We start from the raw sequence: 54,905 nt of genomic DNA on the forward strand, positions 1-54,905 counted from the left end.
GCGCTGTCGCGTCAATGGTACTGCGTCTCAAGACGTGGGAGAGTAGATCGCCGCCAGACCTAGTAAAGAGCCAGATATCTCTCAATACGACATCAAAAATACACAAAACGCCCGACGCAAACACGCGACGGGCGTTTTGCGTTAGAAGCACTCCAGCAGACGCAGCACCCACCAGCTCAGGCAGGGATCAGCCCCAGCCGGCGCGCGCGATCTCACTCCAGCTGTGTGGCCAGATTGTCAACGCCCCGCAACGGTGGGGCGCCCCTACCAGGCCCCTCATACAAAAAGGCGCTTCCCAACCGGGAAGCGCCTTTTGTGCAGGGGCTGCGCCCCATCCTCAGTGATCGTTGAAGCGATCCGCAGGACCTGCCGGGAAAACCGTCCGTGTGATCAGCTGGAAACGCCCAAAGTCCGTACGTTGACGGCGAACAGAGCTGTAGGCCTCGCTGGCCGGGGTCTGCTTTACGACACCGGTCGTGACGGGCACGAGGGGGGAGCCGATGTCGGCGGCCTCGCGGAGGGCGTAGACTTCAGTGGCGGGGACGGTCTTGGTGATGGTGGGGAGGCCCTGCGCCGAGGCGGATGTTGCGGCGAGGAGGAGGGCGGTGGTGAGGGCGATGGATTTCATCGGGTCTGTCCTTAAGTCTGTCTTCCGGCGATCACCCGGTCGGAGGGGAGCGCGTCTTGATGAGAGGGAGATAGGCCCGCCCGGCGTTGAGGATTAGCGGTAAAATTCCGGTATTAGTGTTCGACCAGATTGATCAATCGCGAAGCACCTGTCGTCCCGGGGTGACTGATCACGCGGGGTGGTGGCCGCCGTTGGGTCAAGTTTCCCGGGTAACCAGCGCGCAAAGGCCGCGACCTGCGGTCGCGTGGAGGTCAGCGGGCCGGTAGTCAATGGCCAGGATTTTGTTCGGTCGAGAGGACCGATGACCGCGGGCGCTAGAGCGCCGAGAGATCCAGGGGGCGGTTCTGGATCTTGGATTCCATCACGAACAGCCCGGTGACCGAAAGCAGGTCGAAGCCGGTGATGAGTTGCTGGTAGAACTTGTCGTAATGGGCGACGCCGCGGGTGACGACGCGGATCATGTAGTCCCAGTCCCCGCCGATCCGGTAGAAGTCGCAGACCTCCGGCTGGGCCTCCACATGGGCATAGAAGCTGTCGGCCCATTCCTTGGAGTGGTGCCGTGTGCGGATCATCACGAGAACAGTCAGGTCATAGCCCAATTCGACCAGATTGATCTCGGCCCGGGTGCCGCTGATCAGCCCCTCGGCGTTCAGCCGCTTGAGCCGCCGCCAGCAGGCATTCTGCGACAGGCCGGCGCGATCGGCGAGGTCGCGCTGCGAGAGGCCGCCGTCCTTCTGGAGCAGGCTGAGCAACCTCAGATCGAGGGAATCGACTTTGGCCATGATGCGGGGCTCCTGAGCAGGGCGGGGCAGGTGACCCCGTCTTTCCGCATTTTATGGGTCAGAAGATTGGAGGACACCAGAGATCGGCGTCGATCAATCGCGGTTCCAGCGCAGGATGGTCATTTCGTCCGCCTCGCGGTCTTCCTTCTGGCGGATGTCCTTCAGACGCTGGCGCAGGTTCCGGATGCGGACCGTCTCGTAGGTCTTCATCTCGCGGAACACCTCGGCGACCTTGTCTTCGAGCTTGCGGAACCGGGGATGCAGCTTGTCGATCTCGCGGTCGATCTTGAGGATCTCTTCGCGGACGGAGGTGACGAAGTTCATCACGTAGGGGGCTGCTTCGATGGTGGTGATCCGGGTCTCGTCGCGCAGGCGGCGGTTCAGCTCGCGCTTCTGTTCCTCGAGGCGGCCCATCCGTTCCCGCAGCAGGGTGAGTTCCCGCAATTCGTCCTCGATCTCGTGGCGCCTCAGGCGCTCCATGACCAGTAGGGCGGATTCGAGACTGTTCATGCGGCCCTCAGTGGCCGGAGGGGGCCGGGGGCGGATCCTGCGGCACCGGCCGGCCTATCGTGGCGGGCTGGCCCTGCGCGACGAGGGCCGCGCGCATCTTGTCGAGGATCTGCGCCGGGAAGGCGCTGTAGGAACCGCCGGGCGTGACGGTGAACGGCTCGAAGCCCTGCGCGGGCGAGAAGGCGGGTTCCTCCTCGGCCTTGGGTGCGGGGCTGGAGCCAGCCGCAACGAGCAAGGCCGCCGTCGCGAGGGCGGCGGCCGAAAGCCTGCGCAGGGAGGGAACCGCCCGGGTCATGCCGCGGGCAGTTCCTTCTGGGCCGCTTCCACGGCGTAGAAGTCCGGCTGCATCCGGCTGGGGATCGAGCCGCGGCCGATCTCGACACAGATGTTGGGCGGATGGTCGGCGACCATGGCCACGAAGATATCGCGGATGATCATGTAGAAGGCGCCGTCCTCTTCCTCGATCTGCTTCAGCCGCCCGGACACGGGCTGCACCATGCAATAGGCAAGGAACACGCCGAGGAACGTTCCCACGAGCGCACCGCCGATCATCGCGCCCAGAACCTCGGGCGGCTGGTCGATGGAGGACATCGTCTTGATCACCCCAAGCACAGCCGCCACGATCCCGATCGCGGGCAGGCCGTCGGCCATGGTCTGGATCGCCCCCGCAGGCACGAGCGCCTCGTGGTGGTGCTTCTTGATCTTGCGGTTGATCACGTCCTCGGTCTGGTACTTGTCGTCGAACTGCATCGACAGCATGCGGAAACTGTCGGTGATCAGCTCGGTCGCGAAGTGGTCCTTGAGGATCTTGGGGTAGCGCTGGAAGATCTCCGAGGCGCTCGGGTTCTCGATATGATCGTCGAGGGCCAGGATGCCCTTCTGCTTATAAATGCGCGACAGTTCGTACATCAGGTTCAGAAGGTCCTGATAATCGGAGGCTTTCCACTTCGACCCCTTCAGGACCTTGATGACCCCGACGACGGAGCTCTTGATGGTCGAGAAGGAGTTGGCGATCACGAAGGAGCCGAGCGCGGCGCCCCCGATCATCATTCCCTCGAAGGGCAGCGCGTGCAGCACGATATCCATCTTGCCGCCGGACAGGATGAACCCGCCGAACACCAGCCCGAAGACCATGACAAGGCCAAGGATCAGAGTCATTTCTTTTTCCCGCATCGGTGGTACTGATCAAGGAAAAGAATATGCATAATTGACTTCTGATCAAGTATAAACAAGAATAGTTCCATAGTTTCTTTGTGAGCGACGGGACGAAGACATGAGCGGCATAGATGCCTTTGCCTATCTGTTCGAGGAAGACGCGATCCGGATGGCCCTGCGGGACTGGCCGGAGGGGATGAATCTTGCCTTCTGTCTGGAAGACAGCGGCGACTGCGAGATGATCGTCTATCATAAGGACGAGGGCCGCGCGGTGCTGCGCAAGGTGGCCGCCGTCCTGCGCCGGTCGCCCGGCCAGTTCGCGGTGACGCCTGAGGTGCCCGGTCATCCGACGCGCAAGATCCTCTTCTCGGAAGAACAGAAGATGCTGGCCATGCTGGCGGATGCCGATCAGCTGATCGAAGTCGCGACGGATTACGCGATCAACTACCGCTTCGCCAAGGACGAGGGGCTGGACCCTGCGACCATGACGGCGCCCGCCCGGTCGGAGCCTGCCGCACCCCCGCCTGCGCCTGCGCCGAAACCCGCCGCCGAGGCGCCCGCCCGCCGCTTCGGGTCGCGTCTGCATCTGAGCGAGGCCGCCCCCAAAGCTGCCTCGGACGAGCCGCCTCTGCGCCGGTCTTTCCTGCGTCGCGATCCGCCCAAGCCCGAGGCCTCGCGCCCGGCCGCCGTCAAGGAGCCCGCGGTCGAGGCCCCGGCCGGCAACCGCAAGAAGGCGGTCTTCCTGCCCGCGGGCTATTCCCCTGCCGATGCGCCGGAGCGGCGCGAATGCCATTTCGCCAGCGGGCGGATCGTCGGCCAGAACGGGCGGGTGCGCATCACGCTCGGCGAGGGCAAGGTGGGCATCAACACCAAGACGATCCATGTCTCTGACGTGGGCTTCCGCGATGATTTCTCGCGCTTCGTGCTGCCGCGGTTCACGCTCGGGGACTGGCGCGAGGACAAGACCGTGGTGCTGGATGTGCCGCAGGATCTGTTCCCCGTCGCCATGGCGCAGCGGTTCCGGGTGCAGCCCTGCCGCGCCGACGTTACCGTGACGGCGCAGGGCATCTTCGTTGCCCCCGGCGCGCCACTGGCCGTCGAGGAGCTGAAGACCCGCCGCCGTCTGCTGACCCCGGCTCGGGCCGCCGTTCTGGCGCTGCTGGGGGTCGGGATCGCCACCGGCTCGATGGTCAAGGCCTGGCAGCCCGAGCTGACCCGCTCGGGCCTGATGGCCGAGGCCGAGCAACCCGGCGCTGCCTTGCAGAGCCTGCGCGCCTTCATGGCCCGCTGACCGATGCGCTGCGCGATCATTACCCCCGTCGGGCCGGGCCACATGGACCTGCTGGAGCAGAGCTGTACGCCTTCGATCCGCCGGGCGATGGCCTATGACATGGGCCCCTTCTCCGAGGTTCGGCACCTCGTCATGGACGACACGCTGGGGCAGCACGGGCGCTCCAACCGCCGCAACGATGCGCTTGCCGAGGCAGTGGCCGAAGGCATCGACTGGGTCTATTTCCTCGACGCCGACGATGTGCTGACGCCCAATGCCTTCGAGGCCTTCGGCCGCATCATCGCGGCAGAGCCCGGGCTGGATGCCGTCTGGGGCCTGATCTGCGAATTCGACGAGGCCGGGCAGCCGCAGCTGCGCGAGGGCCAGCCCGAGCGGCTCGACACCCGGGCCGAGTTCCTCGCGGTGCCGCCCTATCTCTCGATCCAGATCGGGGCCTTCATCCGGGCGGATGCCGCGGCACAGATCGGCTTTGACGCCACCATGGATACCGGCGAGGACTTCAAGTTCTACTACGCCCTCTGGGCCGGTTATTCTTGCGCCAAACGGCCCGAGATCTTCTTCGTCAACCGGCGCGGGCAGCATTCGACCGGGCCGCGGTCGGCCACGGGCGCCGACTGGCGGCGGGTGGTCGACGGCCTTTGGGCCGCGCAGCTGGCCGAGGTGCCGGTCTGGACCGAAGTGCGCGACCCGAAGGGCGAAGGCAGCGCCCGGATGCGGATCACCAATCCCAACGACCTGATCCAGATGGCCCACCTGCGCGGCGAATTCTTCGAGGCCGACAGCCTCGACAAGCTGCGCCGCCTTGTGGCCGCGCCCAACCCGCGCATCGTCGAGGTGGGGGCGAACATCGGCAACCACGTGGTCTGGTACGCCAAGCATCTGGGCGCGCAGAAGATTTACCCGGTCGAGCCGAACCCCGTCGCGCTGAACATCCTGCAATCGAACATTGACGCCAATGACCTCGGCGGCGTGATCGACACCCGCGGCATGGGCTTCGGGGCAGGGGCCTCGGAGGGGCATTTCACGATCCAGACCGACAATGCCGACAACCTCGGCGCAACCCGGCTGGTGCCCACCGACGAGGGCGGGGTCGAAACCCGGACCCTCGACGCGCTGATGGGCGAGGAAAAGGTCGATTTCATCAAGATCGACGCCGAGGGGATGGAGATGGAGGTGCTGGAAGGCGCCGCCGCCCTCATCGCCCGTGACAAGCCGCTGATCTGGGTCGAGGTGCTGCGCCCCAACATGATGCGCTTTGCCCAGAACTGGTGCCGGCAGGCGGGCTACCGCGTCGTCGACAGCACGCCCTACCGCAACACGATCGACTATTTCGCCGCGCCGAAGGAGTGACATGCCAGCCTCGACCCTCTCCCGCCAGGAACGCCGGACCCAAATTGCCAAGGCTGCCAAGCTCTATGGCATCAAGGGCGAGGAAAGCCTGACGTTGCACCATGCCTACAACGCCCTCGCCCGGCACGAGGTGGCGGAGGCGGTGCAGATGGTGCTGCCGATCACCCGCAGCCACCCCGGCAATATCCATGCCTGGATCATCATGGGCGGCGCGGCGCTGGAGAAGCGCGAGGGCAAGACGGCACAGGCGTTCTTTGGCAAGGCCGCCGAGAAGGCGCCGCGCAATTCCCTTGTGCTGGCAGGGCAGGCCAAGGCCCATGTGCTGGAGGCCGAGGTCGAAGAGGCCGTCGCCCGGATGGCCGAGGCCTTTGCCAACGGCAGCACCGATGCCGGGCTCGCCAACCTCTATGCCGAGCTGATGGCCCCGCTGGGTCGGCGCCTGAAATGCGTCGAGGTGCTGGAGCCGGTGGTGTCCAAGCTGAAGCAGGCCGATCTATCCTACAAGCTGGCCACGCTGCTGACGGATGCGGATGAACCGGGCCGCGCCGCCCGCTGGTTCGAGACCGCCTACAGCCTCGACCCCAAGCCCGAGAAGCACCGCATCGGCCAGCTGCGCGCGCTCGTCTACACGCTGCGCTTCGACGCGGCCGAGGAGCTGGCGGCCGAGCTGCTGCCCTATGTCCAGAACCGCGACGAGGTGGTGGGCCTGCAGCTGATCCTGCGCCGGGTCCAGCGCCGGTACGACGACGTGATTTCGCTGGCCGACAGCCACGAGTTCACGGATCCGTCCATGTTCGCCCAATCGCGCGGCATCCTCGCCAACGTCTGGCAGGACAAGGGCGAGATGAAGCGCGCCGACGATGCCTATGTCGAGGCAATCAACATCACCGGCGAACAGGCCAACGTGGCCAAGGGCTATGGCGTGTTCCTCTACCGGGGCGGCCACTACGCCAAGGGCGCGCCGTATTATGCGCAGCGTCTGCCCCAGACCAGCCGGAACCGTATTCCCTACGAGAATTCCGAGGCCGAGACCCTGCTGTCGCAGCCCCGGCTGCACCTGATGGGCGAACAGGGCATCGGGGACCAGCTCGCGCTGCTGTCCCTGCTGCGCCTCGCCCCGCTGGCCGAGGGCGTGGAGCTGAACCTCGTCTCGGATCCGCGCTTTGCCGCGGCGCTGGAGGGCAACAGCTTCGGGATCAAGGTGAAACCGCAGGATGACTTCCTCGCCACGCCACAACAGCTGCGGCCGAGCGAACTGGTCTTCCTCGGCGATCTCAGCCGCTACCTCGACGGGCGCGATCCGGCGGAGAAACACGGGCCGTACCTGCGCCCGGATCCAGCGCGCGTGGCCAAGCTGCGCGAGAAATACGCGGCCCGTGCCAAGGGCGCCCCGGTGATCGGCATGGCGTGGAACAGCGGCAGCCTGATCGGCTACCTCCGCTCGCTCCCGCTGGTCGAGATGATGGCCGCCGTGCCCGAGGGCGCCGTGGTGGTGAACCTACAATACGGCGATTGCCGCGCGGCGCTGACCGCGGCTGCCAAGGCCCGGCCCGACGTGACCTTCATCGACGATCGCGAGGTGGACCAGATGGCAGACCTCGCCGCCTTCTTCGCGCAGATCGCCGCCGTGGACCGGGTGATCACCATCGACAACACCACGGCCCATGCCTGTGGTGCGATCGGCCATCCCGACGCGCATGTCCTGATCCCCGCGGGGTCGGAATGCATGTGGTACTGGGGCGATACCGGCGAACAGGATCCATGGTACGGCAATCTGTCCTTGCACCGGCAACAAGTTGCCGGGGATTGGGCAAGTGCAATTGCTACCTTGGCGGGTAATTCATAGGGAGGATCAAGAATTATGCTGCTCTACACAATAAAAGCGGCCGATCTTTCAACGCGCCTTAACCCACTTGTCATATCTTTCTGACAGGAGCCGCAAGATGTCGGGCTTCCGGGAAGAACAAGAATGACGATGGGGCCCACGACTTTGCGACCCTCAGGACGATCTCTTCTGGCACGGCTGATGCGGCACATGCGCCGCAGCAAGCTGCCCGTGCCTGCCGTGCCGATCAGTGAAAGCGTGACGCCGAATTTCCTGATCTGCCTCGAAACGGGGACGCGGCAGGTGATGCTGCGCCGCCATCTGCGCCACACTCTGCGGATGACGCCCGAAGAATACCGGCGCAAGTGGGCGCTGCCACGCGATTATCCGATGGTGGCGGAATCCTATCTCTTGCGGCGCGCGGCACTTTTCTGCCGGACAGAAGAGAGGTAGTTTGGACGAATCCTTCTGGTGTGTAAGAATTGCAGGAAGAAATCCTGCCACCAGGCAACCCGGGGCAAAGACTCGGCGTTGTATTCCAGAGCAAAGATAAGAATACGGAGAGCGCCCTGCAGAAGCGGGGCCGATACGAGCAGATGAGCGAGTCAGACACCAAACAGGGCATGATCGCGCAAATTGCGGCGGCCTATGCCTCGCGTCCCGACGTGAGCGCAGACGACATCATCGCCCTCGTTGGCCGGCTGACCCAGGCCCTCGATCCCGAGGCCGAAGTCGCCGCCCTCATGAACGAGACGACATTCACTGCATCCGCCCCCTCGGCGGCCCCGGCGCTTCCGGTGGAGCAGGCGATCACCCAGGACAAGGTCTTTTGCCTGTGCTGCGGCAAGGGCTTCAAGATGCTCAAGCGGCATCTCGGCTCCGAGCACGGCCTGACCGAGGCCGAGTATCGCGCCATGTTCAACCTGGCCGAGGATTTCCCGCTGGTCGCGCCGAGCTACTCCAAGCGCAAGGCGGATTACGCCAAGCAGGCGGGCTTCGGCAAATACAGCCGCCAGACGCCCGACAAGGGCTCCGCCTCGCGCCAGAAAGCCGACTGATAGCACGACAGGTGCAGGGGATCGCAGATGGCGGGTAACGCGGAACAGCCGATCATCATCAAGCGTGTCGAGGACGACGGGCACCACGACCACCATGGCGGTGGCTGGAAGGTGGCCTACGCGGACTTCATGACCGCGATGATGGCCTTCTTCCTGCTGCTCTGGATCCTCGCCGCCTCCGACGAGGAAAAGCTGCGCGGGCTGGCCGATTACTTCACCCCGTCCCTGAGCGAAGCGGGCGGCCGCGGCGAGGGGATGCTCGACGGGCAGGTGCTGGGGGCGGATGGCGTCATGTCCGGCACCGACGGCCCGCAGAGCGAGATCCAGCTGCCCTCCTTCGGGCAGGAGAACCCGCTTGCCGTCTTCGACAGCCGGCTGCGCGAGGAATCGAACGACACCGTCGTGGAATACGAGGTCGTCCCCGAGGGCGAGGTGCTGCCCGGCAACGAGCGTGACCCGCAGCAGGGTGTGCCGTCAGCGGAATCCATTCAGGACGGCATCGGCATCCCCGGAGAGATCGCCCGCCAGCAGGAAATCCGCACCTTCGAGCTGGACGCGCTCGAACAGGAGATCGCGAATTCCGTGCAGGACGCGCCCGAGCTGATCGACCTGCAATCGAACATCCGCTTCGAGCGGACGCCCGAGGGCCTCAACATCGACCTCGTCGATCAGGACGGCCAGTCGATGTTCGCGCTCGGCTCCTCGCGGGTCGAAAGCCGCACCCGTGACCTGCTGCGGATCATCGGCGAGGCGGTCAGCGACCTGACCCAGGACCTCGCCATCACCGGCCATACGGATGCGCTGCCCTTCACGCGCCAGCTCGGCTATGGCAACTGGGAGCTGTCGGCCGACCGCGCCAATGCGACGCGCCGTGTGCTGGTGGACACCGGTGTGAACCCGGCGCGGATCACCCGGATCACCGGCCTTGCCGACACCGATCCGCTGGTGCCCGAAGACCCCCGCGCGGCACAGAACCGCCGGATCTCGATCCAGCTGCTTTATCCCGATCCCGCCCTGCTGCAGCAGTGATTCGCCCCTACATCTGGTAGAGGCCCTGAGCCCGCCTCCATAGGGGCTGCAGGCGGGGCCTGTGACGTTGCGCGACTCCCGCATGACGTCGGGGTGCATCATTTTTGACACCCCCGAATTCCGGCGAAATCGCGACTTATCCACAGAACTATACACAGGCGAAAACCCGCTAAAAGGGCGCATCTGCTGACTCGCGGGCGCTGCGCCTTAGCGTCACCCAACAATTATGCACAGCTACGGGATGTAGTTTCTGTCCCCCAATCAGACCCCGCATATAGTGTATTTAAGGTGTTTTTAACTTCCCCGAACAGGGACGGAGGGGTATGGTGAAAGTGGGGTGAAGAAAGGCTGCAATCATGCATGGGGCGCGACTGCTCGAACTGGTCTGGCAAGGCAAGATAAACGCCGCTCAGGGGACGGGCGCGCTGCGGTTCCGGCGCATGCTGAAGTCCCTTCTGCCGATCCACGCGGTCGTGCTGACGGCGCGTGAAGGCATCGACCGGGCCACGGTCGTCACCGATGATGTCGAGGTCATGCCCGCGCTGCCGCTGGGGGATGTGATCGTCGAGGAACTCGGCATCGACGTGCCCATGGGGGCGCTGATCGTGCTGACCGACGCCGACATGCTGGAAAGCCCGGTGAACGACGAAGACCTGTCCTATGACATGGGCTTCGTGGTGGGCGAGGTGCTGCTGACCGTGCTGCGTCTCGGGGCCTTCCCGTTGGAGCGCGAGACTGCCGCGCTCTACACGATGGCCGCCTCCTACGATCGTCTGGCCGAGGCCTCCGGGCTGCAACATCTGGGGCTGCACCCGCGCTCCTTCCGCGCGGGGCTCGTCTGCGCCCTCGGGACCTACTGGTCCGGCGCGCGCAGCAGCCGTGCCGAGGTGAGCGGGCTTTTCCTGCGCTCCGACTGCCTCGCCGGGATCGAGCTGCGGGCCTACCTCAAGACGCTGGATGCCAGCTTCGACGCCCCGGCCCATGCCCGCATTCCCGCGTCGCTGCTGGCCTTCAGCGGCGGCACCCGCCCGCTGGAAGACTGGCTCACCCGGACCAGCCGCGCCGTGCTGGCCCAGCTTGACCAGATGGAGCCGCGCGGCCAGCGTCAGGGCGTGCGCCGCACCACGGACGACTGATCCGCGCCGTTCATCGCGAAGCCCAAGAGAAGCCCGGATAATTCCGGGCTTTAACCTTTTCTAAATCAAACATAACTTTCCGTCTGTGCGGAATTGTGCTTACCTGTCCTTGCCGAACAAGAGCAGTCAGGCACAAGAATAATGTTGGCGATCAGCTATCAGGCGGCCTTGCGGGAACCCCTCCTTGCCGTGGACGACGAACGTGAGGCGATCTGCAAGTGGCAGGACGACCGGGACCAGAGGGCGCTGGAATTGCTGCTGCGGTCCCATGCCCGGCAGGCCTGGAGCCAGGCGGCGCGCTGGACGGACAATCCGGTGCACCTGGAAGACCTCGCCTCCGAGGGGCTGATCGGACTGATGCGGGCCGCGGATAATTTCGACCGCAGCCAGAACGTCCGGTTCTCGACCTACTCGGCGTGGTGGGTGATGAACTGCATCTCGGCCGCGCTCGCGCGGATCAAGACGGTGATCGACATTCCGCCGCGCACCTACCTCGATGCGCGCTCGGGGCGGCTCGAGGGCGAGGATGCCTCGCTCGTACAGGTCGCCATGTCGGGGATGGTGGCGCTGGATGCACCGGTGACGGATGACGGTGCCTCTCCGGCGGACCTGCTGGTCAGCCCCGAGATGACGCCGGAGGAATGCGCGGCGGCCCGGTCCGCCGCGGCCTGCCAGATCCGTGCCCTTGCGCAGGCAATGGCCGATCTGGACCCACTGGAGGTGGAGATCATCCGCCGCCGCAAGTTGCAGCCCGTGCCGGAGCGCGTGGAGGATCTGGCCGCCGCGCTCGACATGCCGAAGGACCGGCTGCGCCAGATCGAGAAGAGGGCCCTGCTGCGGTTGCGGCAGCGGCTTGTCGCGCAGGGCGTCAGCCTTGCGGCGATGCAGTAAGAGGAAGACGATGGTTTTGGGTCTGAAAGTGAGCGATCTGGCGACGGCCGCGACGGTACAGGTCGGGCAGGGCGTCAGGACAGAGACGACGGGCACGGGCGGGCGCTTTGCCGCGCTCGTCGCCGCCGTTGCGGCGGGCGCAAAACCCGCCGCCGTGCCCGAGGCGTCGGGGCTCACGGTCGTACCCACCTCCGCCGCGTCGCAGCTGCAGGCTGCGCTGCGCGATATCTTCGCGGACTACCCCGACGCCGCCTCGACAGAGGCCGAGGCGCAAACCGCCCGGCAGACGACGCTGACCGAGCTTTCGGACCGGATCAGCGCGGCGCTTGCCGAGTATGACACCGCAGAGGGCACCGACAGCGCGGAGCGCTTCACCCGGTCGTTGGCGGACCTCGCCCCGTCCGAATACCTGTCGGAGACCGGCACGCTCGACACCGGCCGGATCTTCGCCGCGTTGCCCGGCCTGACTGGCCTGCCCGAGGCACTTGTCGCCCCCACCGCCCTCGCCAGCGGGCAGAGCGAAGAGGTCCCCGCCGTGGGTGAGGCACAGCCCGCCACCGTTGAGGCCTCGCCAGAGGCCAAGACCGCAGGCACGCGAGACCAGGTTGAGAACGGCGACGCTCTGATGTCGGCGTCAGCCCCGACGTCGACTGCGGCCAGCGGCCTTGGGCAAACCCCTGAGGCAGGTGCCGAGGCCGCCGTTGGCGCGGATGTTCAGGACAGCGCCACGACATCCGACGCCGGCACCCCGACACCGGGCGTGTCCGCGCAAGCCACTCCCGCCAGTACGACACCGCTCGGCGGGGCCGCCTCCAGGCCCGTCGCCGCGCAAGTCCCGGCGGGGGATGTCTCTGGCGAGGCGACCGCAACTGCCGAAGCTCAGCCCCTCGCGGCGTCGAATACGCCGGTCGCCCCGGCCACCGGTGAAATGGTGGCGGAAGCCGCCCCCGCCCGCCCGGTGGCGCAGGGCGAGACGCAGGCAACGGCCCCGACCTCCGCAGTGTCGCAGCCCCAGCAGACAGCCACGCCCGCGCAGCAGGCCGCCGCCCCGGCGTCCCAAGACGGTACGGTCGGTACGCAGGCGCCCAAGGCAGCGGCACCTGCCGCCCAAGCGCAGGCGACGGATGCCACCCAGTCAACCTTGGAGCCCGAGGCAGCCGAGGCCCAGCAACCGGGCAACGCGGCCCCCGCAGCCACGACGGCCCGTGCCAAGGATACGCAAGCGCTCCAGTCCGCCACACCCGCGACCGGCGAAGTGGATGCGGCGACCACCGTCAGCACGCAGCCGGTCACGACGGCCCAACCGACGAAACTCGCCGCGCTCGAAGCACTTATGCGTCCGGTCACCGGCGCAGGGCGTCAGACCGGCTACAGCGCCGCCCTCCGGTCCACCCCGGAGGCAGGATCGCTTACCGCGCAGGCCGCCGCGACAGAGGACAAGCCGGTGCTGGACGAGGTCGAGACACCGCAACCCTTCGCCGCGGCCCTTGTCCCCTCCGCCACAGCGACGGCCATCACCGAGGCCGACAGCGACGCGGGCACAGGGGACGCTGGCACCGGCGGCGAGATTGCCGTGGGCCAGATGCAAGGGCTCACCGGGCACGATCCCTTCGGCGCCCTCCTGAACCGGCTCGCGCCGATGTCCACCGAGATGCTCGTCACCGACCGTCCGCAGCAACCCGCGCCGATGCAGAGCTACACGCAGCTTGCCGCGACCGTCTCGCAGACCGTGCGCGGCGAGGTCCTGCAAAACGGCAGCACGCGGATCGAGGTCAGCACGCAGGACCTGGGCCGCATCCAGGTCGAGCTGATGCAGGCCGACGATGGCGATCTGAACATCACCCTGCGGTCCGACAACCCGCAGGTGCTGAGCGCGCTGCGCGCCGACCGCGACCTGCTGATGAACCTGCTGCGCGACAGCGGCGTCCAGATGGGCGGCGGCAGCCTCAGCCTCGAAGATTACGGCCAGGGCGGTAGCCGGGGGCAGGACTCTGCCGCCGGGCAGTCCGGCCAGACCGCGCCGCAGGGGGCCGCTACCGCAGACGACGAACCGGCCGAAGACCTTCCTCCCGCTTCCCACATCCCCACGCTTGGCCCGGGCCAGGTGGATATCCTGACCTGATTTCGGAGACGCGCCATGACCATCGAGACGGCAATCACCGCAGCCACCGCATCGACTTCCACCGCGACCTCCTCGATGAGCACGCTGTCGGATGACTACAACAGCTTCCTTCAGCTGCTGACCGCGCAGGTCGCGAACCAGGACCCGCTGGAGCCGATGGACAGCTCCACCTTCGTCAGCCAGCTGGCGCAGCTGTCCTCGGTCGAACAGCAGATCATCACCAACTCCCACCTCGAGACCATCGGCGGGCAGGTGGCCACGGCGGCGGTGCTGAACGATCTCAGCTTCGTCGGCCACGAGGTCACGATCGCCACCGACCAGATGGAGCTGATCGACAGCGAGGGGAGCTTCTTCTACGAGCTGGCGGATACGGCGGATACGGTGAGCGCGCAGATCTACGCCTCGGACGGCACGCTGGTGAAGGAATTCACCGGGCTCGACACGACGGCGGGCACGCTGACGCAGGTGACATGGGACGGGACGGACAGCGACGGGCTTCCGGTGCCGGACGACACCTTCACCGTGCAGATCGTCGCCGAGGATGCAGAGGGCGAGTCGGTCACGGCCGAGACCTATGCCACCACGGCGGTGGAGGGGATCACCTACGCTGCCGGGCTGTCGCAGCTCCTGCTGCGCAGCGGCGAGACGAACACCTCGGCCAATATCCTGGCGATGGAGTGACGCGCGGCGCAGGTCAGCTGCGCGGCACGTCCTGCTTGAAGAGCGTCAGGAACAGCACATCCTCAACCGAGGCGAACTGCGGCTGGAGGTCTTCCTTGAGCCGTGCCGCCAGCTTTTCGCTGTCGATCGCGGATCCGGCGAGGATCGGGTCCTGCGCGGCAGACATCATCGAGGTGAGGATCGCATCGCGCAGACGGGTCGCGTTCTCGGCGATGCGGTATTCGGTCGCCATCTGCGGATCCGTCATGGCCACGCCGAAATCGGCCACCACGTAGGTCACGCTGGCGGGCTTGTAGACCGGGATCGTCATCTTGCCGAGGGCGACAACCTTCGGATCCGTGACCACCCTCGCCTTGCTCAGCGACGGCTGCCGCGGCTTGCCGTGGTCCATCATCTCGCCCGCATCGGCATGGTCTTCGGCGGCGCGCAGCGCCTCGTGGCCGGTGTCCTCGACCTTGCCATGCACGCCGGGCTCGGCCTTGGCCGGGCTTTCGCCGTGGCCCGCAGGGGCCGCATGGCTGTCATCCTCGACGGAGAGGGCCGCCTCTGCAGGCTTGGGTTTCATGACCATGCCGATGCCATAGCCCGCGCCGAGGCTCAGGGCTGGCACGGCGGCCATCATCAAAAGGGATTTCTTCATCGCACCGCTCGAATTCGTTCACTCCCCTTTGGTTATGGGAGGCGAATCCGGCGAAAATCCTGTGCGATTAGGGCGATACCCAGATTTAATACGGCAGGATGATGTCCATGGCATCTTCGCCGTAGCTGCGCTGCGTCTGCCGCGTCAGCTGGCCCCGACCACCATATGTGATACGTGCCTCGGCGATTTTGTCATAATCTATGGTGTTGTCCATCTGGACGTCCTGCGGACGGATGATCCCGGCCACCCGAAGTTCACGCAACTCCTGGTTGACCTTCACTTCCTGCCGCCCCGCGACGACCATATTTCCGTTCGGCAGCATCTGCACGACGAGGGCCGCAACCTTCAGGCTGATGGACTCGTTGCGGTCGATGGAACCGCTGCCCGAGGCACTGCTGCCCGAGGTGATGTCGACGATGTTGTCGCCGGTGGGCAAGTCGCTTTCGTCCACGCCGGGCAGGATCTTGTCGATCTGGGTGCCATAGCCGAAGAAGGACGGGAAGCCGATGGAGCCGCCGCCTTCGCGTTCGCGATCGGTGGCGTTGCTCAGGCTGGCTTCGTCCTCGATCTCGATCAGGATGGTCAGGATGTCCCCCACCTTCGAGGCCCGCTGATCCGCGAAGAAGCCGTCGCTGCCGCGCTGCCAGAGCGAGGCGCCCTCGGCGCGCTCCATGATGCGCGGCGGCTCGGCCGGGGGCATGGGCACCGAGACGGTCGAGGTCTCGGCCATGTCGCCGGCGCTGAACCCGATCGAGGAGACCTCGGGGTCGCGATCGAAGGGCGAGGTGCCGCAGCCGGCCAGCAGGCCGGTCAGGGCAACGATGGTAAGGGGGGCGGATTTCATCGGGTGACCTCCACGATGCCCTCGCCGGTGGCGGTGCCGGTCAGCGAGGTGTTGGACACGAGATTGACGATACGCAGTTCCTGCCCGCGGTGGGCATCCTGCAGGGCGCGGCCCGGCGCAGAGAGCGCCAGCAGCCCGTCGTTGTAGCGGATAGAGACCTTGTCGCCCCGGCCGATGACCAGCGGCTGCATGACGGATTGCAGCATGACCGGGCGGCCCTGCTGCAGCATCCGGCGGACCTGCATGCCCTCCAGCTCGGCGCTGTCGGTGACGGCAAAGGCGCCGACGCGGGCCCAAGGCATTTCGATCGTCTGCAGGTCGCCCGCGCGGACGATCTCGTCCGGCATCATGCGGCGGGCGGGGACGGGCACATCGACCATGACAATGGCAAGGCCCGCGATCCGCACCACGGGGCCGTCCGTCCGCACCACGTCGGCCACGAACTGCCCGGTCGAGGTGTCCATCCAGAAGCCGGAGAACATGACCGCATTCTGCGGCTTGTCGGTCTGGAAGGAGATCGTGATGCGGCCGTTCTGCGGGAAGGCCGGGCCATAGGTGTCGCGCGCCTTCTCCTCGACCAGATCGGTGACGTCCGCCGTGGCGACCTGCGCCACGGGTTCGGCCCCGGTGGTCGCCGCGCCCAGGGGCGCCGCACCGAGCGAGAGCAGAAGGAGGGCGAGCAGCGGTCTCATTTGATCTGGTTCGCCGTGGACAGCATCTGGTCCGCGGTCTCGATCGCCTTCGAGTTCATCTCGTAGGCGCGCTGCGCGGAGATCAGATCGGTGATCTGCTGGATGATGTTCACGTTGGACTGTTCGAGGTAGCCCTGGTGCAGCAGGCCATAGCCTGCGTCCCCGGCATTGCCGAGCACCGGATCGCCCGAGGCGACGGTGGCCAGCAGCATGTTGTCCCCCATCGCCTTCATGCCGCCCTCGTTGACGAAGGTCGCCATGGTCAACTGCCCCAGCTCGACCGGCACGGGATCATCCTCGACATAGGCCGACACCGTCCCCGTGGCGCTGATCGCGACCGAAACGGTATTGTCCGGCACCACGATGCCCGGGTCGATCTGGAAGCCCTGGAAGTTCACCAGCTCGCCCTCGGCCGACAGCTGGAAGGCGCCGTCGCGGGTATAGGCCTGGTTGCCGTCGGGCAGGTTGACCACGAAGAAGCCCTTGCCGTCGATGGCGATGTCGGTCTCGTTCTCGGTGCCGACGAGGCCGCCCTGCGTGTTCAGCCGCACGGTGCCCGCCGTCTGCACGCCAAGGCCGATGTCCACGCCCGTGGGCCGGGAGCTGCCATCCTCTGCGGTCAGCGCGCCCTCGCGTTCGAGGCTCTCGTAGATCAGATCCTGAAACGCCGCGCGGCTCGACTTGAAGCCGGTGGTGTTCGCGTTCGCGATGTTGTTCGAAATCACGTCGACGTTGGTCTGCTGGGCCAGCATACCCGTCGCGGCGATGCCAAGTGCTTTCATGAGGAGGCTCCCTTTGCGCCGTTACGTGATCCGTCCGAGACGCTGCAGCATGTCCTTGCGCAGGTCGTCTTCGGTGTTCATCAGTTTGATCGCCCGGTCATAGGCCTGCTGGACCTGGATCATCCGGGTCATCTCGACCACGGGCTGCACGTTGCTGCCCTCGATCGAGCCCTGCACGATCTGCGTGGTCTCATCCAGTTGCGGCGCCAGCAGCCCCGCCCCGTTTTCGCCCTCGGGCGCGGCCAGCATGTTGTTCCCGATCCGCTCGTAGGCCTGCAGGTCCGGCAGGTTGAAGACGCCAAGCTGCCCCAGCACATCCCCCGCGAGGTTCGAGATCGAGCCGTCGCGCGCCACGACGATCTGGCCCGCATCGGGCGGAATGGCGATGTTGCCGCCGCCCACGTCCAGCACCTGCGCCCCGCTCAGCGTCACGAGGTTGCCCTGCGCGTCCAGCGTGAACCGCCCGTCGCGGCCATAGGCCGTGCGGCCGTCCTGCGTCTCGTAGGCGAACCAGCCGTCGCCCTCGAGCGCGAAGTCCAGCGGGTTGCCCGTATGGGTCAGCGTGCCCTGCGACTCGTCGAGGTAGGACCCACGGTCGACGACGAAATTCGTCGTGTCGCGCACGTCGAGCCCGGCATCCTTGAACAGCACGCTGTCAAAGACGATCCGCTCGGACTTGAAGCCGGAAGTGTTCGCATTCGCGATGTTGTTCGCCGTCACGTCCATGTCGCGCCGCATGGCCTGTGCCAGAGATAGCGCAACGTAAGTTGAGTTATCCATGTCGCACCGAAGCCTCTGCTTGTGACCTTGCCAAATGACGATGAAGTAAGAACATCTCTGCTTGCTTATTCTGTGTCTTATTCTATCCTATAGCAAGTACTTTCATGGAAAGTTCACTCAGGTTGACCCGCAATGTTTGCATATCCTTAACCTTTGCCGCCGCGATGGCGCTGGTTCCGGGTGCGCTGACGGCGGAGGAGGCGGCCCATGCAGCGGCGTCGCCCACGGTGACCACTGGCGACTTCACCGCGCCCGACCGGGCCGAGCCGCTGGTGATGCCGCCCGCCTTCGGGCTCTTCGGGTTCTCACGCGATCATTTCCTGACGGACCGGCGCCGCCTTCTGCAGCGCCTCGCCGCGGCCGAGCCGGGCGATGCCTCCATCAATGCGATCCTTGCCCTTGGCGATTTCTACGTGGCACACGCCATGGCGCCCGAGGGGCGCTCGCTGCTGCTGGGCCTGCCCGACCGGTTGGCCCCGGGCCATGCCGCCCGCCGCGCCGCACAACTGCTCGCGCTTGACCTGATTGATCCGCATTTCCCGGCCCTGACCGCAGAGGCCCGCGACCTGCTGGCCCCCGATCACGCGGCCTGGCCGGATCAGCCGCTCTTCGCAGCCCTCGAAGCGGTCCGGCGCGGCGACTTCACCGCCGCCGGTCACAGCCTGCCTGCGGCGCAGCGGCGGCTTCAGGGCTTCTCGTCCCCCTTCCGCGAGGCGGTTCTGCCGGGCCTGCTGGAAACCGCCGTGCGCACCCAGCAGTGGGAGGCCGCCCGTGATCTGGCGGCCGAGTTCGAACATCACCCGGCGCTGCGCAACGGCCCGGCGCTGAATTACCTCATGGGCCAGACCGCCGAGGTGGACGAGGACTACGTCGCGGCCTTCGATCTCTATGTCACCGCGTCGGCGGGTGGCGATCTCTGGGCGCACAAGGCCCGGGTGGCGCTGATCGACCTCGGCCTTCGGACCGAAACGCTGCCGCTGGAAGACGCCCGCACCCTGTTGGAGCAGGCGCGCTATCTCTGGCAGGGCGACAGCTACGCGGCGCAACTGCTGCAGGAACTGGCGGACGTGCAGCTGCGCCTGACGGACCGGGTCGCGGCGCTCTCGACGCTGGGGGACCTGATGGTCCGGCTGCCCGACACGCCCGAGGCGGCGCTTGCCTCGCAGCAATCCCGCAGCCTGCTGGACGCCTATTATGCCGACGGCGCGGCGGGCAACCTGACGTTGGCAAGCTTCATGGCCGGGCATCAGCGCCTCGCGCCCAACTTCCGCTTCGCGCCCGGATTTGACCACGCGTCCGAGAAATATGCCGATCACTTCCGCGGCCTTGGCGCCACCTCTGTCGCCGCGCGGGAATACGAGCTGACGCGCGACTACCTTGCCGTCGGACAGGATCTGGGCGTTCTGGACGAGGACCCGGGCCGGCTGGCCGATCTGGAGCTGAAGCGGGCCGAGACGCTTTTCGAGGGCGGCCAGTACGAGCTGTCGCTCGCGCTGATCGAACAGGGCCTCTCGCTGGAGGATGCGCCGCGGCTCGACCGGCTGAACACGCTGAAGGCCCGGATCTTCGCCGCTACGGGCAAGACCGTCGAAGTGCTGCAGACCCATGTGCAGAACCCGTCGGCCACCTACCTCAGGATCAAGGCCGAGGCGCTCTTTGCCGGTGGGGACTGGATGCAGGCGCGCACGACCTACCAGCAGTTGCACGACGACTTCCCCGAACAGACCACCGGCGCCGACACGCTGAACCTGATCCTTGCCACCTACCGCACCGGGGACCTGACCGGGACCCGCGCCCTGGCGGAGTCGAACCCCGACCTTGCCGGCCATCCGCTCTGGTCCGAGATCGCCGCCGCGATGACCGAGGCCGCGCCGGATCTGCTGCCGCTGCGCAGCGAGGCGGTGGAGCTGCGGGTGAACCGTGCCACCACCGCGCTTGACCGGTTCGACGTGCTGAACCGCGCCACGAACTGACATATTCGCCCGCCGCGCCGCCGCTTTGCCCAAGAGCTGTGCGCCCGACGGACTTAACTACGCCAAGAATTACAAGATTCTCCCCTGAGGAGAAAATTACCAATTCTTTAACCGGGAAGAAAAGCCCGCCTGCTATCTTCCAAAATGAGGTCGTGGCAGAAAGCACAGAGAGAGGCCCCCAATGAGCATGTCCAACGCAATGCAGTCCGGCGTCAGCGGTCTGCTCGCAAACTCCACCGCGGTGTCGCGGGTGTCGTACAACATCGCCAACGCAAGCACCGACGGCTACCGCCGCAGCTTTGCGCAGATGATCACGACGACGACCACCAGCACCTCGGGCGGCGAAGCTGCGTCGGGCGTCCGCGCCGAGGTGAAGACCGAGGTGGACAGCGCAGGTTCGCTTCAGACCACCGACAGCTCGACCGATCTGGGCATCAGCGGCAACGGCTTCTTCGTGGTCTCCGCCAGCTCCGACCCCTCGGGCGATGACTACATGCTGACCCGCGCCGGCTCCTTCACGATCGACGAGGACGGCTACCTCGTGAACGCGGCGGGCCTCTACCTCTCCGGCTACAGCTATGACGATACCGGCGAACTTGGCGCGGTGGACCGCACCTCCTTCGCCGATCTGGAGACGATCAACCTCTCCGACGTCTCCATCCAGGGCGAGGCCACCACGGATATCTCGATCGCGGGCAACCTGCCGTCGCAGGACGCGGGCCTCGAAGAGCCCGGCTCGGCCTATGTGACTTCGGTCGAATATTACACCGAACTGGGCGAGGCCGAGCGGCTGACCTTCTCGTGGCAGCCGACCGCCACCGACAACACCTGGGAAGTGACCGTTTCCGACAACGACGGCACCGACCTCGGCAGCGTGACGATCACCTTCAACGACAGCGGCGACGCCGCGGGGTCGGTCGCCTCCTACACCAACGTCACCTCCACCGCGACGGCGCCCGCCGCCTTCGACGTGGACCCGCTGACCGGCGTGATGACGCTGTCGCTCGACAACGCCACCACCGCGCAGACGATCAGCGTGAACCTCGGCGCGCCGGGCGATCTGGACGGGCTGACCCAGTTCTCGGGCGATTACACCGGCCTGACCAGCACCGCCGACGGCGCCGAAACAGGCAACCTGTCGCGGATCGAGATCAGCGACAGCGGCGACATCTACGGCGTCTACGACACCGGCGTCCGCAAGGCGCTCTACAACATCCCGCTGGCCGAGGTCGCCAACCCCAACGGGCTGACCACCACGGACAACAACGCCTTCGTTCTCTCGCTCAACTCCGGCACGGTGAAGCTCTCCTCCGCCGGGACGGGCACCGCGGGCACGATCGTCTCCAACACGCTGGAAGCCTCCAACGTGGACATCGCCGAGGAACTGACCGACCTGATCCAGATTCAGCGCGCCTATTCCTCGAACGCGAAGATCGTCACCACGGTGGACGAAATGCTGAGCGAAACCGTGAACCTGAAGCGGTAAGACCGCAAAGTAAGGACTGAAACGTGAGTATTTCCAACGCGTTCGCAACCAGCCGCAGCGGCCTCATGGCCACGTCGACCTGGGCCGAGGTCACCTCGACCAACATCGCGAACGCGACGACCGACGGCTATGCCTCGCGCAGTGTGACCATGACCACCTCGACGCTGGGGGATGTCGCCGTGACCGGCGTCACCCGCAGCGTCAGCACCACGCTCACCGCGATGGTGCGCCGCGAATATGCGGCCATGGGCACGCAGGAGGCGATCTCCTCCGGTCTGGAAATCTACTCCACCCTGCTCGGCGGCACCGACAGCGACAGCTCGCTCACCACCAAGCTGGGCGAGCTTCAGTCCAACCTCGTGCTGCTGGCTGCCGATCCCTCCGACAGCTCGCGCCAGCGGGCCGTCGTAACCTCGGCCCAATCGCTTGCCGAAGAGCTGAACACCCTGTCCTCCACGCTGGAAAGCTCGCTGGAGACCACGCAGGACTCGCTCACTTCGGAAGTCAGCGAGGCGAACTCCGAGCTTGAGCAACTGGCCGCGCTCAACGCCGCCCTCAAGAAAGAGAGCGGCGACACCGAACGGCGGGCCAGCCTGCTCGACCAGCAGGACAAGATCCTCGACAGCCTGTCCGAGCGGATGGACATCACCGTCACCACCGAAAGCGACGGCCAGATCACGCTGCGCACCTCGGGCGGCACGGAACTGCTGCGCGGGGACCGCGCGGAAACGCTCGAATACGACAAGGCCGCCGGCACGCTCAGCGTCAACGGCACCGACATCACGCCCGGCGAGACCGGCAAGCGTGGCTTCGACGAGGGCCGTATCGCGGGCCTCTTCACGCTGCAGAACACGACGCTGCCCGAATTCCAGAGCCAGCTCGACGAAGTGGCCCGCGCCCTGATCGAAGGCTTCACCGCCCTCGACGACACGCTGGCCACCGGCGAGCCCGGGCTCTTCACCGATGCGGGCGCTGCCTATGACGCCAGCGACCTGACCGGGCTGGCCGGGCGGATCACCGTCAACAGCGCCGTGCTGCCCGAAGAGGGTGGCGCGCTCTGGCGGCTGCGCGACGGCATCGGCGCCGACGAGGCAGGCACCGTCGCGGGCGAGGCCGGGCTGATCAATTCCTATATCGACCTCCTCGAGGGCGAGATGAGTTTCTCCGCAGAAGCGGGACTTGGCGACACCGCCACACTCACGGACTACGTCGTCAGCCTGACGACGTCGCAGCAGACAACGCTGTCGAGCGCAGAAAGCGAACTCGAGTCTCTGAGCACCAGTGCAACGACGCTGGAAACCAGCAGGCAGAACATTCAGGGCGTCAACCTGGACGATGAACTCATCCAGTTGACCGCGATCCAGCAGGCCTATGCGGCCAACTCCCAGGTTCTGACCACGCTGACAGAGATGATCGACTCGCTTCTCGAAGCGGTCTGAGAGCAGGAGTCCGGCTGATGATCAGCATTTCGAACACCGTATCCACCTACGGCAGCAACCTCCTGCGCCGGCAGACCGTGAGCGACCTCACGAACCAGCTGGCCAAGGCCGAGTACGAAGTCACCACCGGCCTGCTGCAGAACGTCTTTGGCGAACTTGGCGCCCGCGCCGCGCAATCGCTGACCCTGCGCAGCCAGATGGCAAGCGCCGAGGCCTTCGTGGACAGCAACACGCTGCTCGCCAACCGGATGGAAGTCACCGCGACCGCCCTCGGCACCATGCGCGACATCGCGCAGGAATTCCTCGACGTGGCGATTGCCAACCGCGATGCCCCGGGCAGCACGGTGGAGTCGCTTCAGATGCTGGCGCAATCGACGATCGGCCAGCTGATCGCCACCACCAACACGACCTTCCAGGGCAGCGCGCTCTTCTCGGGCACCACCACCAACGCCACCAGCCTTCAGGGCTGGGACGAGGTCAACGACGCCTCCGGCCTGTCGCCCGCCGACGTGCTGGCCGGCATCGTCGGCACCGGCCCCACCACCGAGGCCGAGGCCGAAGCGATGATCGCCCAGCTGGATGCGGTCTTCTCCAGCGACGCCTCCGCCGGGACCAGCGGCTACGAGACGACCTTCTACAACGGCACCGACCTGCTGGATGAAAGCGGCGCGGCCAATGACCGGCTCAGCGCCCGGATCGACACCGGGACCGAGGTCGAATACGGCATTCAGGCCAATGACACGGCCTTTACCGAGCTGATGCAGGGCCTCGCCATGATCGCCTCGACCGATCCGGCCACGATCGATGACGAAGACGCCTACAATACCTGGATGACCAAGGCGGTGGACCTGATTTCCTCCGGCATCTCGGGCCTGCTTGAAACGGAAACCGCCCTTGGCGGCCAGCAGGCGCGCGTCGAGTCCCTGATCGAGGTGCAACAGTCGCGGATCGACCTCTACAATTCGCAGGTTCTCGACCTCGAGGGCGTGGACGAATACGAGGCCGCAACCCGTCTGACGACCCTGCAGACGCAGCTTCAGGCGAGCTATCAGGTCACCTCCCTGATGAACTCGCTGAGTTTCCTCAACTACATGTAAAGAAAGAGCTTCAGGAAGCGCGGGCTTCCTGGAGCGCCGGCAGGGCAGGGGGCAGAGACAGCCCCTCGTCGCCATCCGCGGGCGCCAGCTTGTAGCCGCGGCCGTGCACCGTCTCGATGTACTGGTGCCCCGAGGGCGCGGCGGTGTCGATCTTCTTGCGGATCTTGCAGATGTAGACGTCGATCACCTTGTCGAAAGGCTGTTCGTCCGCCATCCCGTAGACCGCATCGTAGATCGCCGCCTTGGAGATCACCTTGCAGGCGTTCAGCGCCAGCTGCTGGAAGATCGCATGTTCGCGGCGCGACAGCTTGATCCGCTGACCGGCCACCTCCGGGTCACGCCCGTCGAAATAGGCGGTCACTTCCCCGATGGTCACGCTCTCGGCCGCGTGGCCGTGGCTGCGCCGGGTGATCGAGTTGATCCGCGAGCGCAGTTCGATCGACTTCAGCGGCACGACAAGGTCATCGTCCGCGCCAAGGTCCAGCATCTTGGCCGCCGCGCGGGAATTGCGGAAATCGCGCAGCACGAGCACCGGGTTGCGGGCGCCTGCCGCGCGCATCCGCGCGACGATTTCGGGGGTGTCGGGCAGGTCTGCCAGCAGGAAGGGGCGCGCTTCATGGCCCTCCCGGCTCAGCATGGCCAGATCGCCCCGGAAGAATTCGGCCCCGATGGTCACCGGGTGAATCCGCGCTGAATTCAGCTCGTCTATCAAACCCTGGCGGCGTTCCAGCCGCGGTTCGTAGAGATACAGATGCATCGCGTCCCCGATCTGCCCGCACTCGGGCTGTTATCCTGCTTATCTTGTAAAAATATTCATGCTCCGTCAAGCATAGTGAGCAATATTCTTCGCATGTATAAATCTATACTTGAGCAAACTGGTGTTTTCGGTGTTTAATCAGCAAGAACAGGCCTCTTATTCCTTTCGGGATTTCCGCGTGCACCGCATCACCGCCAAAGTGTCGACCCTGCTTGCCGCCCTTGCCATGGCGCTTGCCCCCGTGTCCGCCGGTGCGCAGGTCCGGATCAAGGACATCGCGACCTTCGAAGGCGTGCGTGAAAACCAACTGGTGGGCTATGGCCTCGTCGTCGGCCTCAACGGCACCGGCGACAGCCTGCGCAACAGCCCCTTCACCCAGAAGAGCATCGAGGGGATGCTGGAACGCCTCGGCGTCGGCAACCTGAGCGAGGACAACATCAAGACGGCCAACACCGCCGCCGTGATGGTCACCGCCATGCTGCCGCCCTTCGCGCGGCGCGGCTCCACCATCGATGTGGTCGTCTCCTCGCTCGGCGATGCCACCTCGCTGCGCGGCGGCACGCTGATCGTGACGCCGCTGTCGGGCGCCGACGGCGAAGTCTATGCCGTGGCGCAGGGGCCGATCGCGGTGGCCGGTTATGCCGCGCAGGGCATCAACGCCTCCATCGTCGAAGGCGTGCCCACCGTCGCCCGGATCGAGAACGGCGCCACGGTCGAGAACGAGATCGACTTCAAGCTCGCCAGCATGAAGAGCATCCGCATCGCCCTGCGGACCCCGGATTTCACCACCGCGCAGCGGGTCGCCGATGCGATCAACGATGCGCTCGGGCCGAACTCCGCCACCGCGCTTGATCCCACCACGGTCGAGGTCAGCGGCTACGACAAGACGGATGTGGCCGGGCTGATGTCCGACGTGGAAAACCTCATGGTGCAGCCCGACAGTGTCGCCAAGGTGGTGATCGACGCGCGCTCCGGCACCATCGTCATCGGCCAGAACGTCCGCATCGACCAGGTCGCCGTCTCGCAGGGCGGGCTGACCGTCATGGTGCGCGAGGACCTCGAAGTCAGCCAGCCCGAGCCGATCACCATCGGCGGCAATACCGTCGTCGTACCCCAGACCACCGTGGGCGTCGAACAGCAGCCTGCCAGCTTCACCATCCTCGATGGCGATGTCAGCCTGCAACGACTGGTCGACGGGCTGAACGCCATCGGCGTAACCGCGACGCAGACGATCTCGATCCTGCAGGCGATCAAGGCCGCCGGGGCCCTGCACGCAGATCTGGAGATCATCTGATGGAGCTTCCCGAGACCCGCATCCAGACGGTCACGAAGGGCAAGACCTCCGAGGTCGGCCCGTCGCTCAAGGAAATCCGCGACGCCGAGAGCGCCGCACGGGAATTCGAGGCGATGTTCCTCAGCCAGGCGGTGGATGAGATGCTCAAGAGCGTCGACAGCGGCGCCTTCTCCGGCGGGCAGGCGGCCGAGATGTGGCGCTCCTTCATGGCGCAGGCCGTCGCGGACCAAATCGCGGGCCAGAGCCGGACCGGCATCGCACAAAGCATTCAAGCAAGTATTTCCGCATATTCAACTGGGCGCAGCCAACCCGAGGAGGACCCCGCATGAGCCGCGCGAACCACGACATTATCGACCAGCTGAGCAAGCTGCTCCGGGATGAGATCGCCGCCGTCGGCGCCGGTCGCCTCGAGGAGGTCAACAAACTGTTTCCGCAAAAGTCGGCGCTCCTCCAGAAGCTGCAGGACGCCAGCCCGGCACTCGAGAAAGCTGCACAAGAAAGCGGCACCTCTGCCGAGCGGCTTCGCGAAAAACTTCGGGCTGTTCAGGAGCTTATCCGCAGCGATTTGGCCATACTCGAGCGTATGACCCACGCGACGGGCGAGATAGCAAAGGAACTTTCGCGCCTCCGTGAGAGACAATCGCTCAACGGATTGTACGGCAGCACGGGAACAACTCGCCAAGAAGTTGTTGCCCCCGCAACACAGGTCGACCAGACCATCTAAATTTCGTTACCACTTTTTAACTTTATGCTTCAAATTCCATAGTCACGGGCAGGCCCGTTTTCGTCAGAAAGACGATAACGACTATATAAGAATAACGGAGCATAGAATGTCTTCCATTCTTACCAACAACAGCGCGATGAACGCGCTGTCCACTCTGCGCTCGATCAACAACGATCTGGACAGCACTCAGGACCGGATTTCCACCGGCCTGAAGATCCAGTCGGGCAAAGACAACGCCGCATACTTCTCGATCTCCGAGACGATGAAGGGCGACTCGTCGATGTACTCGGCGATCGACGAAGCACTGACCTCGACCATGAACGCCGTTTCGACCGCCCGCCTGGGCGCCGAGACCGTGAATGATCTGGCCAGCGACTTCGCAGAACGCGTTGCGTTCGCGCAGGGCGGCACCGACGAAGTCCGTGCAGACGTTCAGGACGAACTGGATGCACTGGTCGAGCGGATCACCACCACGATCAGCCAGGCCACCTTCAACGGCACCAGCCTCGTGGACAGCACCGGCACCGTGACCGTTGTCACCGGCATCAGCCGCTCTGCGGCCGGTTCCATCACCACCACCACCATCTCGTTCCAGGAGCAAGACCTGGGCGCGATCCTCTCCGCTCTGTCGGCGATCGACCTGACCTCTGCTTCGACCGCAGCTCTTCAGGAAGCCGCCCTGCAGGCCGCTGAATCCGCTCTCGACGCCGCAATCGGCGCCGCAACGGCTCTCGGCATCGCGGAAAACTCGATCGAGACCCAAAAAGACTTCCTCGGCGAGCTGACCAACGTCATCGACAGCGGTGTCGGTTCGATGGTGGACGCAGACATGGAAAGCGAAGCAGCGCGCCTGCAAGCGCTGCAGGTCCAGCAACAGCTGGCCACGCAGTCGCTCTCCATCGCAAACTCTGCGCCTCAAAATATTCTGAGCCTCTTCCAGTAAAAACTGGTAGGCTGGAATTCGAACGGGGCCTCCGGGCCCCGTTCTCTCCCGCAAGGTCCCGGCAGAGGACCGCAAGTCAAAGGGCCCGGAAGAATTTCCGGGGGTTGAGGACAGAAAATGAGTATAGCCGCCTACAAACGTACGATCCGGGAGTCGGAATCCCCCCGCCAGATCGAACGTCGCATTCTTGCGCGCCTGACCGGCCAGCTGGAAAATTACGCTGTAGCCTACGACGGTGCCGAAGACCGCGCCGGCCGCCTGCAACTGCTGCATGATGGTCTGCACAAGGTCCTGACTGATAACCAGAAAATGTGGACTGCCCTGAAAAACGACCTCGCCTCGCCGGGCAATGCCCTGCCGGCCGAGCTGCGCGCGACCCTGCTGTCGCTGGCACTCTGGGTCGAGCGGCAGACCTCTGTCGTGATGGGCGGCGGCGCCGGGGTTGGGGACCTCGCCACCGTGAACCGTCACATCGTGGCCGGCCTCGCCGGCGAGGCCCCCGGGCCGAGGGGCTGATCCAGTGCTGAAGCTGACGCTGAAACCTTACGAACGGGTCATCGTCAACGGCTGCTCCATCCGGAACTCGGGGCGCCGGCATTCCATCGTGATCGAGACCCATGCCGATGTGGTCCGGCAGCATGACCTTTTGGACGGGGACGCCGCGTCGACCCCTGTCCGCAAGGCCTACTTCCTGATCCAGACGGCCCTGATCCGCGCCGACCTGCGCGAAAAGCTGGTCCCCGCGATCCAGAAACAGCTTGCCGCGCTCGCCACCGTCTTCGGGCCGCCGAACGTGAGCAATATCTTCGAGGCCGCCAACGAGGTGTCGAAGATGGACTACTACAAGGCGATGCGCGCCCTGCGCCCCGTCCTGCGCTACGAAGAAGAACTTCTGAACCACCTCGCCTCGGCGGAACGCGCCAAGGCCGCCCCGCCGGAACGCGGCGCGGACCAGAAAGAGGCCGAGGCCGCCCTGACCATTGCCGCGGAAGAGACCACGTCATGATTTCCGTCACCGGGATGAGCACGTACAACGCCCTGATCCTCGCCGATGCGACAGAGGAGTCCCAAAAGGAAGTGCTGACCACGACCGGCCAGCACTCCCGGGCGATTGCCTCCTTCCTGGAACAGGTCAGCAGCATCGAGACCGTGGATGACCTCGTGGACAACTACGAGGTCTATTCCTTCGTCATGAAGGCCTACGACCTCGAGGACGAGATCTTCGGCAAGGCGATGGTGAAGAAGATCCTCTCAGGTGACGAGGAAGACGACGACGCTCTCGTCAACAAGCTGACCGACAGCCGGTTCACCGCGCTTTACGAGGCCATGGGCTTCTCCGAAGGCGGCACGGTGACCACCAACACGATCGACCCCGAGTGGCAGCAGGCCATGGTCGATCAGTATATCGAACAGATCTACTCCAACGAATACGCCGACCAGAACGAGACCCTGGGCACGGTGCTGGAGGTCCGCAACAAGGCGGAAGGGATTGAGAGCTACTACGACCTGCTGGCCGACGAGAACCTGACGGACTTCATCTATACGGTCCTGAACCTTCCCTCGGACATGTCCGCGCTCGACGTGGACAAACAGGCTGAAATCCTTGAAGAAAAGTTCGATCTCGAGGATCTGCAGGACCCGGAAGAGCTGGAAAAGCTGCTCCGCCGCTACGCGATCATCAAGGACGCGCAGGACGGGACCGCCACCGCGAACAGCGCCGCCGTCACCCTGATGTCGAGCGCGGTGAGTGCTTTGTCCTCGGACGGTCAGTTCGTGCCGATCACCATCGACATGTCGGTGATCTACCCCTCGACCGGCTACGAATGACGCGGCGGGACGGCTGATCAGGCGATCAGCTCGTCCTCTTCGTCGTCCATCGGCAGGCGGATGACCTCTTCGTCGGCCAGTTCCTTGGCATAATCCACCATCGCGGTCTGCGCCTCGCGCACGTCCCGGCCACGCACCGGCCCCATCGAGTTCATCTCGTCCAGCAGCATGTCGCGCGACCGGCCCGGCAGCACGTTGAGGAAGTGATCGCGCACCTCCTTCGACGCGCCGCGCAGCGCCATCGGCAGCGTGTTGCCCGGCACGCCGCGCATCACGCGGGCCAGCCCCATCGCGTCCAGCTTCACCAGATCGTCGAAGGTGAACATCTTCTGCTTGATCGCGTTGAACATGTCGGCGGCGCGCTCTTCCAGCCCCGGTGCGATCCGGTCGAAGGCGTCGCGGTCCAGCTTGTTGAACAGATCCGCCATACGCTGCTGAAGCTCCGAGGCCGTCGGCTGCGACGAGGCCGCCGCGATGTCGGTGGTCAGCGCCTCTTCCAGCTGCTGCATCATGTGATGCGGCACCGCTTCCATCTTGATCATCCGCTCGATGATGCCTTCCATCCGCTCGACCCCCAGCAGCGGCAGCACCTTGGCGGCCACGTCGGATTTCACGTTGGACAGGATCGCCGCGGCGGTCTGCTCGTGCTCGCCCTTCAGGTAGTTGGCGATGACGTTCTCGTTCAGCGCGCTGAACCGCGCCCAGAGATCGCGTTCCTTCAGCGGGCCACGGATGTCCTTGAGGATCGCGTCGGCCTGATCGGTCGGCAGCAGGTTGCGCAGCATGCTTTCGGCGATGGCGAAGGAGCCGACGACACCGCTGCCGTTGGTGATGCTCTCGGTGAATTCGGTCATCACCTCCTCGACCTGCGGCGCCGAGACGGAGCCGAGGCCCGACATGGCGCGGGTCAGCTTCTGGATATCGACCTCGTCGAGCTTCTGCATCAGGTCCGAGCCGCGCTTCTCGCCCAGGCAGAGGAACAGGATCGCCGCCTTCTCGGGGCCCTTCAGCTTGCGCCGCCGCAGGCCCGCATCCGCTACGCGGCCGGGGACGGAGGTCTTGGTCATCGTCGTCGCTTTCATCGTCCCTACTCCTCAGCCCCCGCCCGTCATGGGCAGGTATCCTTCCATCAACGACCCGGCCAGCATGTACCAGCCGTCGATCAGCACAAAGAAAATCACCTTGAACGGCAGCGAGATCATGACCGGCGGCAGCATCATCATGCCCGCCGACATGAGCACCGAGGCCACGATCAGGTCCAGCGCCACGAAGGGCAGGTAGATCAGGAACCCGATCGAAAAGGCCCGCCGCAACTCCGACATCATGAAGGCCGGCACCAGTTCCCGCCAGCCGACCTCGTCCACGCTTTCGGGCAGCTGGGGCACCACGTCGCTCTCATCCGACCGCGCGGCGATGTCCATGAACAGCAGCAGGTCCTTGTCGCGCGTGTTGGCATACATGAACCGCTTGAACGGATCGCCGATCCGCCCGATGGCCTGTTCCTCGGTGATGGAATTCTCCATCAGAGGCTGGATGCCCTGTTCGTAGGCGTCGTTGAACACCGGCTGCATGACATAGAAGGTCATGAACAGCGCCATCGCCGACAGCACCATGTTCGGTGGCGTCTGGTTCAGGCCAAGCGCGGTACGCAGCATGGAAAAGACGATGATGAAGCGGGTAAAGCTCGTCATCACCACCAGCAGACCCGGCGCGATGGACAGCACCGTCATCAGCGCGATCAGCTGGATGATCCGCCCCGACAGGGTCGCCGTCTCGTCCGTGCCCGGCTGTGCCTGGCTCAACGTCTCGGAAATCGCGCCCAGCAGACCGCCGTCCTGCGCATGTGCCAGACCGGGCCACAGCGCAAGCGCGGCCAGCAGGGTCAGGCAGAGGGGCAGGGGGCGGCGCAGCATCGGCTCACTTGTCCGAGATGTAGTCCTTGACGATCTCGGTCAGAGACACGCCCAGCCGATCGCCCGACAGCTTCACCAGATCGCCGCGCGCCACGAGGCGGTCGTTGATCACCACGTCCACCGGCTCGCCGATCTTCTTGTCCAGCTCGATGACCGATCCGCGCGACAGCTTCAGCAGCTGCGAGATCGGCATCCGGCTGTGGCCCAGCACGATCTGCACGTTCAGCCCGACGTTGAACATCGCGTCGATGTTGCGGCCCTTGCCGCTGTCGCGCTTGTCCGGGTCGATCATGTCCTCGATGGCCAGCGTCTCGCCGCTTTCGTCCACCTGCGGAAAGACCTCGTCCTTGCCGGGGCCTGCCGGTTCGTCTTTCTCAGCCATGTGCGTCACTCCGCTCTGATGAGGTCCGCGCGAGGGCGGCATCTGCCGCCGCCTTCAGCGCATCGTGAATGCGGTCGCAGACCGCGTTGAAGGAGAAATCCATGAAGCCGTTGTCCCATTCGACACGGGCATCCCCGGCACCGAGCGCCGGGTCGTAGGAAAATTCGACGCGCCCGGCATAGCCGATCTCGTGCACCGCCTTCGACAGGTCCTCGCCGATCAGGTCGAGCGAGGCCTTGGGCAGCACGATCCGCAGACCGGCGGCGCCAAGCGCCATGCCGATGGCCTGTTTCACCTCGGCGCGGACGCGGGGCAGGGACAGCGTGCGCATCGCCTCGGGCGCGACCTTCTCGAAGACCGACAGCGTGAAGTCCAGCACCTGGCTCTCCAGGTCGGCGCGGTGCTTGTCGGCTTCCTTCAGCAGCACGTCGAGGCGGGGCACGATCTGGTTCACCGCCTCCATCTGCGCCCGCACATCGGCAAGGTCGGCTGCCGAAGAGGCCTCGGCCCGGCCCGCGATCCGGCCATCCGCATAGCCTTCGGCGCGCGCCTCGGCTTCCGCCTGACGCAACTCGGCCTCCGTGAACGTGGCAAGCGCGGCCCGGGCCGCGCGCTTTGCCTCCATCGCACGTTCAAGGTCGAAGTCCCGCTCGAAGGCGAAGCGCATGGGTCAGAGCTCCTCCGCCAGCCAGGACTGAATGACCCGCAGGGATTCATCCGGTTCGTTCTCGACCAGGACACCCACGCTCTCGATCCAGCCCTTCTTGATGCCACCGCTGACCGGGCCCAGCTGGACGACTTCGCCGTCCATGTCGTCGGGGCCGAGAATCGTGCCGGTATGCGCCCCGCCGCCCGCGGTCGGGGCCGGGCCCGACAGGGCCGGCGCGTTCGGACGCTGGGCTGCGGGCAGGGCCGCCGGATCGGCAAGGGCCCCCGCCTCGCCCCCGGCAAGCGCAAGGGCACCGCCGCCCGCGGCCGCCCCGGCAAGTGCGGGCATGTCGCCGCCTTCGCTGGTCATGCGCCGCAGCAGGGGCATCACGCCGAAGGCCATCACCGCTGCCACGACCCCAAGGGCAAAGAGACCGCGCAGGATCGACATCAGGTTGTCGGTCAGCACCTGGCCGATGGACTGGCCGACCGGCTCGCCCACATCCATCGAGTAATCCATGAACCGCAGGCTATCGACCTGCACCGTATCGCCGCGCGCATTGTCGAAGCCGACCGCCGATTGCACCAGCTGGGTCAGCCGCTCCAGTTCGTCCGCGCTGCGCTCCTCGTAGGCGACCGTGCCGTCATCGGCGACGTTGTAGATGCCGTTGACCAGGACCGCGACGGAGATCCGGTTGATGTCGCCCGGCTCGCGGACCACCTCGCTCGACGTGTTGCCGATCTCGTAGTTGACGATCTCGTTCGTCGAGGCGCTGGAGTTGCTGTTCTGCGGCTGGCCGCCGGGGCCGTTCTGCAGCCCGCCCGGCAGGTTGTCGAGAACGCCGACCTCGCCCTGCGCGTTGCGGGTATCCTCGGTGTTCTCTTCGCGGGTCTCGGTCGAGCGGACAACCCGCTGCGAGGGGTCATAGCTCTGCTGGCGGATCACCTGACGCTCGGTGGTCAGGTCCACGTTCACGTTGACCCGCGCATTGCCCGCCCCGACCCGCGCGGTCAGGATCGACTGGATGTTGCGCGACATGCGCTCTTCGATGGCGGTCCGCACGCTCTGAAGCGTCACCTCCGCCGTGCTGTCGCCATCTTCGGCAAGGATAGTCTCGCCGCTCGCCGACAGGACGGTCACGCGGCCCGGCGCCAGGCCCGGCACGGCCGACGCAACCAGAGCGCGAATCGATTGACCTTCGCGGCGACCGATCTCGGCGCTGCCCGCGCCGCGCACGATGACCGAGGCAGAGGGCTCCGCCGTCTCGCGCGAAAACGCCTCGCGCTCGGGCAGCACCAAGTGCACCCGCGCCGCGGCAATGCCGTCGATGGTCTGGATCGAGCGGGCCAGCTCGCCCTCCATGGCGCGCAGGCGATTCACCCGCTGCATGAAGGTGTTCATCCCCAGGCCGGAGGACTGGTCGAAGATCTCCCAGCCGGGCGTGCCTTCATCCAGAAGCCCTTGTTCTGCAAGGGCCATTCGGGCGCGCGGGATGTCTTCGCGGGGCACAGAAACAGTCGAACCGGCCGCCTCCAGCTCCACCTTGAAGCCCGCGCCTTCCAGCGCGTCGATCAGGCGGCTGGCCGCAGCAGGGGACAGGTTGCTGTAGAGCGGCACGTATTCCGGCCGCATCACCATGTTCAGACCAAAGAGCAGCGCGAAAACGATGCCGACGCCCGTCGCACCAAGTGCGATCAGACGCCCACGTCCAAGCGACAGCAGATTGTCGATAAACGGTCCCAAACCCTACCCCCGGCGCAGATAGCTGCCTTTACTCGGATTTAACCGGATTAATCCTTGCTGCGCAAGCACAGTTTACAATTTATACTTGCTTAAGAGACAATTAATCTGCATTGTAATCAACAGCTATACATGAACGGGCATATTCGATGGCAGAGGCGCAAGACTCGTCCGGAGGGGCACCTGCAAAGCGGTCGCTGGGCCGCCGGATCATGATGCCTATTCTCCTCCTGCTGCTCTCCGCTCTGGGGATCGCAGGCGGCATGGCGATCTCCATGGGGCCGGCAACCTTCCTCGCCTTTATCCAGGGCGAAGACCTGCCCGAGCCGGAAGACGCCCCCGCAGAAGAACACGCCACCAATGATCACGGCGCGGCTCAGGCCGACACGGGCCATGGTGGCGGTCACGGCGCGGCCCCGGGCGACGAGATGACGGTGACGCCCTTCAAGGAGATGATCGTCAACATCACCTCGACCACCGCCACCGGACGCCGCACCACGCGCTTCCTCAAGCTGAACGTCGCCCTCGTCTATGATGCCGCCCTGCCGGGCGCCGATGATGTCGAGGCCCGCAAGCTCTACCTCCGCGACAGCTTCCAGGATTACCTGCGCCAGCTGAACGAGGCCGACCTGCAGGGCACCTACGGGCTGACCACCCTCAAGACCGAACTCCTGCGCCGCGCCCGCGCCGTCACCGGCAGCGACGCCCCGCAGGAACTCCTCGTCTCCGACCTGATCGTGCAGTGAGCCATGGCTGAGATTACCCGTCCGACCCCTCCCGAAGAGCTGAACGGCGCCCCCATCGAGGAGCAGATCATCCAGATGGCCAAGCTCTCCTACGAGCGGCTGCCGCTGCTCGAGGTGATCTTCGACCGTTTCGCGCTCTCCCTCGGCCCCGCGCTGAAAAGCTACTGCGGCGTGCTGGCGGATGCCGAGCTGGAAGGCTTCGAATACATGCCCTATTCCGAGGCGCTCGAAGGGCTCTCGGCCAACGGGCTGGTGGCGATCACCCAGGCCTCCGAGTGGGACAGCGAGATCGCGACCGTCCTCGACCCCGATCTGCTCTTCACCGCGCTGGAGATCATGCTGGGCGGGCGTACCGTGAAGGGCTCCGACTGGGCGCCGCGTAGCTTCACCGCGATCGAACGCCGCCTCGGCACCAATATCTGCGAGGTCATCCTGCGGGAACTCTCGACCGCCTTCTCGCAGCTCAGCGACAACGATTTCACCATCGACCACATGGAGGGCAACCCCCATACGCTGGTCCTCGCACCGCCGGGCAGCCCCTGCGTGCGCATCACCTACAAGATCACGCTGGACGAACGCGTCGGCAAACTCTCCTTCGTCATCCCCAATAACGCCATCGACAAGGTCCGCCCCACGCTGGCGCAAGCCTTCCGGGGCGGACAGCTTGGGGGGGATGACGCCTGGCGGGCCCTGCTGACGGATCAGATCTCCGACACCAGCGTGACGCTTGCCGCGGTCCTGCACGAACCCGTGCTGCCGCTGACCTCCGTGCTGCAGTGGAAGCGCGGGCAGGTCCTCGACCTGGGCATCGACTCCGAACACGAAGTGACGGTGACCTGCTCCGGCAAGAAGATGTTCCGGGCCGCCATGGGCCGGCGCAAGAACGGGTCGGTCGCGCTGCGCGTGACCGAAGATTTCGACAACGCAAAAGACATGAAAGAGGGTGGGTTCTCCGATGTCGTTCCTGATTGATATGATCATCCTGGCACTTCTGGCCGGTACGCTGATTTACGCCTTCCTCGTCGACCGCCGGGTGCGGATGCTGATGGCCGCGCTGCGCGACATGCAGCCGCTGGTCGCCAATTTCTCCGAGGCCGTGGACCGGTCCGAGAAGTCGGTCACCCAGATGAAGACCATGGCCACCGACATCTCCGAGCCGCGCCGCACCCATGCCGCCCCCGAGGCCCGCAGCGAACCGGCCACGCTCTCCTTCCGCTCGGTCCGCGATCCGCAACGCGCGCCCACCGGCGTGGCCCGCCTGCGCGGCAAGTCGGACCTCGTGCGCGGCTTCTTCGAGACCGCACAGCGGGGCGTCTGATCCATGTGGCGGCCCCGTCCCTTCGCGATCATCATCGGTGCCCTCGCGCTCACGGGCGTGGTGAAGGCCGGTATGACGCTGACCACCGATCCCGCCGCGCTGCCGTCGACGCCGGTGGACATGCTCTTCGTGTCCCGCGCCTCTGCCGCGGGGCCCGCCAAGCCGCCCGAACCTGCGCCGGTGGCCGAGGCACAGCAGATCAAGGCCGCGCTCGACAGCTCCTGCGGGGTGCCCGAGGACATGCTGCGCGCGATCCGCGAGGAACGTTCCCTGCTGGAAGAGCAGAAGGACCAGCTGGCACAGCGCGCCTCTGAACTGGACCTCGCCGGCGAAGCCCTCGCACAGGAGCGCGCCCAACTGGGCGATCTCAAGACCGAGGTCGTGGCCATGCTCGACAGGGCAGAGGCCGCCCATACCGCGGATGTGGATCGCCTCGTGGCGCTCTACTCCAACATGAAACCCAAGGACGCCGCCGCGATCATGGACGAACTCGACATCGAGGTCTCGGTCATGGTCCTCGGCACGATGAACGAACGCGACGCCGCGCCGATCCTCGCCGCCCTCAACCCCACGCGGGCGCGGGCGATCTCGCGCATTATCATGGAACGTTCGAAACTCCCCGGAGATCAGAGACTCGACAACCTCAAACTCTGATCGACCCCAAGCCCGGGGAACGAGAGACGGCCGCCAACACCCACCCTGGCGGCCGTCTTCTTTTTTCGCGTAACCCGAATTATGTAAATTCCGTTACCGCGCCGCTCAGAACAACAGCCCCGGCAGCCACAGCACCATCGACGGCCAGGCGATCAGCAGCAGCGTGAAGGCCAGCATCATCAGGACGAAGGGCAGCGCGCCCCAGATCACGTCCATGATCGAGCCCCGCATCCGCACGCCCTGCACGATGTAGAGGTTCATCCCGATGGGCGGCGTGATCAGCCCGATCTCCATCATCAGGACAAGGAAGATGCCGAACCACACCGGGTCGATCCCCATGTGCAGCACCAGCGGGAACACCACCGGCAGGGTCGCGATCATCATCGACAGCGTCTCCATGAAGCAGCCGAGCACGAGGTAGAACACCATCAGCAGCAGCAGGATCCCCAGCGGCCCCGCGCCCGTGTTCGCCACCGCCCGGGTCAGCGCCTGCGGAATGCCCAGCATCCCGATGACGAAGTTCAGGAACTGCGCGCCCACCATGATCAGCAGGATCATCGAGGAGATCCGCACCGTCGAAATCATCGCCTCGTGCAGCAGAGGCAGCGTCAGCTTGCGCCGAAACAGCGCCACGGCCAGCGCCGCGACCACGCCGATGGCGGCGGATTCCGTAGGCGTCGCCCAACCGGCATAGATCACGCCCATGACCACGGCGAAGATCACCAGCGGCGGCAGCACGTCCAGCAGGTTGCGCAGCTTCTCGTTCCACGGCCGCGCGGGCATCACCGGGCCCGCAACGCCGGGCTTCACCAGCGCGATCCCGATGATCAGCGCCATGAAACAACCCGTCAGCAGGATGCCCGGCACCAGACCGGCGGCAAAGAGCTGCCCGATGGAGGTATTCGTCATCGAGCCGTAGATGATCATGTTGATCGAAGGCGGGATCAGGATCCCCAGCGTCGCGCCCGCGGCAATCGTGCCCGCGGTCAACCGCTCGTCATATTTCCGCTCCGCGAGGATCGGCAGCGCCACGTTCCCGATGGTCGCCGCCGTCGCCACGGAAGAGCCAGAGACCGCGGCAAAGAACGTGCTCGCCCCGATGTTCGAATGCAGCAGTCCGCCCGGCAGGCGCCGCAACCAGTCCGACAGCGAGCGATAGAGACCCTCGGCCACGCCCGAGCGCACGAGGATCTCGCCAAGGAAGACGAAAAGCGGGATCGCCGTCAGGATGAAATCGTTCTGACCGCTCCACATCTGGCTGCCAAAGGTGGTCAGCACCGGCCAGCCCATCAGGGTCCAGGCCCCGATCAGCGCGGTCAGGAACATCGCCACCGCCACCGGCAGGCCGATCAGCATCATGGTCAGCATCATGACAAAGCCGAGAACGGCACCTCCGACCCCGATCATGCCTTGCGCTCCCGGCGGGTCGATCCGTCGACCTGTTCCTCGTCCATGATTTCCTCAAGGCTCTTGATGCCATAGAGGCGGTTCACCAGCGGCCAGTTGGTGACGAACAGATAGGCCGCGTGCAGTGTCACGATGGTCGAGACGACGGCAAAGAACAGCAGCCCCGCCACCCAGACCGATTGCGGCATCCACAGCGGCGTCATCAGCGGCGTGCCGGACAGCGACTTGTAGTCGATGCTCTCGGCCAGCGCCGCCCATCCGCGCCACGCGATGAAGAGCGCCATCACCATGATGCCCACCAAGGCCAGCAGGTTCAGCGCCGCCGCCATCCGGCCCGGCACCCGCTCCACGAGGATCTCCACCCGCGTGTGCGCGCGCTCCAGCAGCGCATAGGAAAACCCGAAGGCCGCGAGGATCGCCAGCACGTAGCCGCCCATCTCGTCGCTGCCCTGAAGGGACATGTTCGCGAACCGCCGCAGCAGGATTTCCAGCGCGATCAGCAGGCTCAGCGCCAGCAGCGCATATCCCGCGATCAGCGCCATGATCCGCGACAGCGGCAGCAAGGCGCGCGTCACCTTTGACTCGGTCGACATCCTTCGTCCCTTCCCTTCGGCGCGGCGAAACCTCTCCCGCGCCCGTCAGATCTGCGGGGCCGCCCGAAGGCAGCCCCGCCCTGTCACGTGGCGCTCAGGCTCACTCGATGGTCAGGCCAGCGGCCTTGCCCGCGGTCTCGTTCCACGTGGCCGAGCAGTTCGGGTCCACCGCGTTGCAGGTGTCCTTCCACATCGGCAGCACGACGGTCTGGGCGATTTCCTTGATCTTCGCCACGTCCGCGTCGTTGATCTCCACCAGCTTCATGCCGAACTTCTTGTGGTCGGTGCAGCTGTCCGCGCCCACGTTGCAATCCAGCGCGTCGCCGTTGGTGTTGATCGCCAGATCCCACAGCGAGGTCTCAAGCCCCTTGAACGCGGTTTCCAGCTCGGCCTTCTGCTCGTCCGAGAAGCTGTTCCAGGTGTCGAGGTTGATGAAGTGGCCCTGCACCCCGCCCGAAACCGACAGCGGCAGCTGGTGGGTGGTCACTTCCGGCCAGTTGCCGGTGTTGCCCGAGGTGGGCGAGGTCACGCCGCAGGAGGCCACGCCGCGCTGAAGCGCCGGGTAGACTTCCGAGAACTGCAGCGTCACCGGCGTCGCGCCGAGCGCTTCCAGCATCGCGGACATGGAGGGCGTGAAGGAGCGGATCTTGAGGCCGTTCAGATCGGCAAGGCTCTCGATCTCGGCATTGCAGTAGAAGACCTGCGGGCCGAACGGCCAGATGGTCAGCACCTTGGCGTTGAACTTCTCCTGCAGGCGCTTGTCGAAGACGTCGCGGTAGGCGTCGACCACTTCGCGCAGCTTGGTCATGTCGGTGGCCACGCCGATCAGGTCGACCCCCTCGAAGAACGGGTCATCGCGCGAGGCCATGCCGATCTGCACCGACATGATGTCGAACGCGCCCGAGCGCAGCATGCGCAGCGCGTCAGGGGCCTTCACGCCCACGACATCCATCGGGTTGTAGTTCACGGCCACGTCGACGCCGGACTCGTCCTTCAGGTTCTCGAAGAAGGCCTGCTCGATGGCGATGTGCTTCTTGTTCTGGGAAAAGTTGCCCGCGACCCGCAGGTCGGTCTGAGCCGCGGCAACGCCCGCGGTGGCAATCAGCGCTGCCGACAGCAGCGTGGAGGTGATGAGTTTACGCATGAGTCTCCCCGTTTTTGCATTCATTTCTGACGTGACGCTTGCAGATCGCAGGTAACCCGGCAAACCCGTTCATGGCGGCGGATGCGGAAAAAGCGGATTCTTCGCCCGCTGCTGCCACAATCATCGGATTTCGAGGCAAAACGCTTAAAATATGCCCGTTTCATGTCTCAAGATTGTATCCAATACCGGAAACAGCTTGCGATTCTCCCCCCTGACACCGCAACACTCAGCGCAGGTCCAGCACGCCGGGGCCCTGCAAGGTCTCTGTCGGCGCCCATGAATAACCGGAATTTTGAATGCAAAATCGCCCTGCCCTGCCCCGTCCGAAGCTGATCGGCATGCTGACGCCCTCCTCCAACACGGTGGTGGAGCCCTATACGAACCACCTCGCGTGGCCGCTCTTCCCGCAGGTCTCGGTGCATTACGGGCGGTTCCGGGTCACGCGCATCGCGCTCGACGAAGGCTCCGACGATCAGTTCTCCCTCGCGCCGATCCTCGCCGCCGCAGACCTCTTGAACGACGCCCGGCCCGATCTCATCGCGTGGAATGGCACCTCGGCCAGCTGGCTTGGCTTTCAGACGGACGAAACCCTTTGCGCAGCGATCAGCGCCCACACCGGCAAGCCCGCCACCACCGCCGTCCTTGCGCTCAACAAATTGCTCGGCAAGCTCGGCGCGGCCAGGATCGCCCTCGTCACGCCCTATACGCAGGACGTGCAGGACCGCATCATCGCCAATTACGCCGCCCTCGGGATCGAGACGGTGGCCGAACGCCACGCGGGGCTCAGCGACAATTTCTCCTTCGCCACGGTCGAGGAAGACACGATCGCCACCATGTGCCGCGAGGTCGCCGCCGCGAAGCCCGACGCCATCGTCATCCTCTGCACCAACATGCGCGGCCCCCTCGTCGCCGCCGGGCTGGAGGCGGAACTGCGCATCCCCGTGCTCGACTCCGTCGCCTTCACCCTCTGGGGCACGCTCGACGCGCTCGATATTCCCATGGAGCCGCTGGCCGATTTCGGCATGATGTTCCGGCAATGATCCCTGACTTGACGACGAAAGGCCCGCGGATGGAGGCACAGGACAAGACCGAGACCCGGAGCGAGACCCAGCCTGAGACCCAGACCGAGGCCGGAACCCTGCACCAGACGCTTGTGGCCAATATCCGAAACCTCCTGATCGAGGGCGGCCTCGCCGCCGGTCAGCGCATCCCCGAGGCAGAGCTCTGCCAGCGGTTCGGCGTCTCCCGCACGCCGCTGCGCGAGGCGCTCAAGGTGCTCGCCTCCGAGGGGTTCATCCAGCTGCGCCCGAACCGCGGCGCCATCCTCGCCCCGCTGGACCCGGGCCAGATCGCCCCGATCTTCGAACTCAAGGGCGCGCTCGAACGGCTCATCGGCCTGACGGCGGCCGACCGCGCGACCGAGGCAGAGCTCACCCGCCTGTCCACCCTGCACCACGCGCTGAACGATACGCTGGCGTCCGGAAACCTCGCCTCCTACACGCAGCTCAACTACGACTTCCACAAGGGCCTCGCCGAGGCCACGCGCAACGCCGAGCTGATGCAGAGCTACGACATCCTGCAACAGAAGATCTGGCGCTTCCGCTTCCTCGTGAACGACAGTTTCTCGCGGATCGAGGAATCCTTTGCCGAACACGAACAGATCATGATCGCCCTGCGCGCCCGCACGCCGCTCGACCTTGCCGCGCGGCTCGAGGCGCACAACCAGAAGACCTGCGACGCGATGCAACGCGCCGTGGCCCAGCTCGACCAGCCCGGCTGACACCCCGGACACCCGGACAGCCCATCGGACAGGAGCCCGACATGTACGACACGATCATCCGCGGTGGCCGCGTCTCGACCGCCAGCGATACTTTCGACAGCGACATCGCGATCCGCGACGGCAAGATCGTGGCCCTCGGCCATGATCTGGGCGAGGCGGCAGAGGTGATCGACGCCTCGGGCCTCTGGGTGCTGCCCGGCGGGATCGACAGCCACGTCCATATTTCCCAGCCCTCGGGCGAGGGGATCGTCATGGCGGATGATTTCGAAAGCGCCACCCGCTCCGCCGTGATCGGCGGCAATACGATGCTGCTGCCCTTCTGCCTGCAGGAACGCGGCGACAGCCTGCGGCAGGCGGTCACCGACTACCACGCCAAGGCCGAGGGCGCCTGCTACACCGACGTGTCCTTCCACCTGATCATCACCGATCCCACGCCCTCCGTGCTGGGGCAGGAACTGCCCGCGCTCGTGGCCGACGGCTATACCTCCTTCAAGGTCTTCATGACCTACGAGGGCATGGCCCTGACCGACATGGAAATGCTCAAGGTCATGGCCGTGGCCCGCGACACCGGCGCCCTCGTCATGGTCCACGCCGAGAATTACGACATGATCCGCTTCATGACCGAGCAGCTGGAGGCCGCGGGCATGACCGCGCCGCGCCACCACGCCACCTCGCGTCCCATCGTGGTGGAGCGTGAGGCGACCCACCGCGCGATCTCGCTGGCCGAGCTGTCGGACATTCCCCTGATGGTCGTCCATGTCTCCAACCGCGAGGCGACGGAAGAAATCCGCCGCGCCCAGTCCCGGGGCCTCAACATCCGGGGCGAGACCTGCCCGCAATACCTCGTCCTGACCGAGGATGACCTCGACGGGCTGAACATGGAGGGCGCGAAATACGTCTGCTCCCCGCCGCCCCGTGACCTCGACAGCCAGAAGGCCTGCTGGGAGGGGCTGCAACAGGGCGTGTTCAACGTCTACTCCTCGGACCACAGCCCGTTCCGCTACGACGATCCGGCGGGCAAGCTCTTCCCCAAGGGCCGCACCTCCTTCCGCTGGGTGCCCAACGGCATCCCCGGCGTCGGCGCGCGCCTGCCGATCCTCTTCTCCGAGGGCGTCGTGAAGGGCCGGATCGACATCAACCGTTTCGTGGCCCTGACCGCCACGAACCACGCCAAGACCTATGGCCTCTACCCGCGCAAGGGCACCATCGCCATCGGGGCCGATGCCGACATCACGCTCTGGGATCCCGAGAAGCGCCAGACCCTGACCCACGCGCTGCTGCAGGACGGCGCCGATTACACCCCCTACGAGGGGATGGAGATCACCGGCTGGCCCGTCACCACCATGGTGCGCGGCAAGACCGTGGTCCGTGACGGCGCGCTGCAGGATGCCAAGGGCCACGGCGAACATATCTCGCGCGGCTTCACGCAGGGCTGAACCGCAAACGCCCGCGCCGGGTCTCCCCGCGCGGGCGTTCCTCAGCCTTGGACAGGCCCCCTACCCTTTCACACCGGACATGGTGATCCCCCGCACGAAGGCGCGCCGGGCAAAGAGGAAGACCAGCAGCATCGGCACCGTCACCACGGTCGCCGCCGCGAAGGTCCGGCCATAGTTGATGTCGAAGGTGGACTTGTACTGCATCATCGACAGGGTCGCGGTCATCTTCTCCTGGCTCTGCACCACGATCAGCGGCCAGTAGAGGTCGTTCCAGTGCGACACGAAGGAAAAGACCGAGAAGGCCGCCGCTGCCGGCACCGCCGCGGGCAGGATCAGCCGCAGCACGATCTCGATTTCCGTGAACCCGTCCACCCGCGCCGCCTGAATGATCGAATCCGGATAGGCGCGGAAGAACTGGCGGAACAGGAAGATCGCGAAGACCGAGACGAGGAAGGGGAACATCATCGACAGGTAGGTGTCGAGCAGCCCCGCCTTCACCAGCCCGAGGTAGATCGGGATCGAGGTCACGTTGATCGGCACCGTCAGGCAGGCAATCACCGTACCCAGCAGTATGGTCGATCCCCGGAACTTCAGCTTGGCCAGGGCATAGGCCGCAGGCACCGCGGTCGCCAGCTGCACCACGAGGATGCCGACGCAGACGATCATGCTGTTGGTCAGGTAGCGCAGGTAGGGCTGCGTCACCAGCACGTCGTAATAGTTCTGCCAGCCCGCAAAGGTCTTGGGCCAGAGGGTGAAATCGCTGTCAAAGACCTCGGACGTCGGCTTCAGGCTCGACGAGACCATCCAGAGGAACGGGAACACCATCAGCCAGGCCCCCAGCAGAAGCAGCAGCGTGACGATGATCCGCCCCGGCGTGACGCGCGACAGCGCACCCGTGATGCGGTCGGTCAGGGACAGGTCGGGGGTATGTGTCAGATCGCTCATGTCCTCAGCCCTCACTCAGCGGCCTTGTCGGCCATCAGGGTCTGGATCAGCGCAAAGACGAAGATCACGCCCAGGAAGAAGACCGACAGCGCCGCCGCGTAGCCCATGTTGAAATACTCGAACCCCTCAAGGAACGTCAGGTAGAGGAACACCTCCGAGGCATGGGCCGGCTGGCCCTGCGTCAGGATCGCCACCGTGTCGAAAAGCTTGAACGCCGTGATCGACGAGGTGACCGCCACGAAGACCGAGGTCGGCGCAAGCGCAGGCCATGTCACCCGCAGGAACTCGTCCACCGGGTGATCCGCCCCGTCGATCCGCGCCGCGTCATAGAGGCTGCGCGGGATCGCCGTCAGCCCGGCGATGAACAGCACCATGTTGAAGCCGATGATCGCCCACAGCGAGATCCCCGCCAGCGAGAACAGCACCACCTCGGGCGAGCCGAGGAAGTTCACCGGCCCGATCCCGATATTGCCCAGCCATTCGTTCAGGATGCCCTGCCGGCTGTCCATCAGCGCCGACCAGACCAGCGCCATCGCCGTCAGGGTCGAGGTCACGGGCATGAAGTAGAGGATCTCGAAGACCGAGCGGAACTGCTTGCGCTTCTGGATCGAGATCGCCAGCCACAGCGGGATGACGAAGGCGCAGGGCAGGAAGACCGCCGCATAGACCGCCGTATTGCGCAGCGCGTTGCCGAACTGCGCGTCCCCGAACATCTTGATGTAATTGGCGAAACCGACCCATTCCCAGTAGTCGCTGATCAGCGTGTAATCGGTCAGCGAGGCCAGCACCACGGCGATCATCGGCCCGATATAGATCAACAGGATCAACACGATGGCCGGGGCCACCATGGCATAGGCCAGCCGGGCCTGCCGCCGTTGCAGAAGGGGCGCGCTCATGCCGGCACCTCCGTGCGCAGCGAGGCCCCCTGCCCCACGGCCAGCCGCTGACCACCCGCCCCGAAGAGCAGCACGGCACCCACCGGCACCTCGGCCGCGAAGGTTTCGGGCAGATGCAGCGGCGCGCTTGCGTCGGGCGCCTTCTGCACCCGCAGGCGCAGGGCCACGTCGGGCGCATGGGCCAGCGCCCCGTGCACCACCAGCTCGCCGCCCAGATCCTCGACCCCGTGGCGCACCACCTGCAGGCCGAAGGACGGGCCCGTGCCGCTGCCGGCCAGACGGATCGCTTCGGGGCGGATGCCCAGCATCAGGTCCGTGCCCTCGGGCTGGCCGCTGGCCACGGGCAGCGCCTGCCCCGCCAGCTGCAGCCCACCGGCCACCGCGCGCACCGGCAGCAGGTTCACCTCCGGCGAGCCGATGAACCGCGCCACGTCGATCGAGGCCGGATCGCCATAAAGCGCACCCGGAGGGCCGACCTGCAACAGGTGCCCCTCCTGCAACAGCGCCACCCGGTCGGACATGGTCATCGCCTCGACCTGATCGTGGGTCACGTAGACGAAGGTCAGCCCCGACTTGCGATGCAGCTCCACGATCTCGCGGCGCACTTCGACCCGCAGCTTGGCGTCGAGGTTCGACAGCGGCTCGTCCATCAGGAAGAGGCTGGGATCGCGCACCAGCGCCCGGCCCAGGGCCACCCGCTGACGCTGCCCGCCGGACAGCGCCGCAGGCCGCCGGTCCAGCAGATGCGCAATGCGCAGCTGCTCGGCCACCTGCTGCACCTTGGCGGCAATCTCGCGCCGGGTCTGGGCATGGCCGGGGGTCACCCATTTCGCGCCGGGCAGACGCGCCCGCATCGGCAGGCGGCCCATGACCAGCGGCATCGCCATGTTCTGCGCCACGCTCATATGCGGGTACAGCGCATAGTCCTGGAACACGAGCGCCACGTTGCGAGCCTTGGGCGTGGCCTGATCGACCGCAACGCCGTCGATCTCGATCCGCCCGCTATCGGCGGTCTCGAGCCCCGAAATGATCCGTAACAGGGTCGATTTACCGCACCCCGACGCCCCCACCAGCGACAGGAACTCGCCGTCCTGCACATCGAGGCTGATCCCCTTCAGGACCTGCGTTTCGCCAAAGGATTTCTTGATGTCGGTGAGGGTGAGCCGTGCCATGTCCTGAACCTGTAAAAAAGCAGGCGGGGGCCAGAACCGGCCCCCGCCCTTTTGGGTCTCTGCGCGATCAGCGCTTCATCAGCTGTTCAGCGATGTCCTTGACCTGCGCGGCGCCATCCTCGGGGGTGGTCTCGCCCAGCATCACGGCGCGGAAGACGGACCGCTGGTCGCGCCAGATCTTCTCGGACTGGGTGCCCGGGTAACCCCACCATGCACCGGCGCGGGCGTATTGGCTCGACGGCGTGGCGAAGTAGGGCTCGGCCTTGTAGTAGGCGCCGAGGTATTCATCCTCCAGCGACATCACGTTGGTCGGCAGATAGCCGGTGTTCTTCGCGGTCAGCTCCTGACCTTTCGGGCCGGTCAGGAACTTCAGGTATTCCCAGACAGCCGCCTGTTTCTCGGGGTCCTGCGTGGTGATGATGCCCGCGTTGCCACCCGTCGGCAGGGTGCCGTTGGCGTCATCCCAGACGGTGAACTTGATCGAGCGCAGGTCAAAGCCTTCGCCCACGCGTTCCTGCATCAGCTTGGCCGAGGCGGGGGAGTTCGCGTAGAAGCCCATCTTGCCCGAGGTGAAGGCGGTCAGCTGGGTGTCGATGTCGGTGCGCGGGTCGTAACCGCCCTCGGTCACCATGCGGCGGGCCAGCTGCATGGCCTTCAGGCTGCGCTCGTCCGCGTCGAACGCCACGGTGTCGCCCGCGTCGTTCAGCATCTGGCCGCCCTGCTGGGCGATCAGCACCTGGAACATCCAGTCATCGCCCCACTGGTCCACGGCAAAGGACATGCCGTCGATATCGTCCCCCAGCGCGTCGACCTTGGCGGCCAGTTCCAGCACGCCGTCCCAGTCGGTGGGGAAGTCTTCGACCTCGACGCCCGCTTGCTTCAGCAGGTCGGCGTTGACGTACCACTGCACGACCGAGGCGTTGAAGGGCATGCCGTATTGCACGCCGTCCACCTGGCCCAGGCCCAGCATCTGCTCGGAGTAGTTCGCGTCCTTCCAGCCCGCTTCTTCCTTGTCCATCAGCGTGGACAGGTCGGCGATCTGGCCGCGCTGCGCCATGGCACGGGCCAGCGAGGGCAGCTGGTTGTAGGCCTCGAAGGCGCAATCGGGCAGCGTGTTGGTGGCCGAGGCGCGCATCAGCTTGAGGTGCGTGTCCGAGTAGTTCTGCGCCGGAGCGGCATAGGTCACCTCGACCTCGTCCTGCATCGCGTTGAACATCTCGGCCAGCGGCTGGTGCTGGCGGCTCAGGTGGCCGGCGTTGGTCAGGCAGGTGATCTGGGTCTTAGCGTGGGCGGTGCCGGCAAGCGCCAGCGTGGCCACCACGGCCAGGGTGAACTTCGAGGTCATGGGTCGTTCCTTTGTGACGGGGGCCGGAGGGGGCCTTGGAAACCGCTGATCCGGGGGATGGCCCCGGCTCATGGGCGGCTCACTAGCCGGGAAAGCACGACGGAACGGCGACGGTTTTCCAAAGCTTCCATGGCGGTTGCGTGACGCCTTCATGAACTTCGCCCCCTGCCCCGCCGCCATCGCCACGCCGTCGCAAAGCCGTTACGCAAACGCCCTATGGCGCGCTCCATTAACGGAGACCCCCTCATGAAGATCATCCACATCACCGACACCCACCTCGTGCCTGCGGGCGAGACGCTCTATGGTCTCGACCCCACCGCGCGGCTCAAGCGGGTGCTCGACGACGTCAACCATACGCATCCGGATGCTGGCCTCGTCGTCCTCACCGGCGACCTGACGCAGGACGGCAACCCGGTGGCCTATGCCCAGCTGGACGCGCTGCTCTCCGACCTGCCGATGCCGGTGCGCCTGCTGCTCGGCAACCACGACGCCCGCGACAACTTCCGCGCCGCCTTCCCGCAGCACCCGGTCGACAGCCACGGCTTCGTCCAGTCGATGATGGAGGTGCCCGGCTCCGACGACCGGCTGCTCTTCCTCGACAGCAACTCGACCACCGAGATCGGCGGCCGCTTCTGCCCCGAGCGTGCGGCCTGGCTGCGCGAAACACTCGCCACCTGCCCCCAGAGCCCGCTGACCGTCTTCATCCACCATCCGCCCGTGGCCCACGGCATGGCGCATTTCAACAACATCGGGATGCATGATGCGAATATGCTGATGGAGATCCTCCGCGCCCATCCCGGTGGCGTTCGGCACATCTTCTTCGGCCACATCCACATCCCGCTGACCGGCACCACCCGCGACGGGATCGGCTTCACCGCGGGCCGTGGCTGCACCCACCAGTTCCGGCAGGACTTCCTCAACCCCGCCCCCGACTGGGTCGCCGGCGTGCCGAACTATGCCGTCATCACGCTGACCGACGATCTGCTCTCCTGCCACGGCGTGGATACGCTCGACGCCCAGACGATCGCCCCGGCGACCTTCTGCGCTGGCCCATGATCTGATCAAGGGGCGGACACGACGCCCGCCCCTGCCCTTCTCCCCTTCCACACGCTGAGAGCCGAGAGCCGAGAGCCGAGAGCCGAGAGCCGAGAGCCGAGAGCCGAGAGCCGAGAGCCGAGAGCCGGGCATCGCAGACGGCCCTGACAAACGCCACCCCTCGCGGGTGGCGTTTTGCATCTGCCCCCAGCGTACCGCCCTCCGTCCACCCCCCGCCCGGCCGCAGGCCGGGCAGCGCCGACCCGCCCCCATGGGGCGGCGCTGAAGCGCCACCCCGCGGGTTTCTGCTGCCCTCCGCGTTTCCTGACCTCGGCCCGCATGGGGGCCTGTCGACGCCAAAGTGAGCGCCGCAAGGCGCCTCCCTCGCCGGGCCGATCCGCGACGGCAAGACCAGCCAGCCCCCCCCGGCTCGCCTCCCAATTCGCCCCCCGCCCCAACGTCGCCGCCCTGCCCCGCTTCCCAACCGCCTCCGCGCCCTTTAGAAGAGTGAGTCCTTTCACCGCGGGGCCCACATGAGCAGCATTCCCGTCGGGCTTTCGCTCGACCTCCTCGGCACTTTCGTCTTCGGGCTCTCGGGCGCGATGCTGGCGGTGCGCCGGCAGCTCGATCTCTTCGGCATCGCGGTGCTGGCGATCTGCACTGCACTGGCGGGCGGCATGGTCCGCGACCTGATGCTGGGCGCCACGCCCCCCGCCGCGCTGCACGACACGCGCTACCTCTACACCGCGCTCGCCTCTGCCGTCGTGGTCTTCTTCGGGCACCGGCTGATCGAGAAGATGCACCGTCCGGTCATGGTGCTCGACGCGCTCGGCCTCGGGCTCTTTGCGGTGGCCAGTTGCCGCAAGGCGCTGCTCTACGGGCTCGACCCGCTCTCAGCGATGCTGCTCGGCGTGGTGGCGGCGGTGGGCGGCGGCGCCCTGCGCGACATCCTCGTGACCGAGGTGCCCCGCGTGCTGCGCGAGGACATCTATGCCCTCGCCGCCCTGCTTGGCGCAGGCGTCGTCGTGGTGGGCCGGGCGCTGGACCTGCCGGATTTCTGGACCAGCGTGGCGGGTGTCCTGCTCTGCGCGCTGTTCCGGATCGTCAGCCACTGGCGGGGCTGGCAGGTGCCCCGGGCGCCGGGATCGTCCTGAGCGCCACGATTCGTATTATGTTAAGAGACAGCCTTCCCCGGGTCTGACCTTCCCCGCGGGGAAGGTCGGGGAAGCAGTGGCGCAGGATATGGCTCCCGGAACCGAAGGCGGCCTTGCCCGGCATGGCCCGGCTGTCGCCTCATTCGGAAGCCCACGCAGGCGGAACTGACCCTCAGCCCGAGGCCCCAGCCAGCCGGAACCTTCCCCGCGGGGAAGGTCCTCCCACCGGGTCGGGTGCCTCGAACGCAAGAGCCCTACGCGACCGAGAAGGCCTCCCGCCCCGGTCGGGACCCTCAAACGAAAGAGACCCCTCCGTGCCGGAGAGGTCTCTAATCCCCACAACAGGGTCTGTTTGATGACCAATCTTCCCCGCGGGGAAGACCCTCAGTCGAGCTGGTCGAGCATCTTGCGCACCGCCTGTTCCAGCTTGCGCCGGTCAATGGTGGAGAAGTCCCGATCCAGCCGCAGCTCCAGCCGCCCGTTGGCGGCGGTGCATTTCGCCCGGCCCTCGCGGCGGTCGAACTGGAAGCTGGTCTTGGCCTTACCGGAGGCCGCGGGCTTGGGCGTGGCGACCCCGGCACGGGCGGGCGGGACATGACCCTCGGCAGGCGCGGTCAGCCCGGCGAAGCGGCGCAGCACCTCCAGCTCTTCCTTGACCGAGCGGTTGTCGAGCGGGCCGAGCGCCTCGGCGATGGCCCCGGCCAGACCCTCGACCTCCTCCAGCCGCGCGGCAAGCGCGAGGCCGAGGGCGCGGGGAATCTCAGGCGCGAATTGCAGCTGCGGACCGATGGCCGCGATCACCCGGATGAAGCTGCGGATGTAGCTGCGCTTCTGGTAGCCGGCGGACTTGAAGAGCTCGGCCACGGCCTTGTCGGCGTCGCTGGTCGCTGTCTCCGGATCGGCGGCATAATCGATCGCCAGCTGCGCCATTTCGGCAAAGGAGATGTCCTTGCGTACGAGGTTCTCATCCACCATCCGGCGATAGAGCGCGTCGAGCCCCTCACCCTTGGGCGTGATCGCGGCGGGGATCGTGGCGTAGCTTTCGTCGCCGGTTTCCTCCAGCAGCGCGCGGTAGGCCGAGAGGCGGCGGAAGCCCTGGATCAGCTCGTAGCGGCCGCCCTCTGCCTCCTCGACCCGGATCGGGTTCGAGAGGCCAAGGGCGCGGATGGAATCGCGCAGCTCGCCCAGTTCCTCGTCCGGCCCGGCAGCACGGTCCCGGACCAGCTTGGAGGTGTGGATCGCATCCAGCGGCAGCAGGTCGACCACGAGGCCGAGTCGCTTGAGGCGGACGTGCTCATGGGCGAGGCGGTCATTCTCGGCACGGATCCGGGCCTCGACCTCGCGGCGTTCGCGGAGGCTGTCGGCGGTCTCGCCGATGGCCGTGGCCATGGGGCCGCGACGGGCGGCGCGGGGGGCCTCGGCGGGGGCGACCTTCCCCGCGGGGAAGGTCTGCGGATCCGGCTCGGCCTTGGCCTCGGGCTCAGGGGCCGGGGCCGGTTCAGCTGCGGGCGCGGCGGAGGGGGTGCTGTCCTCCTCCGGCATGGAGATGTCGAAGATGCGGCGTTTGCGGCTCATGGCTCTCTCCTTCAGACCTTGTCCCAGTTGGCGATGATGTTGTCGCGGAACTCGCCATAGGCGCGGTCGAAACTCTCCCGGGCGCGGCGCCATGTTTCGCGGGTCATGTCGCGGTAGTCGATCTCGTAGACCGAGCTGAGGAAGCGGCCGGATTGTTCGACGGCGCGGGTCATCTCGATCGGGTTCTGTGTCACATGATCCCCAAAAACCTTGCGGAAGGCCTCCAGCATCGCGCGGTGCAGGTCGTTGCCGGGCTCGTAGCGCGTCATCAAGAAGCGGATGTCGGCGAAGGCCTTGGGCAGGGCGATCTTCCCCGCGGGGAAGTTTTCGCCGAAGCCATGGGCGAGGTCCTCGAGCGCCTCGGAGAGCTGGCCGATGAAGGAGGTCGTACTGTCGTATTCCCAGTAGCCGGGGCCGGAGGGGATGTAGAGCGCGTCGGCGGCGAAGACCGCGTTCATGGACTGGTACCCAATGGCGGGCGGGCAGTCGAAGATGATGAGGTCGTAATCGTCATCGCCGAGGCCATCGAGGTAGCGCGACACGGCGGCGAAGAAGGTCCACTCCGGGTTCAGGTGCCGGTACTGGGCCGAGGCGAACTCGACGAAGGCGGCGTTGGCGCAGGAGGGGATGATGTCAATCGTGGACCAGGAGGTCTGCTTGATGAAATCGTGGTGGCGCAGCTCGTCGAGGCCCATGTCGCGGATCGAAGCGGGGATCTTGCGGGCGGGCAGGGCGGTGCCGCTCTCGGCCCCGACGAGGGCCGCGTTCTGGCGGTCGGTCTCGCGGATCAGGTCGCGGGCCATGATGCCCCAGACGGTGTAGTCCTCGGCCACGTCGGTGAGGCCCATGGAGTGGGAGAGCGTGGCCTGCGGGTCGAAGTCCACCAGCAGCACGCGGTAGCCGTCGAGGGCGGCGGCATGGGCGAAGTGCAGCGCGACGGTGGACTTGCCGGCGCCGCCCTTGAAGTTGGCGACCGCCGCGCGGAAGGCGCGCTTGCCGGCGGGGCGGGGCGGCATCAGGCTCTTGCGGTTGATCTTCATGCGGCGGCGCAGCTCGTTGATCTCTTCGAGCGTGTACCAGCGCTGCCGGCCCTCGGCCTCGACCTCGCCGGAGGGCAGGGAGGGATCGGCGGCGAGACGGCCGCGAAAGGTGGACTGGTTGATGCGCAGGATCAGCTCGGACACCTCCCAGGAGGAGAAGCGGCGCAGGGTCTTGCGGCTTTCGGGGCTGAAGGTCTGCTGGCGGATCCAGCCCTGCATCTTGAGGGACTGCGCCTGCAGCTGTGCGAGGTCTTCGTGGGTGTACATGCTCGGCCTCTGTTTATCAGGACGTAAATTGTTTCTCACTTTCGAATTACGCTGGTTTCCCGAAAAACGCAAAAGGGAAGTTCCCCCGAACAGCGTTCTGTGAGATCTTCCCCGCAGGGAAGGCCAGGGGCCGTTAACCCCTGTGCAGCAAGGCGAATCGAATCGAGTGTGATTCCCGGTGATTCCCTCCGAATCCCTGAGTCGCGCCTTGGGGATGACCCCAGATCTAGGGGGACACCACGGGGGCCTCTGCTGCATATTGGGGGACAAAAGTGCCTGATTAGGGGACACACAGGCTGTCCCCCTCTACCAATTGATACCGATTTCTTCGAAATGGTTCTGGGAAGGGCGAGTTGCTCGCTTGACAGGATCAGCCAATCGGACGCAAATAGATGCATGATCGGAATTAGCGTCGAGTTCGTAGAAAACTCTCCCCGATCAGAGGCGACACACCGGGCAGTCTTCCCAGACAGGGACCTTCCTTCCCGGCGACAACACGGAACATCACCGAAGCATCCTCAGAAGGGGATCACCGGGACAGGAGACGCGGGATGCAACTTGCCCGAGCGACAGGTCGTGCGGCGGCCTCGCGTAAATACGATATTCTATCCGCGCTGATGGCGCTTGGCCTGTCGCAGGACAAGGTGGCCCAGAGACAGATCATGCGGATGATGGCGCTGATCACCACGCGCTACAACTGGCAGCGCGACGAACTGGCCATGGGCCAGCGGGAGATCGCCCGGCTGTGGTCGGTGGACGAGCGCACGGTGAAGCGTGAAATGGCAAAGCTGCGCGGCCGCGGCTGGCTGGTGCAGAAGACACGCGGCGCGCGCGGACGGATCAGCACCTATGGCATCGACTTCGAGCGGATGCTGGAAGACACCCGCCCGGCCTGGGCGCTGATCGGCGAGGACTTCGTCCAGCGGCTCGATCCGAATGCCTCGGTCCCGGCGGGCGAGGAGACGGCGACGAATGTCGTGCCCCTGCGCAAGGTCGTGCCCGAGGAGGGAGGATCGGTCTGGGGACAGGCGCAGGCGATCCTGCATGGCGAGGATGCCTCCACCTATGGCGCGTGGTTCCACGGGCTGACCGAGGTGGACCGCGAGGGCGGCACGATGATCCTGGCGGCGCCGTCGTCGTTCATCGCGAGCTATGTGACGACGCATCTGCGGGAGCGGCTGCGGGTGGCACTGCGGCGGGTGGACCCGACGATCTCGGATTTGCGGGTGGTGTGCTGAGGCGGGGCAGGGGGCTCCGGTTCGGCTGGATGGGAGCGCTCCGTTGAGGGGCGCTTTTTTCTTTGGCCTCTCTGGGGTGTTCCGCCCGGCCTTGGGCCGGGCTGCGCCGACCCGCCCCCATGGGGCGGCGCAAGTGCGCCACCCCGCGGGTCAGCTCAGCCCTTCGTGGTCATGTCGGCCGGGGACACTGGTCGTGCAGTCTTTGACCGATTCCCTCACCCAGCCCGTTGCACGGCCGTCTGGGGTTGCGGGATTTCCACCTTCACCCCGGCGTCCAGCAGCAGCTGGTAGATATGCGCGAAGGTCTCGTCCGCGATCATCGTCTGGTGCTTCCGCTGGCTGAGGAAGCTTTCGACCGGATCGTAGAACTTGATCGCCGCGTCGATGTCCGCGTCGGAGCCCTTGCGATAGGCGCCAAGCCGGATCAGCTCTTCCATGTCGGCGTATTTCGCGAGCGTCCGGCGCGCGGCCTGAAGCACGGCGTATTCAGCCTCGGAGTGGCAGTCGGGCAGCATCCGCGAGATGCTCTGATGCAGGTCCACGGCGGGGAAGCGGCCCCGTTCGGCGATGCGCCGGGCGAGGACGACGTGGCCGTCCATGATCCCGCGCACCGAGTCGGCCACCGGTTCGTTCATGTCGTCGCCGTCCACGAGGACGGTGTAGATCGCGGTGATGTCGCCGGTGCCCTCGGTCCCCGGGCCCGCGCGTTCCATCAGTTGCGGCAGCTCGGCGAAAACCGT

57 protein-coding genes (1 of these 57 running past the window's edge) are annotated in these 54,905 nt (G+C 65.9%); 31 read left to right on the forward strand and 26 right to left on the reverse strand.

Annotated elements, in window-relative coordinates; all coding sequences use genetic code 11:
- Positions 1-337: 337 nt before the first annotated feature.
- The 5 genes from LCM32_RS19705 to motA all read right to left on the reverse strand — a co-directional run bounded on the left by LCM32_RS19705 (position 338) and on the right by motA (position 3,078).
- The gene (locus LCM32_RS19705) at positions 338-628 is read right to left on the reverse strand and encodes a hypothetical protein (protein ID WP_224822803.1); all 291 of its coding nucleotides are present in this window, start codon (positions 626-628) and stop codon (positions 338-340) included.
- A gap of 314 nt (positions 629-942) precedes the next feature.
- The gene (locus LCM32_RS19710) at positions 943-1,410 is read right to left on the reverse strand and encodes an Lrp/AsnC family transcriptional regulator (protein ID WP_224822804.1); all 468 of its coding nucleotides are present in this window, start codon (positions 1,408-1,410) and stop codon (positions 943-945) included.
- Between the two features lie 93 nt (positions 1,411-1,503).
- Complete coding sequence (locus tag LCM32_RS19715; protein WP_224822805.1) at positions 1,504-1,920, reverse strand: flagellar FliJ family protein; 417 nt, start codon at positions 1,918-1,920, stop codon at positions 1,504-1,506.
- Between the two features lie 7 nt (positions 1,921-1,927).
- Complete coding sequence (locus LCM32_RS19720) at positions 1,928-2,215, reverse strand: hypothetical protein (protein ID WP_224822806.1); 288 nt, start codon at positions 2,213-2,215, stop codon at positions 1,928-1,930.
- Positions 2,212-3,078 carry a flagellar motor stator protein MotA gene (gene motA / locus LCM32_RS19725; RefSeq protein ID WP_224822807.1) on the reverse strand — a complete coding sequence of 289 codons (867 nt, stop codon included), beginning with the start codon at positions 3,076-3,078 and terminating at the stop codon, positions 2,212-2,214. Before motA ends, LCM32_RS19720 begins: the two co-directional genes overlap by 4 nt.
- Positions 3,079-3,193: 115 nt before the next feature.
- On the opposite strand from motA, the gene LCM32_RS19730 reads away from it, so the two are divergent.
- The 10 genes from LCM32_RS19730 to LCM32_RS19775 all read left to right on the forward strand — a co-directional run bounded on the left by LCM32_RS19730 (position 3,194) and on the right by LCM32_RS19775 (position 14,458).
- Positions 3,194-4,366: a hypothetical protein gene (locus tag LCM32_RS19730; protein WP_224822808.1), complete on the forward strand. Its 1,173-nt coding sequence runs from the start codon at positions 3,194-3,196 to the stop codon at positions 4,364-4,366.
- Positions 4,367-4,369: 3 nt separating this feature from the next.
- Positions 4,370-5,716, forward strand: coding sequence for an FkbM family methyltransferase (locus LCM32_RS19735; protein ID WP_224822809.1), 1,347 nt, complete (start codon positions 4,370-4,372; stop codon positions 5,714-5,716).
- 1 nt (position 5,717) lies between these two features.
- Entirely contained in the window at positions 5,718-7,562 is a 1,845-nt protein-coding gene (locus tag LCM32_RS19740; RefSeq protein WP_224822810.1) for a hypothetical protein, read from the forward strand.
- A gap of 123 nt (positions 7,563-7,685) precedes the next feature.
- Entirely contained in the window at positions 7,686-7,994 is a 309-nt protein-coding gene (locus LCM32_RS19745; protein WP_224822811.1) for a MucR family transcriptional regulator, read from the forward strand.
- Positions 7,995-8,164: 170 nt separating this feature from the next.
- Entirely contained in the window at positions 8,165-8,599 is a 435-nt protein-coding gene (locus LCM32_RS19750; RefSeq protein WP_224822812.1) for a MucR family transcriptional regulator, read from the forward strand.
- Positions 8,600-8,626: 27 nt separating this feature from the next.
- Positions 8,627-9,628, forward strand: a complete 1,002-nt coding sequence (locus tag LCM32_RS19755; RefSeq protein WP_224822813.1) for a flagellar motor protein MotB — start codon at positions 8,627-8,629, stop codon at positions 9,626-9,628.
- 440 nt (positions 9,629-10,068) lie between these two features.
- On the forward strand, positions 10,069-10,764 hold the full coding sequence (locus LCM32_RS19760; protein WP_224822814.1) for a hypothetical protein: 696 nt from the start codon (positions 10,069-10,071) through the stop codon (positions 10,762-10,764).
- Between the two features lie 168 nt (positions 10,765-10,932).
- Positions 10,933-11,655, forward strand: a complete 723-nt coding sequence (locus LCM32_RS19765; protein ID WP_224822815.1) for a sigma-70 family RNA polymerase sigma factor — start codon at positions 10,933-10,935, stop codon at positions 11,653-11,655.
- 10 nt (positions 11,656-11,665) lie between these two features.
- Positions 11,666-13,777, forward strand: a complete 2,112-nt coding sequence (locus LCM32_RS19770) for a flagellar hook-length control protein FliK (RefSeq protein WP_224822816.1) — start codon at positions 11,666-11,668, stop codon at positions 13,775-13,777.
- A gap of 15 nt (positions 13,778-13,792) precedes the next feature.
- Positions 13,793-14,458 carry a flagellar hook assembly protein FlgD gene (locus LCM32_RS19775; RefSeq protein WP_224822817.1) on the forward strand — a complete coding sequence of 222 codons (666 nt, stop codon included), beginning with the start codon at positions 13,793-13,795 and terminating at the stop codon, positions 14,456-14,458.
- A 13-nt stretch (positions 14,459-14,471) separates the two neighbouring features.
- Here LCM32_RS19775 and LCM32_RS19780 read toward each other — a convergent pair whose 3' ends face one another.
- The 5 genes from LCM32_RS19780 to flgF form a co-directional block, all read right to left on the reverse strand.
- A complete protein-coding gene (locus LCM32_RS19780) occupies positions 14,472-15,098 on the reverse strand; it encodes a hypothetical protein (protein ID WP_224822818.1) in 627 nt (208 codons plus the stop codon).
- 85 nt (positions 15,099-15,183) lie between these two features.
- Positions 15,184-15,942: a flagellar basal body L-ring protein FlgH gene (gene flgH, locus LCM32_RS19785; protein WP_224822819.1), complete on the reverse strand. Its 759-nt coding sequence runs from the start codon at positions 15,940-15,942 to the stop codon at positions 15,184-15,186.
- Positions 15,939-16,634 (reverse strand): flagellar basal body P-ring formation chaperone FlgA, encoded by a 696-nt coding sequence (gene flgA / locus LCM32_RS19790; RefSeq protein ID WP_224822820.1) that lies wholly within the window; start codon positions 16,632-16,634, stop codon positions 15,939-15,941. Before flgA ends, flgH begins: the two co-directional genes overlap by 4 nt.
- Positions 16,631-17,416, reverse strand: a complete 786-nt coding sequence (flgG, locus tag LCM32_RS19795; RefSeq protein ID WP_224822821.1) for a flagellar basal-body rod protein FlgG — start codon at positions 17,414-17,416, stop codon at positions 16,631-16,633. The genes flgA and flgG overlap by 4 nt, the downstream gene beginning before the upstream one ends.
- A 21-nt stretch (positions 17,417-17,437) precedes the next feature.
- A complete protein-coding gene (gene flgF, locus LCM32_RS19800) occupies positions 17,438-18,196 on the reverse strand; it encodes a flagellar basal-body rod protein FlgF (RefSeq protein WP_224822822.1) in 759 nt (252 codons plus the stop codon).
- A 164-nt stretch (positions 18,197-18,360) separates the two neighbouring features.
- Here flgF and LCM32_RS19805 point away from each other — a divergent pair, with 164 nt between their 5' ends.
- From LCM32_RS19805 to LCM32_RS19820, 4 genes are all read left to right on the forward strand, one after another.
- On the forward strand, positions 18,361-20,169 hold the full coding sequence (locus tag LCM32_RS19805) for a hypothetical protein (RefSeq protein WP_224822823.1): 1,809 nt from the start codon (positions 18,361-18,363) through the stop codon (positions 20,167-20,169).
- A 181-nt stretch (positions 20,170-20,350) separates the two neighbouring features.
- The gene (locus LCM32_RS19810) at positions 20,351-21,655 is read left to right on the forward strand and encodes a flagellar hook protein FlgE (protein WP_224822824.1); all 1,305 of its coding nucleotides are present in this window, start codon (positions 20,351-20,353) and stop codon (positions 21,653-21,655) included.
- 23 nt (positions 21,656-21,678) lie between these two features.
- Positions 21,679-23,094, forward strand: a complete 1,416-nt coding sequence (flgK, locus tag LCM32_RS19815) for a flagellar hook-associated protein FlgK (protein ID WP_224822825.1) — start codon at positions 21,679-21,681, stop codon at positions 23,092-23,094.
- A 17-nt stretch (positions 23,095-23,111) separates the two neighbouring features.
- A complete protein-coding gene (locus LCM32_RS19820) occupies positions 23,112-24,191 on the forward strand; it encodes a flagellin (protein WP_224822826.1) in 1,080 nt (359 codons plus the stop codon).
- 10 nt (positions 24,192-24,201) lie between these two features.
- Here the strand turns inward: LCM32_RS19820 and LCM32_RS19825 are convergent, their stop codons facing one another.
- Positions 24,202-24,948, reverse strand: coding sequence for a response regulator transcription factor (locus LCM32_RS19825; RefSeq protein ID WP_224822827.1), 747 nt, complete (start codon positions 24,946-24,948; stop codon positions 24,202-24,204).
- A gap of 226 nt (positions 24,949-25,174) precedes the next feature.
- Here LCM32_RS19825 and LCM32_RS19830 point away from each other — a divergent pair, with 226 nt between their 5' ends.
- From LCM32_RS19830 to LCM32_RS19860, 7 genes are all read left to right on the forward strand, one after another.
- Positions 25,175-26,242 (forward strand): flagellar basal body P-ring protein FlgI, encoded by a 1,068-nt coding sequence (locus LCM32_RS19830; RefSeq protein WP_263618258.1) that lies wholly within the window; start codon positions 25,175-25,177, stop codon positions 26,240-26,242.
- Positions 26,242-26,571 carry a rod-binding protein gene (locus LCM32_RS19835; RefSeq protein ID WP_224822829.1) on the forward strand — a complete coding sequence of 110 codons (330 nt, stop codon included), beginning with the start codon at positions 26,242-26,244 and terminating at the stop codon, positions 26,569-26,571. The genes LCM32_RS19830 and LCM32_RS19835 overlap by 1 nt, the downstream gene beginning before the upstream one ends.
- Complete coding sequence (locus LCM32_RS19840) at positions 26,568-26,966, forward strand: hypothetical protein (protein WP_224822830.1); 399 nt, start codon at positions 26,568-26,570, stop codon at positions 26,964-26,966. Before LCM32_RS19835 ends, LCM32_RS19840 begins: the two co-directional genes overlap by 4 nt.
- A 106-nt stretch (positions 26,967-27,072) precedes the next feature.
- On the forward strand, positions 27,073-27,909 hold the full coding sequence (locus LCM32_RS19845; protein ID WP_224822831.1) for a flagellin: 837 nt from the start codon (positions 27,073-27,075) through the stop codon (positions 27,907-27,909).
- Between the two features lie 117 nt (positions 27,910-28,026).
- Positions 28,027-28,425, forward strand: coding sequence for a flagellar biosynthesis regulator FlaF (locus tag LCM32_RS19850; protein ID WP_224822832.1), 399 nt, complete (start codon positions 28,027-28,029; stop codon positions 28,423-28,425).
- 4 nt (positions 28,426-28,429) lie between these two features.
- Positions 28,430-28,915, forward strand: coding sequence for a flagellar biosynthesis repressor FlbT (locus LCM32_RS19855; RefSeq protein WP_224822833.1), 486 nt, complete (start codon positions 28,430-28,432; stop codon positions 28,913-28,915).
- Positions 28,912-29,736 carry a DUF1217 domain-containing protein gene (locus tag LCM32_RS19860; RefSeq protein ID WP_224822834.1) on the forward strand — a complete coding sequence of 275 codons (825 nt, stop codon included), beginning with the start codon at positions 28,912-28,914 and terminating at the stop codon, positions 29,734-29,736. The genes LCM32_RS19855 and LCM32_RS19860 overlap by 4 nt, the downstream gene beginning before the upstream one ends.
- Before the next feature lie 17 nt (positions 29,737-29,753).
- Here LCM32_RS19860 and LCM32_RS19865 read toward each other — a convergent pair whose 3' ends face one another.
- The 5 genes from LCM32_RS19865 to fliF all read right to left on the reverse strand — a co-directional run bounded on the left by LCM32_RS19865 (position 29,754) and on the right by fliF (position 34,423).
- Complete coding sequence (locus LCM32_RS19865) at positions 29,754-30,818, reverse strand: flagellar motor switch protein FliG (RefSeq protein ID WP_224822835.1); 1,065 nt, start codon at positions 30,816-30,818, stop codon at positions 29,754-29,756.
- Between the two features lie 12 nt (positions 30,819-30,830).
- Entirely contained in the window at positions 30,831-31,649 is an 819-nt protein-coding gene (gene fliP / locus LCM32_RS19870) for a flagellar type III secretion system pore protein FliP (protein WP_224822836.1), read from the reverse strand.
- Positions 31,650-31,653: 4 nt separating this feature from the next.
- Positions 31,654-31,941: a flagellar motor switch protein FliN gene (gene fliN / locus LCM32_RS19875; protein ID WP_224822881.1), complete on the reverse strand. Its 288-nt coding sequence runs from the start codon at positions 31,939-31,941 to the stop codon at positions 31,654-31,656.
- 82 nt (positions 31,942-32,023) lie between these two features.
- Positions 32,024-32,698 (reverse strand): FliH/SctL family protein, encoded by a 675-nt coding sequence (locus tag LCM32_RS19880; protein WP_224822837.1) that lies wholly within the window; start codon positions 32,696-32,698, stop codon positions 32,024-32,026.
- A gap of 3 nt (positions 32,699-32,701) precedes the next feature.
- Positions 32,702-34,423 carry a flagellar basal-body MS-ring/collar protein FliF gene (fliF, locus tag LCM32_RS19885; RefSeq protein WP_224822838.1) on the reverse strand — a complete coding sequence of 574 codons (1,722 nt, stop codon included), beginning with the start codon at positions 34,421-34,423 and terminating at the stop codon, positions 32,702-32,704.
- Positions 34,424-34,632: 209 nt separating this feature from the next.
- Between fliF and fliL the strand changes: the two genes are divergently transcribed.
- The 4 genes from fliL to LCM32_RS19905 are packed head-to-tail and all read left to right on the forward strand — an operon-like array spanning position 34,633 to position 37,138.
- The gene (fliL, locus tag LCM32_RS19890; RefSeq protein WP_224822839.1) at positions 34,633-35,166 is read left to right on the forward strand and encodes a flagellar basal body-associated protein FliL; all 534 of its coding nucleotides are present in this window, start codon (positions 34,633-34,635) and stop codon (positions 35,164-35,166) included.
- Between the two features lie 3 nt (positions 35,167-35,169).
- Complete coding sequence (locus LCM32_RS19895) at positions 35,170-36,138, forward strand: flagellar motor switch protein FliM (protein ID WP_224822840.1); 969 nt, start codon at positions 35,170-35,172, stop codon at positions 36,136-36,138.
- A complete protein-coding gene (locus tag LCM32_RS19900; protein ID WP_224822841.1) occupies positions 36,122-36,484 on the forward strand; it encodes a flagellar motor switch protein in 363 nt (120 codons plus the stop codon). Before LCM32_RS19895 ends, LCM32_RS19900 begins: the two co-directional genes overlap by 17 nt.
- 3 nt (positions 36,485-36,487) lie before the next feature.
- A complete protein-coding gene (locus LCM32_RS19905) occupies positions 36,488-37,138 on the forward strand; it encodes a MotE family protein (RefSeq protein ID WP_224822842.1) in 651 nt (216 codons plus the stop codon).
- A 105-nt stretch (positions 37,139-37,243) separates the two neighbouring features.
- Here LCM32_RS19905 and LCM32_RS19910 read toward each other — a convergent pair whose 3' ends face one another.
- The 3 genes from LCM32_RS19910 to LCM32_RS19920 all read right to left on the reverse strand — a co-directional run bounded on the left by LCM32_RS19910 (position 37,244) and on the right by LCM32_RS19920 (position 40,282).
- Positions 37,244-38,545 carry a TRAP transporter large permease gene (locus LCM32_RS19910; RefSeq protein WP_224822843.1) on the reverse strand — a complete coding sequence of 434 codons (1,302 nt, stop codon included), beginning with the start codon at positions 38,543-38,545 and terminating at the stop codon, positions 37,244-37,246.
- Entirely contained in the window at positions 38,542-39,138 is a 597-nt protein-coding gene (locus LCM32_RS19915; protein WP_224822844.1) for a TRAP transporter small permease subunit, read from the reverse strand. The genes LCM32_RS19910 and LCM32_RS19915 overlap by 4 nt, the downstream gene beginning before the upstream one ends.
- 100 nt (positions 39,139-39,238) lie before the next feature.
- Entirely contained in the window at positions 39,239-40,282 is a 1,044-nt protein-coding gene (locus LCM32_RS19920; RefSeq protein ID WP_224822845.1) for a TRAP transporter substrate-binding protein, read from the reverse strand.
- Positions 40,283-40,578: 296 nt separating this feature from the next.
- Here LCM32_RS19920 and LCM32_RS19925 point away from each other — a divergent pair, with 296 nt between their 5' ends.
- The 3 genes from LCM32_RS19925 to hydA are packed head-to-tail and all read left to right on the forward strand — an operon-like array spanning position 40,579 to position 43,498.
- A complete protein-coding gene (locus LCM32_RS19925) occupies positions 40,579-41,322 on the forward strand; it encodes an aspartate/glutamate racemase family protein (RefSeq protein ID WP_224822846.1) in 744 nt (247 codons plus the stop codon).
- Positions 41,319-42,062: a GntR family transcriptional regulator gene (locus LCM32_RS19930; protein WP_224822847.1), complete on the forward strand. Its 744-nt coding sequence runs from the start codon at positions 41,319-41,321 to the stop codon at positions 42,060-42,062. The genes LCM32_RS19925 and LCM32_RS19930 overlap by 4 nt, the downstream gene beginning before the upstream one ends.
- Before the next feature lie 41 nt (positions 42,063-42,103).
- Positions 42,104-43,498, forward strand: coding sequence for a dihydropyrimidinase (gene hydA, locus LCM32_RS19935; protein WP_224822848.1), 1,395 nt, complete (start codon positions 42,104-42,106; stop codon positions 43,496-43,498).
- 60 nt (positions 43,499-43,558) lie between these two features.
- Here hydA and LCM32_RS19940 read toward each other — a convergent pair whose 3' ends face one another.
- The 4 genes from LCM32_RS19940 to LCM32_RS19955 all read right to left on the reverse strand — a co-directional run bounded on the left by LCM32_RS19940 (position 43,559) and on the right by LCM32_RS19955 (position 47,856).
- Positions 43,559-44,443: a carbohydrate ABC transporter permease gene (locus LCM32_RS19940; protein WP_224822849.1), complete on the reverse strand. Its 885-nt coding sequence runs from the start codon at positions 44,441-44,443 to the stop codon at positions 43,559-43,561.
- An 11-nt stretch (positions 44,444-44,454) separates the two neighbouring features.
- Positions 44,455-45,339, reverse strand: coding sequence for a carbohydrate ABC transporter permease (locus LCM32_RS19945; RefSeq protein ID WP_224822850.1), 885 nt, complete (start codon positions 45,337-45,339; stop codon positions 44,455-44,457).
- Positions 45,336-46,511, reverse strand: coding sequence for an ABC transporter ATP-binding protein (locus LCM32_RS19950; protein ID WP_224822851.1), 1,176 nt, complete (start codon positions 46,509-46,511; stop codon positions 45,336-45,338). The genes LCM32_RS19945 and LCM32_RS19950 overlap by 4 nt, the downstream gene beginning before the upstream one ends.
- 67 nt (positions 46,512-46,578) lie before the next feature.
- Positions 46,579-47,856, reverse strand: a complete 1,278-nt coding sequence (locus LCM32_RS19955; protein WP_224822852.1) for an ABC transporter substrate-binding protein — start codon at positions 47,854-47,856, stop codon at positions 46,579-46,581.
- A 246-nt stretch (positions 47,857-48,102) separates the two neighbouring features.
- On the opposite strand from LCM32_RS19955, the gene LCM32_RS19960 reads away from it, so the two are divergent.
- Positions 48,103-48,912 (forward strand): phosphodiesterase, encoded by an 810-nt coding sequence (locus LCM32_RS19960; protein WP_224822853.1) that lies wholly within the window; start codon positions 48,103-48,105, stop codon positions 48,910-48,912.
- A 512-nt stretch (positions 48,913-49,424) separates the two neighbouring features.
- Positions 49,425-50,045, forward strand: a complete 621-nt coding sequence (locus LCM32_RS19965) for a trimeric intracellular cation channel family protein (RefSeq protein WP_224822854.1) — start codon at positions 49,425-49,427, stop codon at positions 50,043-50,045.
- Positions 50,046-50,429: 384 nt separating this feature from the next.
- Here LCM32_RS19965 and LCM32_RS19970 read toward each other — a convergent pair whose 3' ends face one another.
- Both LCM32_RS19970 and LCM32_RS19975 read right to left on the reverse strand, forming a co-directional pair.
- Positions 50,430-51,620: a ParB/RepB/Spo0J family partition protein gene (locus tag LCM32_RS19970; protein ID WP_224822855.1), complete on the reverse strand. Its 1,191-nt coding sequence runs from the start codon at positions 51,618-51,620 to the stop codon at positions 50,430-50,432.
- A gap of 11 nt (positions 51,621-51,631) precedes the next feature.
- Positions 51,632-52,927 (reverse strand): AAA family ATPase, encoded by a 1,296-nt coding sequence (locus LCM32_RS19975; protein ID WP_222495313.1) that lies wholly within the window; start codon positions 52,925-52,927, stop codon positions 51,632-51,634.
- A gap of 551 nt (positions 52,928-53,478) precedes the next feature.
- Here LCM32_RS19975 and LCM32_RS19980 point away from each other — a divergent pair.
- The gene (locus tag LCM32_RS19980; RefSeq protein ID WP_224822856.1) at positions 53,479-54,165 is read left to right on the forward strand and encodes a hypothetical protein; all 687 of its coding nucleotides are present in this window, start codon (positions 53,479-53,481) and stop codon (positions 54,163-54,165) included.
- A 215-nt stretch (positions 54,166-54,380) separates the two neighbouring features.
- Here the strand turns inward: LCM32_RS19980 and fliI are convergent, their stop codons facing one another.
- Positions 54,381-54,905: the final stretch of a flagellar protein export ATPase FliI gene (gene fliI / locus LCM32_RS19985; RefSeq protein ID WP_224822857.1), read on the reverse strand. It continues 852 nt past the right edge of the window; the window shows 525 of its 1,377 coding nt (coding positions 853-1,377); its start codon lies beyond the right edge, outside the window; the stop codon is at positions 54,381-54,383.

The sequence above is a fragment of the Pseudooceanicola nanhaiensis genome (assembly GCF_020171315.1).
GTDB classification, from domain to species: domain Bacteria; phylum Pseudomonadota; class Alphaproteobacteria; order Rhodobacterales; family Rhodobacteraceae; genus Pseudooceanicola; species Pseudooceanicola nanhaiensis_A.

Excerpts from the sequence above, each read along its gene's own strand:
- LCM32_RS19965 (WP_224822854.1), top strand. The coding sequence starts at position 49,425 with ATGAGCAGCATTCCCGTCGGGCTTTCGCTCGACCTCCTCGGCACTTTC.
- LCM32_RS19950 (WP_224822851.1), bottom strand. The coding sequence starts at position 46,511 with ATGGCACGGCTCACCCTCACCGACATCAAGAAATCCTTTGGCGAAACG.
- LCM32_RS19780 (WP_224822818.1), bottom strand. The coding sequence starts at position 15,098 with ATGAAGAAATCCCTTTTGATGATGGCCGCCGTGCCAGCCCTGAGCCTC.
- LCM32_RS19850 (WP_224822832.1), top strand. The coding sequence starts at position 28,027 with ATGAGTATAGCCGCCTACAAACGTACGATCCGGGAGTCGGAATCCCCC.
- motA (WP_224822807.1), bottom strand. The coding sequence starts at position 3,078 with ATGACTCTGATCCTTGGCCTTGTCATGGTCTTCGGGCTGGTGTTCGGC.
- LCM32_RS19925 (WP_224822846.1), top strand. The coding sequence starts at position 40,579 with ATGCAAAATCGCCCTGCCCTGCCCCGTCCGAAGCTGATCGGCATGCTG.
- LCM32_RS19980 (WP_224822856.1), top strand. The coding sequence starts at position 53,479 with ATGCAACTTGCCCGAGCGACAGGTCGTGCGGCGGCCTCGCGTAAATAC.
- LCM32_RS19830 (WP_263618258.1), top strand. The coding sequence starts at position 25,175 with ATGGCGCTTGCCCCCGTGTCCGCCGGTGCGCAGGTCCGGATCAAGGAC.
- LCM32_RS19745 (WP_224822811.1), top strand. The coding sequence starts at position 7,686 with ATGACGATGGGGCCCACGACTTTGCGACCCTCAGGACGATCTCTTCTG.
- LCM32_RS19930 (WP_224822847.1), top strand. The coding sequence starts at position 41,319 with ATGATCCCTGACTTGACGACGAAAGGCCCGCGGATGGAGGCACAGGAC.
- LCM32_RS19705 (WP_224822803.1), bottom strand. The coding sequence starts at position 628 with ATGAAATCCATCGCCCTCACCACCGCCCTCCTCCTCGCCGCAACATCC.
- LCM32_RS19775 (WP_224822817.1), top strand. The coding sequence starts at position 13,793 with ATGACCATCGAGACGGCAATCACCGCAGCCACCGCATCGACTTCCACC.
- LCM32_RS19970 (WP_224822855.1), bottom strand. The coding sequence starts at position 51,620 with ATGAGCCGCAAACGCCGCATCTTCGACATCTCCATGCCGGAGGAGGAC.
- LCM32_RS19940 (WP_224822849.1), bottom strand. The coding sequence starts at position 44,443 with ATGAGCGATCTGACACATACCCCCGACCTGTCCCTGACCGACCGCATC.
- LCM32_RS19720 (WP_224822806.1), bottom strand. The coding sequence starts at position 2,215 with ATGACCCGGGCGGTTCCCTCCCTGCGCAGGCTTTCGGCCGCCGCCCTC.
- LCM32_RS19820 (WP_224822826.1), top strand. The coding sequence starts at position 23,112 with ATGATCAGCATTTCGAACACCGTATCCACCTACGGCAGCAACCTCCTG.
- LCM32_RS19900 (WP_224822841.1), top strand. The coding sequence starts at position 36,122 with ATGTCGTTCCTGATTGATATGATCATCCTGGCACTTCTGGCCGGTACG.
- LCM32_RS19740 (WP_224822810.1), top strand. The coding sequence starts at position 5,718 with ATGCCAGCCTCGACCCTCTCCCGCCAGGAACGCCGGACCCAAATTGCC.
- flgF (WP_224822822.1), bottom strand. The coding sequence starts at position 18,196 with ATGGATAACTCAACTTACGTTGCGCTATCTCTGGCACAGGCCATGCGG.
- LCM32_RS19895 (WP_224822840.1), top strand. The coding sequence starts at position 35,170 with ATGGCTGAGATTACCCGTCCGACCCCTCCCGAAGAGCTGAACGGCGCC.
- LCM32_RS19840 (WP_224822830.1), top strand. The coding sequence starts at position 26,568 with ATGAGCCGCGCGAACCACGACATTATCGACCAGCTGAGCAAGCTGCTC.
- hydA (WP_224822848.1), top strand. The coding sequence starts at position 42,104 with ATGTACGACACGATCATCCGCGGTGGCCGCGTCTCGACCGCCAGCGAT.
- flgG (WP_224822821.1), bottom strand. The coding sequence starts at position 17,416 with ATGAAAGCACTTGGCATCGCCGCGACGGGTATGCTGGCCCAGCAGACC.
- LCM32_RS19825 (WP_224822827.1), bottom strand. The coding sequence starts at position 24,948 with ATGCATCTGTATCTCTACGAACCGCGGCTGGAACGCCGCCAGGGTTTG.
- LCM32_RS19835 (WP_224822829.1), top strand. The coding sequence starts at position 26,242 with ATGGAGCTTCCCGAGACCCGCATCCAGACGGTCACGAAGGGCAAGACC.
- LCM32_RS19955 (WP_224822852.1), bottom strand. The coding sequence starts at position 47,856 with ATGACCTCGAAGTTCACCCTGGCCGTGGTGGCCACGCTGGCGCTTGCC.
- LCM32_RS19770 (WP_224822816.1), top strand. The coding sequence starts at position 11,666 with ATGGTTTTGGGTCTGAAAGTGAGCGATCTGGCGACGGCCGCGACGGTA.
- LCM32_RS19735 (WP_224822809.1), top strand. The coding sequence starts at position 4,370 with ATGCGCTGCGCGATCATTACCCCCGTCGGGCCGGGCCACATGGACCTG.
- flgH (WP_224822819.1), bottom strand. The coding sequence starts at position 15,942 with ATGAAATCCGCCCCCCTTACCATCGTTGCCCTGACCGGCCTGCTGGCC.
- fliL (WP_224822839.1), top strand. The coding sequence starts at position 34,633 with ATGATGCCTATTCTCCTCCTGCTGCTCTCCGCTCTGGGGATCGCAGGC.
- LCM32_RS19805 (WP_224822823.1), top strand. The coding sequence starts at position 18,361 with ATGGCGCTGGTTCCGGGTGCGCTGACGGCGGAGGAGGCGGCCCATGCA.
- LCM32_RS19710 (WP_224822804.1), bottom strand. The coding sequence starts at position 1,410 with ATGGCCAAAGTCGATTCCCTCGATCTGAGGTTGCTCAGCCTGCTCCAG.
- LCM32_RS19945 (WP_224822850.1), bottom strand. The coding sequence starts at position 45,339 with ATGAGCGCGCCCCTTCTGCAACGGCGGCAGGCCCGGCTGGCCTATGCC.
- LCM32_RS19880 (WP_224822837.1), bottom strand. The coding sequence starts at position 32,698 with ATGCGCTTCGCCTTCGAGCGGGACTTCGACCTTGAACGTGCGATGGAG.
- flgA (WP_224822820.1), bottom strand. The coding sequence starts at position 16,634 with ATGAGACCGCTGCTCGCCCTCCTTCTGCTCTCGCTCGGTGCGGCGCCC.
- LCM32_RS19810 (WP_224822824.1), top strand. The coding sequence starts at position 20,351 with ATGAGCATGTCCAACGCAATGCAGTCCGGCGTCAGCGGTCTGCTCGCA.
- LCM32_RS19910 (WP_224822843.1), bottom strand. The coding sequence starts at position 38,545 with ATGATCGGGGTCGGAGGTGCCGTTCTCGGCTTTGTCATGATGCTGACC.
- fliP (WP_224822836.1), bottom strand. The coding sequence starts at position 31,649 with ATGCTGCGCCGCCCCCTGCCCCTCTGCCTGACCCTGCTGGCCGCGCTT.
- LCM32_RS19860 (WP_224822834.1), top strand. The coding sequence starts at position 28,912 with ATGATTTCCGTCACCGGGATGAGCACGTACAACGCCCTGATCCTCGCC.
- LCM32_RS19960 (WP_224822853.1), top strand. The coding sequence starts at position 48,103 with ATGAAGATCATCCACATCACCGACACCCACCTCGTGCCTGCGGGCGAG.
- LCM32_RS19750 (WP_224822812.1), top strand. The coding sequence starts at position 8,165 with ATGATCGCGCAAATTGCGGCGGCCTATGCCTCGCGTCCCGACGTGAGC.
- fliN (WP_224822881.1), bottom strand. The coding sequence starts at position 31,941 with ATGATCGACCCGGACAAGCGCGACAGCGGCAAGGGCCGCAACATCGAC.
- LCM32_RS19865 (WP_224822835.1), bottom strand. The coding sequence starts at position 30,818 with ATGAAAGCGACGACGATGACCAAGACCTCCGTCCCCGGCCGCGTAGCG.
- LCM32_RS19715 (WP_224822805.1), bottom strand. The coding sequence starts at position 1,920 with ATGAACAGTCTCGAATCCGCCCTACTGGTCATGGAGCGCCTGAGGCGC.
- LCM32_RS19920 (WP_224822845.1), bottom strand. The coding sequence starts at position 40,282 with ATGCGTAAACTCATCACCTCCACGCTGCTGTCGGCAGCGCTGATTGCC.
- LCM32_RS19845 (WP_224822831.1), top strand. The coding sequence starts at position 27,073 with ATGTCTTCCATTCTTACCAACAACAGCGCGATGAACGCGCTGTCCACT.
- LCM32_RS19915 (WP_224822844.1), bottom strand. The coding sequence starts at position 39,138 with ATGTCGACCGAGTCAAAGGTGACGCGCGCCTTGCTGCCGCTGTCGCGG.
- LCM32_RS19730 (WP_224822808.1), top strand. The coding sequence starts at position 3,194 with ATGAGCGGCATAGATGCCTTTGCCTATCTGTTCGAGGAAGACGCGATC.
- LCM32_RS19975 (WP_222495313.1), bottom strand. The coding sequence starts at position 52,927 with ATGTACACCCACGAAGACCTCGCACAGCTGCAGGCGCAGTCCCTCAAG.
- LCM32_RS19760 (WP_224822814.1), top strand. The coding sequence starts at position 10,069 with ATGCTGAAGTCCCTTCTGCCGATCCACGCGGTCGTGCTGACGGCGCGT.
- LCM32_RS19905 (WP_224822842.1), top strand. The coding sequence starts at position 36,488 with ATGTGGCGGCCCCGTCCCTTCGCGATCATCATCGGTGCCCTCGCGCTC.
- LCM32_RS19755 (WP_224822813.1), top strand. The coding sequence starts at position 8,627 with ATGGCGGGTAACGCGGAACAGCCGATCATCATCAAGCGTGTCGAGGAC.